Here is a 42,974-nt window from a genome sequence, read left to right as displayed (position 1 = left end):
GATTTGCCGCCGACTTCCTTCAGATTCCACCTCGCGGTAGACACCCTTGTCTTAAGCTAATGGCTACTACTGCCTTCGCCATTCGGGACTTCAACCCTAAAGATAGCGCCCATGCTGGGCGCACGAAAGAGGGAGCGTCGGGCCCGTATGGGCCTGCGCCTCCCTCTCTTTTTGTTGAAAAATATTACCAAAACCCCGGGATGAGTGACAAATATCCTAGCTTTTTATCATATGATAACGAGCAGAATAACATTTCCATCCGTTAATGGAGGGGAGAATGAAATGTATATTTATGTGTTGTTTATCCACATTACAGCCGCCGTTATGGGGCTGGGGGCCGCATTTGCTTCCCCGCTTATCGCCAAAAGCGCCAAAACGGTCAGTCAGGCCAAATTCGTCTTGTCGATGCTGCACAGGCTGGAAATCCTCCCGAAGGTCGGCAGCATTCTGCTGCTCCTGACGGGCATTGCAATGGCGATCATGGAACCCTCCTTGTTCAAAGCAGGCTGGTTTATCGCCTCCATCGCTATCTACTTGGCTGTTCAGGTAATCGTTGCGGGGATTCTTCCGAAGCAGATGAACAAGCAGCTGAAAATTGTCAACGCTCAGAAAGGGGAGATCCTGCCGGAATCGTATAAGCAGCTGGCGAAGCTTTCGGCCAAGTGGGAACGCGTCACCCATGTGGCCGCGTTTCTCCTTATTCTGCTCATGGTATTCAAGCCTTTCTGACTGAATCAAGTGATTCTGGAGCTGCCTCGGCGGCTCCTTTGTTGTTGACTTCGAGGAGTACCGGGAGAGCGCCGGGCGGGATTCAGTCGTATGACGATTGATTTTCCTCATCCGCCATGCTCTGGATGTCGTCCATTGAAATCGTCAGCAGCGTGTACCCCGTCTCTTCCTGCAGCTTCACTGCTTTTTCTTTGATATACTTTGGACTTCCTTCCGCCGCATCCGCATCGTACACCAGCAGCAGCCCGTCGCTTTTGCGCATCAGCAGCTCATCCCTCGCCTGGAACTGCCAGCTTCCTTCATAAGGACGGTTGCTGACCGCCCCGTAGTAATCGGCCGCCGCCGCAATCCGGCGAAATTCATCCTGCCTCTCTTCCTTCCACCTTTCCTCCGGGGCGGCATGGGCCGTGATGATGCCCAGCTTCAGGGCGGGATAGCTGCCTTTAAGCTCAAGCGCGGTTTCGCACGCCCACAGGTCTACGCCGTACTGGCCGGGGGTGATGATCCATTCCAAACCCTCTTCCAGCAGCGGCAGCATACGGTTGGCGAGCGCCTTTTTGATATAGGGGATGCCGGGATGTTTATTGTCATAAATTCCAAGCTCATGCGCCCGGTAGCCGGTAACGAGCAGTGTTTTCATGTCATGCCTCTTTCCTCTTTCAGTCGGTCTTTCCATTATACCAGCCGTTCCCGGACTCTGCCCGCCGGCGGCGCGCAAGGAGCCCTCCTGTCGAACTTCTCCTTTTCCGCAAAAAAAAGCGGAGTGCCCGCAAGGTTTCGTGAACCCTGCGGACATGCTCCGCTTCGCGCTTGATGCTATGTTTAGCCGATTAGTCGATCCAGCCATTTGCCTGAAGCATACGGTGAATCAAGGCAGCCGCTTCCGCTCTTGTCAGCGTATCCTTCGGTCTGAGGTCGCGGGTACCGTCTCCCTGAACAATGCCGCTGTCAATAAGATATGCAGCGGCAGCCGAGGCCCATGGAGACAACTCGCTATGGTCCCGGTAAGCAGACAGGCTGCCCGCTGTCTTCACGGGGGACGCCGGCGGATGTCCTCCCTTGATGAGGGAGATGGCATTGTAAACGATCACCATAGCCTGTTCCCTGCTCACCTCACCGCCGCCGTCAAAGACGCCGCCGGGATAGCCGGTGACAAGACCATACTGATGCGCAAGCTCCGCCGGTCCGTAGGCCCAGGAAGAGGCAGGCACATCACTGAAGGCGGGGGATGAAATCTCTCCGCCCATGAGCCCGAGGCTTCGGACGGAGAGCGTCGCCAATTCCGAACGCGTAACCTTGCGATCCGGCGCAAACTGGCCGCTGCCGTCGCCCGCGAGCATCAGGCGGTCCGCCAGGTCTGAGGCGATGTCCTGAACCCAGTGGCCCGGGGTGTCGGAGAAGGACGTCCTGCCGCTCAGCAGCGCATACGTCCGGTAACCGGCAGCCTCGTGGATGACGGCATACCGTGTGTTATCCACCGTCTTAAGCGCAGCCGGTACCGCAAACAGCTTTCCTCCATCCTGAACCGAAACCGCGGCAATCCCGCCCTGCGTTCCCGCCTGCTCTGACGGAACCGGAATGAGCAGTTCCGCCGGCGCTTTTAAAGGCGCGGACACACTCTTGTCCTTGTAACTAAGCGTCAGCTTGACCGCCAGCGGATCGGCCAGCAGACGATATCCCTGACCTGCGGCTGTCTTCTCCGCATCGGACGCCGCCGCGCTCCGCTCAATGGACAGACGCACTCCGATGTCCTCCGCCTTCACATTGCCGCCCAGACCTGCGATGGCATCGCCAATCGAAAGCGAAGTCAACGGCAGGGTAAGCTCCGGCGTGCTGACGGTGAGACGGCTTCCTCCTTGAAACAGCCCGTTCCACTCGGCGGCCGATAAGCCGGTTATCACAACGTCTTCCTTCACGCCGACCTTGATCTGAAGATCGGCCGCCTTGTCGCCGGCCAGCTGTTTCAGCGCGCCGCCGTCAAGCTTGATCGCCAGCGCTGAACCGCTTCCCTGCTCCGTCTTGGCAGCGGTAAAGAAAGCTGCCGAAGCCTGATTGACGGTTCCCGTCACGTCCTCCGGGTGCGGAGACGCTGTGGGCGTCGACACCGGAGCAGGCGTCGGCTCGGGCGCCGGTGTCGGCTCGGCAGACGACGCTGACGGCTCGGCTGATGGCGCTGCCGATGGCGCCGCCGACGGTGCTGCTGATGGCGCTGCCGACGGTGCTGCCGATGGCAGCGGCTCAGGCTCTCCGCCGCCGGTCTCCATCTTCACGGCGCGCCATTTTTGCCGATCGGAACCATCCGCGTCGCCAAGCGCGACCGTTCCATCCTCCCGGGCTTCCAGCGCCTTGCCCGGCTGGAACTTGGACAGGATCGTCAGCGTCCCGTCCGAGTTCCCGTTCACCAGCCAGCGCTGATTGTCATAGCCGAGATAGGCGTACAATTGAACCTTGTTCGCCCCCGTATCCCAGTCGAGCGATTTGCCGCTTCCCCCTGTCCGGATCGTGTAGGCGTTATTTTTGATCGGGTAATAGCTCCAGTATTGATTGACCGATTCCTGTTCAGGCACCGCTCTAAGCATGGCCAGGGAATTTGGGCTGTCGGCGGCAAGCGCCGCTCCCGTCCCCTCATTTATGAAACGATAGACCGAATCATCAGCCGCCGTTGCCCCGGTTACATTGACGTTCTGGTAATAGGCATCCCCTCCGAATACATTCACGCCGAACGCGCCCTGACGGTAGGTATCGTCATCCACATCAATAATTTGTCGTCCGTCCAGATCGATTGTGATCCGCGTGCCCACGGCTGTGATTTTGGCATGATGCTTCACTCCCGTGGTCAGAGCCATTGGCACTTTCGCCAGCACCTGCCGGTCTTGGAACTGGCCGTCGGCCATATAGAACAGCCGCGCCGCCTTCAAATTGGGATCAAGGTTGAAATAGTAAGCGCTCGTACCGTCAGCGTTCGACCGGAACAGAATCGATCCGGCTCCGCCGGTGCTCGGGAGCATGACGTCGGCTTCATAGGTGAAATCCGCCGCCCGATCCCCCGACATATAGTTGGAGTCGCTGTCAAAGGTGCCCCGGATGCCCTCAGATGTAACCGCCCAGCTGGAATTCGGCTTCCAGTTTTTCAGAGTCGTATTGAACGTTCCCACGGTCACTTGAATGACGGCGGACAAGCTTCCGTCTGACGTCTGTACAGTAACGGCCGCCGTCCCCGGCGCCACAGCCTTCAGCACAGCGCTGCCGGAACCGGATGGCTCGGCCTTAACGACCGATTCGTCGCTGGAGGTCCATACTAACTCCCGCGCGGACTCATGCGGCAGCACATTGGCGTAGACCTCCTTGGATTCCCCTGAGCCCAACTCCAGCACGCTGCTGTCCAGAATGATCCGGCCGGCTGATTCGTCCGGCTGAAACTCGCCGTTCCAAATATTTTTAAGCGGATAAACCTTCATGGACTTCACCTGCACTATTCCGCCCTCAGCGTAAAAGCTCATGCCGCTGCGCGCCGCACCCGGGAAGATCACATCGGAGAATACCGCCGTTCCATCTGCCGCAAATACCTCGATTGAGGATTGGTCCACCAGAATACGCAGCTTCAGCGTGGAGTTCACCGTCGGCACATGGGCCTCATGCAGGGTGGAGAACTTGGATGAGAAATCGGTCCGGCCGGAAGCGGAACGGTCAACGAACAGCGTACTGTCCCCGGCGCGGTAACCGACAGCAGTCCGCTGGTCGCCGCCTTCGCGCAATAAGAACCCGAATTCCGAAGCGGCTCCGCTCTGAGGCAGTTCAAGCTCGGCTTCGATTTCATAAGCATTGCCGAAGGACGAAGCCAGAATATTGTCCGTATCCTCAGAGACGGACGTGTCGGTAACCGAGAATGGCGCACCCCGCAGGGTCTCAAGCTCCGCAATCGGAGCCTGCGCCAGACGTATGCCGTCCGCTGTCGTCTTCAGCGACAATTCGCGCGGCACTGTCAGCTCTCCTTTCCACGGCGAGGTCGGGAAGCTGAACGGATAATCCCAATTGGTCATCCAGGCCAGCATGATCCGGCGTCCGTTCGGCGCGTTGGCGAAGGAAGTCGACGCATACATCTCCTTGCCGAAATCGGTTCTGAGAACGGTTCCTGCCGGGCTGCCGTTGACGAACTTGCCCTCGGGGGTCAAATCGCCGATAAAATACTCGGCATCCGAACCGTTCGTCTTCGGATTGGCGCCCGTGCTGAGCATCAGCACCCATTTCTGGTTCAAGGCGTCGCCGTCCACCGGCAGAGGGAACAAATCTGGGCATTCCCATACTCCGCCCCTGATGTAACTGCCGTAGCCGAAGGTGTCGGTTAGCGTCCAGTCGATCAGATTCTCCGAGGTGTAGAATCGGATGTGATCGCCGCCGGAAACGACCATTACCCAGCGGCCATTCGCTTCATCGCGCACGACCTTCGGGTCGCGGAAATCCCAGCCTCCCGGTTCATTGGCGCTTACATAGCCCGGATTTTGGATAATCGCACCGTCCCCGTAATACTGCCAGGTGCGCCCTTTATCCTTGCTGTAAGCCAGTCCGATTTTCTGGTTGCCTCCGGTCTTGTCAGGATTAAAAGAAGTGTAGTAGGCAATAAGGCCTTTGCCCCCGGAGTCGTCGAACAGCCCCGAGGCGTTCGTCTCGTCGGCAATCGCCGATCCGGACCAGATATGGCCCATGTCATTCCATTTCAGCGCAAGCGGCAGACGCTGCCAGTGAACCAGATCGGTGCTGACCGCATGGGCCCACTGTCCCCGGTCCTGATGAAAGAGATGATATTCCCCTTCAAAATAAACCAGCCCGTTCGGATCGCTTGCCGAGCCGCGCGCAGGCGTGTAATGATATGCCGGACGGTAGCTTTCGCTGTAATACCCGCCCGAAGGTGTCAGATAGACATTTTGAAAATAGGCGCTTCCGCCTTTTACGGCAAGGCCGGTCAGACCGGAAGCATAGCTTGCGTCCTCCAGGGTGGCGGCCGCTCCGGCGTAGCCGTCCACATATGCCGAGATTTTCGATCCCGCCGCATGAATTTCAACATGGTGTTTCTTCCCGGCGGCCAGCGGAATATCCGAAGTCGAGGCCAGCTCCTGCTGTCCATCCGGTCCGGACTTGATCAGCTTAACCGTGCCGTCTTTCGCGTTCAATTTAAGCAAGTAACCCTCCGAACCGTTCGCGCTTGCCCGGAACAGCAGCGCCGCTTCGGCGGAAGGAGTATCTTGGGCGATGGTAACGTCGCCCTCCAGAACGAAATCCTTCGCCTGCGTTTCGGAGAGATGCAGGGACCACTGTGCTCCCTGCGCCGTTCCTTTAAGGCCCTGAAGATCCTTCATCCATAACCCGTCCGCGTTCGACAGACCTTCTATATTCGTAAGCAGATCGCTCACTTCAATATTCTGAAACACCGCCGTTCCCGCCCCGCGAAGACCCAGTCCCTTATTGACGGAATAAAGCTCCGTTTCGGCGCTGATTATGGGATCGTATTTGCCGTTCCAGTAGACTTTGATTCGGTTTCCTTCCGCTTTGACCTTTACATGGTAGCTGACATCGGGAAGGACCGCGATGCTCTTCTCGATCCAAAGGCGGTCCGACTGTACGCTGCCCGCATCGGCCAGCCGGATTTTTCCGGCTTTGCCGTCCACCTGAACGAGCAGGGCATTGCGCCCTTCTTTATCCGAACGCAGCAGCAAGGAGCCTGCCGAATCCGCTGACTTTAGCATGATGTCGCTTTCATAAGTGAAATCCTGGGCGTAGGTGTCCGACATGACCGTAACCGCTCCCGATGCCGACAGTTGAAGGCCTTCGGGACCTGAGGAAGCGGTTCCAATCCCCCGCTGCGTCCAGCCCGTCAGATTGCTGCTGACGCCGGACATCTCTATCGGCTGCGGTTCGCCGAGCGGGCCCGCATAAATATTCTGGAATACCGCCGCGCTGTTCCAGACATGCATGCCGAAATACCCCCCGGTGTGGGCGGCATCCTCCGCTTCAAGCAGCGGGTCGCTTCCGCCGTTCCAGTACACCTTTAGCGACGCGCCGTCCGCCGTCACCTTGAGGTGATATGTCTGTCCGGCTTCCAGCGGCACGCTTTCCGTCTTCAACACCCGGTCGCCGTCCGCGTCCTTCAGCTTGATGATGTCTGCGCCCGGATCAAGCTGCACCATGTACGAGCCCCAACCGCTGTCGTCCGAGCGGAAGACAAGCGACACTACGCCGCCGCCCTGGAGCAGCGTTACGTCCGCTTCATAGCGGAAGCTCTCTCCCTGCTCCGCGGACAGCGCGAAGCCGTTCTCCGCCGAGGACAGCCTTAGCCCGTCCGCCGTCTCCTCGATATTCCCTTGGTCCTTCGCCGCCCAGCCGCTCAAGTTGCTGTTCAACGTTCCCGGCTTCGTCTCCGTGTTGATGGGCTGCATATAAATATTCTGGAACACCGCCGCGCTGTTCCAGACATGCATGCCGAAGTATCCGCCGGTATAGGCGGAATCGCTCACCTGAAGCAGCGGCTCGCTTCCGCCGTTCCAGTATACCTTAAGCGACGCGCCCTCCGCCGTCACCTTGAGGTGGTACATCTGTCCGGCTTCCAGCGGCACGCTTTCCGTCTTCAGCACCCGGTCGCCGCTCGCATCCTTCAGCTTCAGGATGTCCGCACCCGGATCAAGCTGCGCCATGTACGAGCCCCAGCCGCTGTCGTTCGAGCGGAAGACGAGCGACACCACGCCGCTGTCCTGCAGCAGCGTTACGTCCGTTTCATAACTGAAGCTTTCTCCCTGCTCCGCGGACAGCGCGAAGCCGTTCTCCGCCGAGGACAGCTTCAGCCCATCGGCCGTCTCCTCAATATTTCCTTTGTCCTTCGCCGTCCAGCCGCTTAAATTACTGTTCACACTATTAATTGAAGCGTTCTCAGGAATGCTTTCACCATACGTAACGTCTGCTACCGACGCCGCCGACGCCACCGAATATGAACCCGGGAATATAACCGTTCCCAGCAGCAGTACGGCAACCCACGCGTTTAACCAGACTCTCCCCCGATGCTTCTTGCCTCTTCCCAACGCATTCACTCCCATTCTTGATATCATGTAAGCGCTGTCCATTACTGCTGAAGAAAAGCGACCCAAGTTTCAGGCCGCTTTTTCCTCTAGTTCATTCTGTCTTGCTTAAGGTATTCGATTTCTTCCCTAGCCATAGCAGGCATACCCCGGGGTCCAATTATTCTCCTGCTGCTTCCGTTTGATCCGGTTCCATCCGCCATACATTCAGCGTTTCAAGCAGGGTATTTCCGCCTCTTGAGAACAGCTTGACACCGAGGCTGCTTTCCAGCGGATAAATCCGGTTTGTAATGGTCCGGCGTCCGTCATTGGCGAACAGTTCCACCGAAGAGCTGTCGAGGAACAGGCGCAGCTTGATCCGTCCGTCTTCCGTCGGAACAAGCGATGCCTCGTTGACGCCGCCCTCGCCCGCTCCCGCGTGATCCCGGTTCATACGCAGCACGCCTTCGGATGCTTTATAGGAAATTTCCGTATACTGCAAGCCGTCATCCGAACAGCGCACGCGCAGGCCGAATTCGGCATCGGATGAAGAATCGGCCACAAAAACGGCTTCAATCTCCAGCGCGCTTCCTTCCGCTCCATCCAGCGTAAATTGTTCTCCGTCCTTCAGTAGGACATTGGCCGCGTCCACATGACTCCTGCGCAGCGCCTTCAGTTCTTCGGCAGGGTTGGCCAGCAGACTGCCGTCTTCAGCGAGTGTAAGCACACGCGGCATAGTAAAGGCTCCCATCCAGCCGTCTTCCTTCTCCGGCATCTCCGCTCCCCAAATATTCATCCAGCCGAACATGATCCGCCGGCCCGACGCATCTTCGAAGGTCTGCGGCGCGTAGAAATCGAAGCCGTAGTCCACCCGGTCCTTATGCTGCTTGCTGAATATCCCTGTGTCATAGTTGAACTGTCCGGACAAATACAGCGTCTTGACGGGCGCAATATTCATCGGAGAGAACAGGAGCACATGACTGTCCGCCTCTTCCCCAAGCGGGAACAGATCAGGGCATTCCCACATATCGCCCATCGTTCCGTCACTCTCCGCCGCAATCCCCTCATAGGTCCATTCATCCAGATCGCTTGAGGTATAGTGAAGCGCCTTGCCTTTGCCATCCTTGCCGTAACCGACGACCAGATGCCATACCTCGCCGCGCTTCCACACCTTCGGATCGCGGAAACCGAAGCACTCTCCGTCCGGAGGACCTTCAATGACGCTAACCGGCCCTTTTTCAAAATGGATGCCGTCCGTACTGCGCGCGATGCACTGCACCTCGACCGGATCGTTGCTCTCGACATGCCCCGTATAAATCAGAGTCAGCACGCCGCCATCATCCACCCCGCTGCCCGACCAGCAGCCGTACACCGTATCTTCGCCGCTGTCGTAGGGCATGGAGGGGGTCAGCGCGATCGGAAGATGCTCCCAATGTACGAGATCTTTACTCTTCGCATGTCCCCAGTGCATAGGACCCTGCCAAGGACCGTATGGGTAGTGCTGATAGAAAGCGTGATATTCGCCTTTGTAATAAATCAGTCCGTTCGGGTCGTTCATCCAGCCGACAGGCGGCATTAAATGATATTGCAGCCGATACCGGCCGTTGGTAATAGGTACTGTCTCGTTTTGAATTGTGTTGCTCACAGCAGATCACCATCCGATTCCAAAATAATTATTTTCTGTATTTTGTTTAAGTCCAAACCGATTTCAGAGGATAAACGGTAAAATGGCTGAATCTGGCGTTTCCGCCATGGGCGAACAATTCCAATCCGCCGCTGCTCTGGCGGGGATAAACAAGCGTCGTGAACACGTCCTCGCCGTCTCCGATGAACCACTCGATGACCGAATCGTCGACAAAGCCCCGCATGGTCAGCCTGCCTGATTCGCCGCTCCGCGGCGCCCGGAATACCTTGGCAAAATTCGCCGTTCCGCCGGTACGCTTCGGCAGCTCGCTGAAGCCCGACTTGCGGCGGTCGAGAAACAGCTCTTCGCGTTCGGGGCTGAAGCCGAGTACGGTATACTCCCCGCCGTCATCGGATACCCTGACGCGGATTCCCCATTCGGCCGCGCGGTCCCAGCTCACTTCCGCCTCGAACTCGTACGACAGTCCTGAGAACGGAAGACGAAGAATTTCATCCTTAATCTCCAGCGGACCGAAGCGGACCGGTTCTTCACGCAGTTTCTCCAGCTCTTGAACCGGCTGCTGTACCAGACGAAGCTCGCTGCCGTTTCTTGCAAGCCCTAGCGTCCTTGGAATCGACATTCCGCCTTTCCAAGGCTCGGTCGGTGAATGAAACGGATACTGCCAATTGGACGTCCAGCCGAGCCAGATTGCCCGGCCGTCCACCTGAGGAATATCCGAATAGGAAACGGCGGCATAGAAGTCCTGCCCGTAATCGGTCCACCGGGGAGCGCCACCCTCATGCTCGCAGACAAAGCGGCGGCCGTCGAAGTGTCCGACGAAATACTGGGCGGTGGAGCCGTCCGTCACCTCGTTGTCCCCGATGCTGACATGCAGCACCCAGCGGCTCTCGTTCGGCTCTCCCAGAACGGGCAGGCGGAACAAATCGGGACACTCCCATACCGCATCCCGGCAGCCGACGCCCTCAAACACGCTTTCAAACTGCCATTCGCGCAGATTGGGCGAGCTGTAGAAATGAATGGCTTTGTCCACGCTGACCGCCATCGCCCAGCGGCCCGTCTCCTCATGCCACAGCACCTTCGGATCGCGAAAATCGTTCAGGCCAGGATTGGGAATGACCGGATTGCCCGAATACTTCACCCAGGTCCGGCCTTTGTCCGGGCTGTACGCGATGCTCTGGGACTGAAGGCCTTCCTTGAAGTGGGTGAAGATGGCAACCAGACCGCTGCCTCCGCCGAAGAAACCGCTGCTGTCCTGCCAGTCCACCACAGCACTGCCCGACCAGATGTCGCCCAGCTCATCGGATACAAGCGCCAGCGGCAGATGCTCCCAGTGCAGCAAATCGCGGCTTACCGCATGGCCCCACCTCCCTGTAAACTGATAGAACTGATGATACTCCCCTTCATAGAACACCATGCCGTTCGGATCGCTCATCGGCCCCTCCGGCGGTGTCAGATGAAATTGCGGGCGGTAAAGCTCATGGTACGTTTCAGTCATGGTCAACCTCCATAGGCCCGACTTCCTGGTCTCTTCTCAAGCACGCTTTGATAGGCATATCCGACCTTCATTAATTTACATTGATAATTACAAATGTAAACAACTTTGACGCAATTGAAGTATAGCGCTTCCAATTCCAAGTGTCAATCACTTTTAAAGCGCTTTTTTGTAAAATATTTTTTCGCTTGATCCAACCAAATCTTTGCATATCTGAAGTAGAGACAAGCCATAATCGTCATCTTCAACAAAAACGCTTTCCAAGCTGATTTTATGGACAGGATAACCTATGCAACCGCTGAAAAAGGTTATATAATAAGATGTTAAAACGAGGAAATCCGTCCATACTAAATAGAGTTCTGCTGTTTGTGCTTTTCATTTTTTTGTTTTGGGCGTTTTTATTTACATTTTTCCAATCGAATTTTTCTTTACATTTTTGTTTACTATCGCACACTAAAATGATATAAAGATTGCACCTCGATGAAAAGGCGTACATGCGTCAATCGCATATCCCAGTAAATATAAAAATCGTGAGCCAAAAAGGAGCATGCTGTCTATGGCTGAGAGAGTGACCATTCAAAATATCGCCGATGCTTTGGGATTGTCCCGCAATACCGTTTCCAAAGCGCTGAACAACCATCCGCAAATTCCCGACGGGACCAAGGAGAAGATTCTCCAAAAGGCGGCGGAGCTGAAATACAAAAATTTCTCCACCATGAACATGGGGAACATTGCGCTGCTCACCCGCGGAGATATTAACGTCATCAGTTTCTACGCCGAGACGATAAAAGGTATGGAAACGGCGCTGAGCGCCCAGGGATTTAATCTGATTCTGACCCTGGTGAAGCCCGAAGATATCCGAAACAACGCGCTGCCGGCCAACATCAATCCGTTTAATATCGACGGCATCGTATGCATCGAGATTTTTCATAAGCCTTATATCGAAACGATCCTTGGGGCCGGCATTCCGACCGTATTCATCGACTCCCTGCCCAACACCGTCTTTGACAGCCACAAATACGACATCGTGATGGTCGAAAATGAATTCGCCACCTATACCCTCACCAAAACACTGATCGAAGAGGGGCACGCGAATATCGGCTTCATTGGAGATTTGCACCACTGCCGCAGCTTTTACGAAAGATGGCTCGGGTTCGAGCGCGCGATACGGGCATCCGGACATGAACCAAATCCCGCCTTCAGCATAACGCCGGACGACACACAGCCCTACCTTTCGGTCGAGTGGATGACGGCCCAGCTGAAAGACCTGGCCCAACTTCCAACCGCGTTCGTGTGTGCCAATGACGATATCGGCATCTGCGCGATTCGCGCGCTCAAGGAGATGCAGGTTCAAGTGCCCGGACAGATTGAAGTGACGGGATTTGACGACATTCCCAACGCCAAAATCATCGACCCGCCGCTGACCACCGTGCACACCTATCCCTACGAGCTCGGCATCCGCGTCGTCGAGACGCTGCTGAGCCGGATTGAAAGGCCCGACCGCCATAAGGAAACGATCTATCTGGATACGAGCGTTGTCCTGCGGGGATCGACCCGGCGCCGGAGTGAGCTCGGCGAAGTCGCAGAACTGCATTCAAATTAATCCATCTTTACAAAAGAAAAAGGACGGCTTCTTCTCGTAAAGCGAAGAGCTGTCCTTTGCTGTTTCTTCCTGCCTCGGGTTAGTGCCGTATCTCCTGTCGGGTGCCCCGCGAAAGTCCGGTTCATTTCCGCACGGCACAATTCAAGCAACCGGACTTGCAGTGCTATCCCTTCAATATCATAACGCCCTTCGCCGGAATGGCAGCCGTACCACTTACCTCCCTGCCGGACAGCAGATCGGTCATCCCGGCGGAGCCGATCTCTGCCGCCAGTTCCCCGTCGGTGTGGTTCAGAAGGAACAGGTACGGCGTTCCGTTCTTTATCCGCCGCGCGGCTTCGAGTCCCTGCGGGGCCTTGACCAGAGGCGCGATATTCTTGTCGGCGCACAGATTGCCAAAGAAGCCTTGCAGAAAGTCGGCGTTCGGGCTGGAAGCGATATAATAGGCTTTGCCCCCGCCGAACCGGTTGACGGTAAGCGCCGGCATGCCCCGATAGAAATCGGAGCCGTAACGCGCCAGCGTCTCCGCCCCCTCCGTATGAATCAGATCGCACAGAATGCCGCATTCGTAGCTTCCGCTCAGCTTTTTCCAATCCCGCTCCATGACGATTTGATTGCTCATGCCCGGCAGCAGCGCGTCGATCTCCTCCGCCCATACGCCAAGCAGCCGCCGCAGCCGGCCGGGATAGCCGCCAAGCGTTACGAGATCATTCTCGTCGACGATTCCGCTGAAGAAGGTCGTCACGAACGTGCCCCCCGCCTGGACAAAAGCTTCCGCTCTCGCCGCAAAGCCCGGCTTCACCATGTACAGCACCGGGGCGATCACGATTTCGTACTTGGTCAAGTCCTCCAGGGCGCCGACCATATCAACCTCGATATGCTGCGCAAACAGCGCATCGTAATACTTATGCACTTCGTCCACATAGTTCAGCGCGACCGTCGGCCCGCTAGACAGATTGAGTGCCCAACGGTTCTCCCAGTCGAACAGGATGGCGACCTTCGCCGCGCTCCGGGCGTCGAGCAGCTCGCCGCCGAGCAGCTGCAGCTCCCGGCCCAGCTCCGCACATTCGCGGAACACCCGCGTGTACTCATGCCCGGCGTGCTCGATCACGGCGCCGTGATACTTCTCACAGGCGCCGACCGAGCGGCGCAGCTGGAAGAACAGCACCGTATCCGCTCCGCGCGCCACCGCCTGGTAGCTCCACAGCCGCATTACGCCGGGCCGCTTGAGCGAGTTGTACGCCTGCCAGTTCTGCTGGCTCGGCGTCTGCTCCATCAGCATGAACGGCTGGCCGCTCTTCAGGCCGCGCATCAAGTCGTGGGTCATCGCCGTAAAGCTGACCGGCGTGTCCAGCGAAGGATAATTGTCCCAGGACACGACATCCATATACTTGGCCCACTCGAAATAATCCAGCTCCGGATAAAAGCCCATCAGATTCGTCGTAATCGGTACGTCCTTGCTGTGCTCCCGGATTGCATCGTATTCCAGCCGATAGCATTCCAGCAGGCTGTGCGACATGAACCGGCGGTAATCCAGCGAGATGCCCTGAAAGCTGGTCCGGCTGCCGTTCCACTCCTCGCTCAGCTCGCTGGGGACGACAATCTCCTCCCAATCATAGAAGGTATGTCCCCAAAATCTCGTATTCCACGCTCTGTTCAGGGCGTCCAGCGTGCCGTAGCGCACTTTCAGCCATTCGCGGAAGGCCGTCTCGGATTGCTCGGAGTAGTCGTATCCGCCGTACTCATTCGAGACATGCCAGGCAACGAGCGCGGGATGATCTTTGTACCGCTCCGCCAGCTTGCCGGCCAGCCGGGCTGAAAATTTACGGTAGACCGCGCTGTTCGGGTTGGAGTTATGCCGTCCCCCGAACTTGCGCTTCCTGCCCTTGACATCGACACGGGTCACCTCGGGATATTGGCGCGCCATCCAGGCCGGATGCGCCCCGGTGGCCGTAGCCAGGCAAATATAGGTCCCGTTTCTGTACAGCCGGTCCATCGTTTCATCGAGCGACGAGAAATCATAGGTTTCTTCATCCGGCTGAATCATCGCCCAGGAGAACACATTAATGGTAGCGACATCGATGCCGGCCAGCTTGAACAAGCGGTCATCCTCGGCCCATACTTCGGCGTCCCACTGCTCGGGATTGTAATCTCCTCCGTACCAAATCTTCGGCAATTTATCGTTGATCACACGCGGCACATCCTTTACAGTATAAGTATATTCCCATTGTAATCACTTGAAATTAGCGTTTAAATATAATATTTCGGCATCATATATAAGAATATGGAACTTTCATAGATTAGTACCGATCTCTATATTCAAGCCGCAGGAGGTTAACCGTATGGCAACCCTCGGACACCGCAGAATCATTTTCGCTCCTGAAGCCGGAAGTCATCTGCCGATTTCCCTTGACAGCATCGGATATAATCCCGAGCAAGAGCAGGTCAACCGCCCGGACGGTTATCCGGCCTATCACTGGCTTCAGACCGCACATGGGCAAGGGCTGATTCATTTCGGGGAACAGCGAATGTTCCTGCCCCGGAGCAGTGGCGTGCTGCTTCCTCCCCGTTTCTCCCACCGCTATGAAGCGGTCCAGGACGGTTGGCGCACCTATTATCTGACCTTTGCCGGGGGCTCCGCGGACAGCATTTTGCAGTCCCTGGGCATAACCGGGCCTTCCTTCCATCAATGGGAAGACGATGCGCCTGTGGGCGGTATGGTGGAGTCTCTGCTGAACCTTCAGGAGAAGGAAGCAGATCCCTTCGGGCTGAGTGCTTCGGCGGGCGCCTATCGATTTCTGCTCGCATTAAGCTCCTGCGGGAGCACGCATAACCAGAAGTCCATTTCCGGCAATCTCGGCATGCTTCAGCCGCTGCTCGCATGGATGGAAGAAAGCTACGGCAATCCCGATATCGGTTTGGAGGACCTCTCCGGGCATATCGGGGTGTCCGGACGCTACCTCAACAGCCTGTTCCTGCATACGTTCGGCTTATCTCCCTATGCCTATTTCGTCCGCCTGCGCATCCGCAAGAGCAAGGAGCTGCTGATCGGCCGCCCGGAAGCCACCGTCAAATCCATCGCGCAGCGGGTCGGATTCCGGGATGCCAGCCATTTTGTCGCGACATTCCACAAGCAGTCCGGAACGACTCCGGAACAATTCAGGAAGCTGCATTAGTAGCGCATGACACTTCAGGTAATTTCGGCCCATCCGCAGCCATTTAGTTGAGTAGAGAAGCCTTGAACCTCAGCGAAAAAAAACAGCCGCCTCCCAATGTCAGGACGGCCTCGGCCGCACGCGGATCATCAGGAGGGGCTGCTTATCATAGTTTCGAAGAAGCGAATGCAAAATAAACGCAGAATGCCAGGCACAGCAATCCGACAAAACCGTAGCCGCCGAACACATCCCAGCGGGATGAAAAGTAGCCGAACCCCAGGCCTATGGCGATAAGCGCCGCATTCAGGCCCAGCGACTGAAACGAATCCATGGTCGCTCTCATGGAAGAGTCGATCCGGTGATGCAAATATCCGGCCGCGAGCGGTTCAATCACCCCGCCGGCCAGACAGATCAGGAAGATTGCCGCCAGCCCGCTAACGTTCCGCGCCATGGAGAGATACAGGAAGCCCGCGGCCAAAACCGCGGTAACGGCCGTCAGCAATGGCCCGCTGCCCATGCGGGTCTTCAGCTTATAGGCAAGGAGATTGCCCGGAAGCCTGAGCAGGAAGATCGATGCCGAGAACAACCCGAAGGCCGCAGCCGGAATCCCGATTCTGTCCAGATACAGCTGCCAGAATTCATCGATGAAGTTCAGCGATGCGCCTGTCACCATTCCGGACAGCATCACCGGCATGACTCTACGGTTTCTTTTGAAAAAGCGCACGGCACCCGCAATAGAAGCCCCAATAGGGATGCTCTTCTCCCCCTCCGCTCCGCCGCTTGCAGCGGGCCCTACCAGCATAAACGTAAAGCACAAAGCGGCAAGCGAACTTGCCAGCGAAATCCAGTAGTTCAGTTCATAGCCGCAGAGACCGGCCAGAAAGCTTCCGCACATCGCAGCGAGCATCGTGGAGGTAATGTCGACGGCATTCAGGCGGCCCAGCACTTGCTCAAAGGATTTCTCACGCCCGGCCTCCTGCAGCGAATCGTAGAGCAGCGCATTCTCCGCCCCGCTTCCCGCCGATCTGCCGACAGCCGCGAGAAATACGGCCAGCGCAAAGTGCCAGAACGATGTCGCGTACACCAGAATGAGAAACTCGAAGCAGCCTAGCAGCGAGGCAAGAACCAGCATCCGCTTTCGGCTTCGCCTGTCGGCAATGATGCCGGCAGGAAGCTCGAGCAGCACAACCGTTACCGCAAAAATAATCTCGGTGTAAACGACCATTTGAATGGTCATGCCCCGTTCTTCCCAAAACAGTCTCTCGATCACATAAGCCGGAATCAGACTGCCAAAAAAACGGACCGCATACAGCACCCGTAAATTACGTAAACCCATCATGCGCCGATCTCCTCCCGATTCGGATTGGATTGTTCCAACCGGAATCAAGGCGGAGCGCGCTCAGGCCCCGATTTTGAAGATTAACAGGGAGGTCTTGCCTTCGACATGTTCATCGTCTCCTTTTACGGAATTTGAATGTCCACATGCCAAGCTCACTCTAATTATATAGACAATGTCACAAAATAGACACATAACTGAGGCTCTGTTCCATTATTTTTCGCCGAGCTAAGGCTAAATCTCATCCCTGCTCAGCGCCTCGATCACCCTGTCGCACCATTCCATATAGCTCTCTTCGTTTCTGATCCCCATCTCAATTACCGCAATTGAGGAGAACAGCGGGTCCCTGCTGGGATAGACGGCCTGCTGCTCGCGGAAGCCCGCGATTTTGCCGCGGTAAATCTTCAGACGTTCTTCATGCTCTTTTCGCTTCTCCCGCAAAATACCGATCATCGCCTCCGGCTCCACCAGCCAGGAATTGTACTGCTTCAGCATAAAATCGTCCAACGACCGAGGCTCCTCCGCCTCCATCACCCAAGCCTTGAGGAAATCAATTCCTTTGTCCGTTATGCTGTACACCTTACGCGCCGGACGGTACGACTCACGCTCATGCGATTCCAGTTGGACCAAGCCTTCCGCTTCAAGTTTCGCCAGGGTCGGATACAGCTGGTTGTTATTGATTTTGTAAAAAAAGCTGACCCGCCCGTTCATATACTGCTTCATATCATATCCGCTCAGCGGTTCTCTTGCCAGCAGACTCAGCAAGGCGTATTTAATCGAACTCATTGTTGTCACTCCAAATTTAGGTTAATTTTAACATAAGTTATTATTGACATATAATCAATTATGTCATAGGTTAATATTAACCTATTATTCAGGCACGCACAAATCCAATATTCATGAAGGAGCGATACGGTTATGAAACTTATATTTAATGATGAGGCTTTTTCTTTTGAACTGCTGCGGACGTTAAGCTATGCGCCATACGGAGGAGCGGATATCGGCGAATGCCTGGTGACCGCCTCCCGGATTGCCGAAGGCGATTTCGAGAGTTGGCACAAGGAATGGTTCCGGGTCGCCGAGCGCGTGCATGCGCTGGGGGATGAAGCACTGGCGGCCGGCCAGCGGATCGGCGCCCGCGAGGCGTATCTCCGCGCCTCCAACTATTACCGCACCTCGGAGTTCTTCCTGCACGGGAGCCCCGAAGATCCGCGCATGCTCTCCACCTGGAAGCTGAGCCGCGACGCCTTCAGAGAAGCGGCGAAGCTGATGGACACCAAAGTGGAGCAGGTCAGCATTCCGTACGAAGGAACGACGCTTTCCGGTTACTTCTATACTGCACCGGACACCACGGAGCCTCGTCCGATCCTGATTATTCACGGCGGCTATGACTCCACGGGCGAAGAGCTGTATTTCGGCGGAGCCGCCGCCGCTCTCCAGCGGGGTTATCACTGCCTAACCTTCGAGGGTCCCGGTCAAGGCTCCGTCATCCGCGAGCAGCGGATTCCTTTCCGCCACGATTGGGAGAAGGTCATTACGCCGGTCGTCGATTATGTAATCAGCCGTCCCGAAGTTGACCCGAACCGGATCGCGCTGATGGGCATCAGCTTCGGCGGCTATCTCGCGCCCCGGGCGGCGGCCTTCGAGCATCGCCTTGCCGCTTGTATTGCCAACGACGGCGTGCACACGTTCCGCTTCCGGGAAATGGGCCAGAAATTCATGGCAGGCCGAACGGACTATACCTTCGAGGAGTATGAAGCGACCGTAGCCAAGGTCATGCAGCATCATAGCGGCGTCCGGTGGGCGGTAGACAACGGCATGTTCACGTTTCAGGCGAACTCCCTCAGCGAGCTGGTCGAGAAGACGGAACCCTGCACCATGGAGGGAATCGCAGACCAAGTTGTCTGCCCGACGCTGGTCTGCGAGGCGGAGGAGGATCACTTCTTCGCCGGACAGCCCGGGAGACTGTACGATTCGCTGGCCTGCCCGAAGACCTATCTGAAGCTCACCAAGGAGGACGGAGCGGAAGAACACTGCCATTTCGGCGCCCTGCTGCTGTTCAACCACCGCGTCTTCTCCTGGCTGGATGATGCGCTGAAGATCAGCGCCGAACCTGCCGGCGCGCTGCATTAAGAATAAGACAAAGCCTCCAGCTGCATGGGCGTGAATCGCCGTGCAGCTGGAGGCTTTATTGTTACAGTTCAAGCCCCCGCGCCGCAAGTTCCGTTAAAACACCTGTCCCGCAGGAGTGGACGGTTTTATTTCAACGTCAAGCTGAACGATACGGTTGCCTTTTATTTCAGATCATTGCATAGCGTTCGGCATTATGTTATATTCCAATTATTCGATAGTTCGTTAGTAATCAAACTTAAGAATAACATTATTGATTTATTTGTACTGGGGGTACAATTGATGAAAAAGGGGATCATTTATGCTGTCCTGTCCTATTTGACATGGGGGTTTCTGCCGTTATATTGGCGCCTGTTCACAGCGATGCCCGCATGGGAAATTTTAGCACATCGCATTGTCTGGTCCTTTGTGTTTGTAGCCGTTCTCATTACCGTGTCCAAGCAGTGGCAGCAGCTAAAGAGCGTGGTTGCAAGCCGAAGAGGTCTCACCGCCGTAGTTCTCTGTTCCATTCTGATCAGCTCGAATTGGTTCCTTTTCATTTGGGCGGTCAACAATAATCATGTGATTGAAACGAGCCTGGGCTATTATATGAATCCCCTGATCAGCGTTTTGTTCGCGGTGGTTTTCCTGAAAGAAAGGCTTTCGCCGGGGCAGTGGCTGTCTATCGTTCTGGCAGGCATCGGCGTTCTGATTATGGCCGTTCAATATGGACAAATTCCGTGGGTGGCTATTTCTTTGGCGATTTCTTTTGCTTTATACGGACTTGCCAAAAAAATAGCGAAGCTCGATGTCCTCCTCGGTCTTACCGGAGAAACGATTGCCGCGCTTCCCGCAGCTCTTGCCTATATGATCTACATACAGTCGCACGGAACGGGAATCTTCACTTCGTTGCCGCCTTTCTCGATTGTGCTTCTCCTGCTTTCAGGAGCGGCGACAGCGATGCCTTTATTCTGGTTCGCCAAATCCATGCAGCTGCTTCCGCTTTCACTCGTCGGGTTTATCCAGTATATCGCGCCGACTACAAGCTTGCTGCTTGCCATTTTCTTGTTTAACGAACCGTTCTCGCAAAAAGAATTGATCAGCTTTTCCTTTATCTGGATTGCTTTGATTATCTATTCCTTCGTTACGTTCAGGAAATCAAAAGTGGCGGTCCTCCCCGTTAGACAGGTTGACGTACAATAGAACACAAACGCAAGCATCAAATCACGATAGGAGGCTCTTGACATGAAAATATTGAACCATCCGGATTTGCATGATATTCAATTGTCCTCGGTGCTGTACGCTCTCAGCGATCCTATCCGGTTATATCTGGTGGACGTTATCTATAAATCAGGAGAACGAAGATGCGGCGATATCGCGGTTCCCGTCGTTAAATCAACGCTCTCCCATCATTATCGGACACTGCGGGAAGCCGGCATCGTTCGCGTCCGCGTTCAAGGCACCCAGCGTTTCTCCAGCATCCGAACGGACGATCTGGAAGCCCGTTTTCCCGGACTGCTTGCGTCGGTATTGAACGCCTATCATGCCTCGGGGGAAGCGGAACGGTTAATGGCCTCTATCGGAGCATCCGGCGACGCAGCGCCGCAGAGCTGAAACGTCCAGCAGGCCTAACAGAGTTACCCGGTAATTGTTGAAGGCCAGGAAATCCTCATAATCGGGAATCGTTTTCTAACTGAGTGATCGGTTGCTGATCGAGTGACCGTATCCTACCCAAGTGTTCGGTTCCTAATCGACTGTCCGTTTCCTGTCCAAGTGACTGTTTCCTGCCCGAACGGGGTCAAGGACGGCAGACGTTCAGTTGAACTGGAAAAACTCCCTTTTATTATCGCAAATCGAGCCTAACCCTTACCATGAGCGGGAAAAGCTCCGGTTTATTTACCGGTTTTGATTCATCTTCAGGAAAACCGTCTGATTAAGAGGGAGAAACTCCGTTCCGGAGTTTAGAATTACTGGCGTTCCGAAGGCACGGAACTACGAAGTCACGGTACTACGAAGACTGTCGCCTAAAGCAACTGCGTTCCCCCGCTTGGCTAGTCCTGCGCTATTCACGATATGAACTGAAGGCATAGGAGCACATCGCTGATGCATCAAGAGAGCATTCCATCCTGCCCTCCGCTGTCACCGGAAGCACGCTCCATTCAAGCATCCACGCAAAAAGAACCTCTCCTGGTTAAAATGGGAGCTTCGCCAGCCCATTCCAATCTAACAGAGAGGTTCTTTATCTATTCAAGCTTATCGCGGGCCCAACCAACCCAATGTAGCGGAAGCAAGCCCGGCGAATCGCCTCGTTCATAAGGTTAGCGCCAGCGTTGACTGGTCCATGCCCGCTATGTCACCGCCCTTCCCGGTTCACCCGAACCGCTGCCGGTACCCGCATCTGCGGCACAGCTCCTCTACCGCTTCCCTGCGGGAAAAGCCGTAGAACAGATTATTCGCCCGCTCTCCCTCTACGATCTCGGAGAACGGCATCTGGTGGACGTTGCCAAGGTTAATAACGCCTTCCCCATCCAGACAGCACGGCACCACTGTCCCGTCGACCAATACCGCGGCCTGGCTGCGAAGGGCGTGGCAGAATCCTTTGCCTTCGTCTTCGGGAGCGCTAAGGCTCGGCCACTGGAACTCATGGTCCTGGTTCAGGAAGACCCGATCGGCAATCTTCACGCTGCTGCCGGGAACAATCTTTTCCTCGATCCGGTAATCCAGGCCGAATGCCGATTCCAGCACGGACAGTGTCTCCCGGTTGCGGTTTCTTTGCAGATTCGTCAGATTGTCCGGCGTGAGATTCCACAGCCGGAAGGAGATGAAGACGCCCTGCGCCGCAGCCTCCTTGGCAAATTCAAGAATTTGCGAAAGATACCCTTCGCGGTCCTCGGAGCCCTCATGCCCGTCAAAGCTGTGCAGCGAGAAGTTCATCTGCCGAAGCGCCGGCTTCCCCAGCAGCTTGTGCCCCGCCTTGCGGATCAGCGTGCCGTTGGTCGTTATGTTGACCTTGAAGCCTTTGTCATGCGCGGCATCGAGCAGCTCGTGAATTCTCGGATGGAGCAGCGGCTCGCCTTTGACATGAAGGTAGATATGCGAAGTGTGCGGCTTGATCTCGTCCAAAATGGAGCTGAACATTTCCGTATTCATAAACCTTGCTTGCCTTGCCGTTTGCGGGCAAAAGCTGCAGGCCAGATTGCAGACGCTTGTAATCTCGATGTATACCTTCTTAAATGTCTTCAAGCTCCGCTCTCTCCGTTTCCCTTACCATTGATCCGCGGCGTACCTTAGTCCGATCTGCCTCCGCGCATCCTCCATAACTTCCGCAGCCGCCAGCGAGTTGGCATGCGAATTGACGGAGCTCTCGCGTTCCCCCGCTTGCAGCAGGCGGATAAATTCCTGAGCTTCGTAGTACATCGACTCATAGGTCTGCGGCAAGGTCAGTTCCTCGACAATTCCGTCTCTGTAGCGAATCTTGACCTCATACGGCTGATTGATCTTGTCAATGACCATCGTGCCGTTCTCGCCCTGGATTTCCACCGGCAGATAGGATTCGGTAATCTTGGAGTACATCACAACGGCATCCATATCGCCGTAGCGCATGACGATGCTGCCCTCGCCGTCAACGCCGGAGGACAGCATGACGCCGGTCGCCTTCACCGTATCCGGCTTTCCGAACAGCACGACCATGGGATAAAGACAATAAATACCAAGATCCATCAGGGCGCCGTTGGAGAATGCCGGATTGAAGGCATTCAGCACCGTACCTTGAAGGAAAGCGTCATAACGCGAGGAATACTGGCAGTAACTGGCGAAGTAGCGCCGGATCTGGCCGATTTTATACAGATTCTCTTTGATAATCCCGAAGTTCGGAACCAGTGTCGATTTCATTGCTTCCATAAACAGCACATTGTTGCTCCGCGCAGCCTCGATTACACGTCTCAGCTCAGCCGCATTAGTCGCGGCGGGTTTCTCGCAAAGCACATGCTTGCCGTGGCTAATGCAAATCAGCGCATGCTCGGCATGCAGCGAATTGGGACTGGCGATGTAGACAGCGTCGATTTCGTCGCTTGCCGCCATGGCCTCCAGGTCGGTGTAAACGGAGGCTCCGGCGTACTTCGCGGCGAACGCCTTCCCCTTCTCTTCACTGCGGGAATACACGGCGGTCAGCAGAAAATCCTCATTTTCCAATCCCGACTCCAAAAAGCGGTCCGTAATCCAGTTGGTTCCGACTACGCCAAAACGAATGGTCATGCACCTATCTCTCCCTTAAATGGCATTCTTTTATTTCCATCCTTATCCGATTTCGGCGGATAGCGTATAGAAAGCCTTGAGCTGTCTTGCGATCTCCGCTTTGTCATGCTCTACCACGGTCATATGCTGCGGCAGCGCCGACAGACCGGCGATTTGCGCCGGGAATTCCTGGCTGATCTTCAGCAGGGAAATGGCTTCGTCGAACTTGGCAGGATGCGCGGTCGCGAACGTAATGCCGATCTCTCCTGTCCCGTTATACTCTTCGTAAGCGGCAATGCCGCAGGCGGTATGCGGGTCCAGCAAATAGCCGGATTCCTGCCGGTACTTGCCGATTATGTTCAGACACTCCTCATTCTTCACGCCAAGCGCGGCAAATTCGGACTGCACCTGCTCAAGCAGCGCCGGTTCAACCGAAATGGCTCCTTCGCGCTGAAGCTTCGCCATGTAATCCGATACTTTGGCGGAATCCTCACCGGCCAGGTAGTACAGATAGCGTTCGAAGTTGCTGGCCACCTGGATGTCCATCGAAGGGCTGTGCGTGCTTTTGAAATCGCCGGGCTTGTACTCTCCGGTCTTCACGAACCGCTCCAGAATGTTGTTCTCGTTCGTGGCGATGATCAGCTTGCCGATCGGCAGACCCATCTTCTTGGCGAGATAGCCGGAGAAAATGTTTCCGAAGTTGCCGGACGGCACGCTGATGTTGACCGTCTTGCCCTGCGCGCTCTGCGGCAGATGCAGATAAGCGTAGAAGTAATAGACCGTCTGCGCCAAAATCCGCACAAAGTTGATCGAGTTGATCGCCCGCAGATGGTACCGGCTCTTGAAGTCCAGATCGGCGAACAGCTCTTTGATGACTTTCTGGCAGTCGTCAAAATTACCTTTGACCGACAGGTTCAGCACATTGGCGTCATCCACCGTCGTCATTTGCAGTTCCTGCACCTTGCTGACCTTGCCCCACGGATGCAGAATGCAGATCTTGATGCCTTCCTTACCGCGAACGCCCGCGATGGCGGCCGCTCCGGTATCGCCGGAGGTTGCCCCCAGGATATGAATAATTTCGCCCCGCACTCTGGAAATATAAGAGTACAGTTCGCCCATAAACTGCAGAGCGACGTCCTTGAACGCAAAGGTCGGCCCGTGGAACAGCTCCAGCACATACAGCGAATCATTGATTTCCTTAAGCGGCGTCACTTCCGGATGACGGAAAGAAGCGTAGCTCCGCTCAACCATTTCCTTCAGGTCTCCATCCGGAATTTCGCCGTTTGTATAATAGGAGAAGATCTTCAGGAACAGCTCCTGAAAGCTTAGGGACCGCCACTCCTCCAGCGTCTGTGCAGACACGGAAGGAATCACGTCCGGAATCATCAATCCGCCGTCATCGGCCAGGCCCATCAAGACCGTATCGATAAAACCTTTCGGTTCGACCTTGCCTCTAGTGCTAATATATTGCATTTTTCTACTCAGCCCCCTGAATTTCGCGCTTTCGAATTTACCTTATATATTAACACGTTTATGTGTTAAAGTCCGGTGTATATTGCACGATTTCGCCAGTTTCGCGCATTTTCCGTTTCACCGCCGCTACTGTACCGGTTTCTGCAATTCTTTCCAAACGGTCTTGTTGCTGTATTTCTTCTCTTCGCTGACGTCCTGTCCGAACCACTCCGGCGCTTCGAAGCTCTGAGCCTCTTCCAGGGAATGAAATTCGACCTCGACGACCGACAGCTTCAGCTGATCGTAGATATCGATTTCCACCGTTACGCCGTTCCATTCGCCGGTAATGCGTTCCTTGATCAGCGGCACGGCCCGGACGGCCCGAATCATTTGTTCATACAAGCCCTGCGAGATATCATATTCGATTTCCTCGCGGCTGATGCCAAGCCCGTTCTTGAAGGTATGCGTGTAATGCACCTCGCCGGAAGCGAGATTTTCGATTTTGCGCACGCGCAGCTCCTGCGGTCCGTCCATTGCCAAATACGTCTGCTCAATGCGCTGCCGGCTGTGAATGTTCAGCTTTCCCTCCTGAACAAGCTGCTGCGGAAACTCCGGAAGCAGGAACTTTCGCTCGATTTCCATTTCCATCTATATTTCTCCCCTTTTCACGTAGTCAGGTTAGTAAATTGTAAAGTGGCGCTCAAAGGAAGTCAATCCGGGAACAATTTGCTAAAATAGAAGAATCGGTGCGAGAAATCGTACCAGTCCAACATATACGGAGGCAACTTTTGTGGATTATATCATTCTGGACATTGAATTCAACGGCCGTAAGTTTGCCAGCGAGCATCCGATGGAGGTTATCGAGATCGGCGCCGTGCGGCTGGATGCCTCGCTGCGTCCCGTCGACGAGTTTACTTCACTGATCAAACCCGTGTATTTCGCTACTCTGAATTCTTTCATTAAGAAAAAAACGGGCATCCCGCAGGAAGAAATCGATATCGCCCCACGTTTTCCCAAAGTGATTTCCGCCTTCCTTCGCTGGCTGGACTTAAGCCCGGACGGCGTGCTGCTGCTGACCTGGGGCGGGGAAGATATGAAGCGCATCATCCAGGATACCCGCATGCATAAGCTGGACGACGCCTACTGGATGAAGGCGCCTTACTACGATCTGCTCAAAGGTCTCCTGCGCGCCCGCGGACTGAAGAACGATGTCAGCGTGGAAAGCGCTATGGAGCTTCTGGGCCTGGAATCCGCCGGCTCTGCGCACCGGGCGCTGGGCGACGCGCGCATGACGGCAGATATTTTCCGCGCACTCTATAGCGAGCTTGATCTGGATCAGGTGAAATATTACAAAGACACCTTCTCCAACGCCCGGGAGCGCAAGACGGTCAAGATCGCGATCAAAGCGATACTGTCGCAAAAAATCGTCCCCACCTGGGAGCTGATTGTGGAGCATTATTTTGCCGGCAAAGTTCCGCTTGACGACCCGCGCAAGGTCGAGGAGCTTCAGCGCTTTTTTGATGCGGAGCTTGCAAAGATACCCGCCCGCTCCACTTTCTCTACTCCCCCGTCTCCGCCAAATCCGCAGAGTGAAGGCTGAAGTTTAGCAGTCCAGCCTCTTGGGTACAGCCCTTGCTTCGGCAAGGGTTTTTTTCGCTTCAAAAAACGTTTGACATTGACGCAACGTAAAGGTGTACATTGAGCTTGTGAGGAGGTGCCGCCACGGAATACACAGTGCAAAAACTCGCGAAGCTTGCGGGAATCAGCGCGCGCACGCTGCGTTATTACGATGAATTCGGGATTTTGAAACCGGACCGAAAGAGCTCCTCCGGCTACCGCATTTATGGCCGGCCCGAGGTCGATCTGCTGCAGCAGATTTTATTTTACCGCGAGCTCGGTCTAAGTCTGGAGAACATTAAGGCAATCGTCACCTCGCACTCGTTCGACGGGACGAAAGCGCTGAGGACACACCATGGCAAGCTGCTGGCCAAAAGAGAACAACTCGACCTGCTGATCTCGAATGTCGAGAAGACGCTGGCCGAAAGGGAAGGAAGGATTTCAATGAGCGACACCGAGAAATTTGAAGGCTTCAAGCAAAAAATGATCGATGACAACGAGCAGGCCTATGGCAAGGAAGCGCGCGGGAAATACGGTGACGAGGACGTCGACCGGTCCAACAAACAGCTGAAGAACATGACCGAGGAACAATATACAGCCGTTCAAAAGATTGAAGAGGAGATGTTCGTTTCACTCGCGGAAGGCATGAAGACCGGCAATCCCGCCGGCAAACCTGCGCAGCGAGCCGCCGATCTTCACCGGCAGTGGCTGGCGTTCTACTGGGGCAGCTACTCCCCGGAGGCCCATGCGGGAGTCGCGCAGATGTACGTGGACGACGAACGCTTTACCGCTTACTATGATAAGCGCGGTGCGGGGCTTGCCCTTTTCCTTAGAGACGCCGTACTGGCCTACACGGGGAAATCAAACTGAAGCGTTTATCGAGTTTCGCTAGGCTAAGCCAGGGCAAAATGTTTTTTGCCTTGGCTTTTTAAGCTTCGTATTCATATGTATGGTTATCCAGTATGTAAATCGCGGTTTCGAGCCGTCGCACCAGATCCCCCATTACGGCAGTTTTTCCATCGGTCAGACAGGACAAAAAATTTAGATCGAATAAATGGGACTTTTGTTGTATGATGGGTGAGATTGTATAATTATTCCTGGGTAATTAAGCCCTGGTAGGTTGGTCTTAAGTCAATCTGTAGAATAAGAAACGGCAAATCCGTACGAAAGTCGGAGACGCAAAGCCACGGATCTAAGCAAGGTCGCTCCTTGTACGACAGCCGGGTTACCTATATCTCTTCACGGGTTGGCTTTTTTTTGTTGCCATTATTAAAGTAATGAAAGGGAGATTGTATGTTGGGAAGATTATTAGGTAGAGCCGCATTCATCGTTATTATTTTTGTAGTGCAAGTCTTATCTTTCTCAGGGCTCTCGTATGCAGAAAGCCAAACATCATTAAATGACATCAATCGTCATTGGGCCGAGGAAGAAATAAAAGAATGGATAAGTAATGGATTGATCTCGGGCTACGCCGATCGAACCTTTCAACCCGATAAAGTCATTACCCGAGCAGAATTCATATCGCTAGCGAACAAAGCGTTTGGTTTTTTCCATAAGGCTGACCAGACTTTTAAAGATGTCCCGCAGGGAAAATGGTTCTATAACGATGTATCCAAAGCGAAATTTACCGGCTACATTTCGGGGTTCGGAGATGGCACCTTCAGGCCTGATCAACCGATAACGAGAGAACAGTCTGCCAAAATCATTTACCAGCTTATGCAGTTGGAAGAGGGGACAGTAGCGAGAGATACTGAAGCCTTTCAGGATGATCAGCAAATGTCTGCCTGGAGCAAACCATACATAAAAGCAGTTGCTTCCAAGGGTTATCTGAAAGGATATCCTGATAAAAGCTTCCGTCCTCAGAAACCCATCACAAGAGCTGAAGCTGTAGCGATGCTTGATCAAGCTGTAGGTCAATTGATACACCAGCCTGGAACTTATGAACTGAAAAATACGGTTGGTGGGAACTTGACGATCAACAGCGGCGGCGTCACCCTAAAGAATGCTGTGATTAAAGGCGACCTCATCCTGGCAGCGGGGATCGGCGAGGGCGAGGTGCTGCTTGATCACGTAACCGTTGAAGGAAGAACCATTGTGAATGGCGGCGGGGAAAACAGTATCGTAATTCAAGACTCGACGATGAACCAGGTGATGGTTCAAAAGGATCTCGGCAGAGTCCGACTTTTTACGAAGGGTGATACAAGCATAAGCAATACTGTCGTCAAATCGGGAGCGAAGCTGGAAGAAGAACAAGGAAACGAAGCCTTTAAATCGGTTTCCGTTGAAAGTACGTCAGTAAATGATCTCGTGCAATTTGAGGGGACTTTTGTAAAAGTCGCAGTAAAAGCGACGGTAACGATCGAAATTTCCGATCAATCCACCATAGCATTGCTTGAAACCTACACAGGTTCAGAAGGATCTGCAATCAAGCTGCTGGACAATGCCGTATTGAAGGTGATCATTCTGCAGGCAGCCGCGAAGATCACAGGAGAAGGAACGATCCTTAAAGCTCAGATTAATGCGGAAGGTGTTAGCTTCGAGCAACTCGTAAAGGAGTATATTCTCTCGGAGACGGTGAAGGTCGTGCTAATTGGCGGGAAGGAAGTAGGAAGCAGCAGTCCGGTTCCAACGGTTCCTTCACCAGGAGCGATCAATCCTCAGGGACCCGTATCTCCTACGCCCGCATCTCCGGCACCTGTACCTCCGGCCGTTAACCCTGAAAATCCGGTTTCTCCCGAGCAGCCGCCTGTAGAGCAGCCTGCCCCCGAGCCGGGTAAGGTACTTGATATTAGAGCCGCTTTTATCGTACAGGACAAGCTGTACACCCTGTACCCGGCAACCGATGATTATTCGGCCGTAAAATGGATGGTTACCAATTCGGTTACTCAGGACACGTACCAGACCGAATATGACGAAACGGTACAAGACGTTGGAATCTACAGCATTTCAGGCGGAGCGCTTCCTCCGGCGGCGTATGACGTCACCAATCCGAACTCGTCTCAGCATTATTCGGGAGTTATGTTATCCAGCATTACGGTTAACGACAGCGTGTATGCTAAAGTTTATTATAGCGGCAGCGAGATGATCTCTTATCAAATCAATGACAGCTACACCGTCCATGATCTTGGCAACCAGATGCCGGCACAAGCGGTTCCGCTCGCTGCGGGGGACACCTTGGCAATGGTTTATGGAGATCAATTTCAGGTTTTTGCAACATGGAACGGGAGCGGCTGGGAGCTTGATGCGATTAACGATCAATTAGAGACGCCAACCCATCTAACGGCATCGACGGTATCGAATAAGGCGATCGCTTTGCAATGGAATCCGGTTGCGAATGCGGATCAGTACCACATTTATTACAGCGCAACACCTACAGGCGATTTTGTTTCCTTAAAGGATCAAAACGGTCAACCTGTTACCGTAACGGGCACGACTTATGTTGATGGCACGAATCTACCGCATACAACAAGATACTATGTAGTAACTGCGGCTAAAGCCGGAATCGGCATGGAATCGGGACCAAGCAGCGTTGCTTTTGCCACAACCTATTATAATGCGCATATAAGCTTGGATTTTCAGATAACGGATACGGTAAGACACCCGTCGGAGCCGATCCTCTATATTACGGATAAATCGAATAAGAAGCTGTACCGGATTAATTACGTTACGGGCGAGAAAGACTCCATTTCCTTTGCCCTTGCGCCGGAGAGTCTTACGTATGCAGATGGTAAAATCTATGTATCCTTGTTGAAAGCGGAGCATTCTTCCTACACATTTATCGAAAAGCAGCAAGGGGCTATTGCGGTAGTGGACGCTGCCACCTTTACGCTTGCGGGTACGCACGATATTGCAATTGACCCGTACGATATCGCTGTCGATCGTTCCGGCCATCTCTACGTGGCTTCGGGTTCAGGACAATGGACCGAGATCAGATCGTATGATTTAAGCACCTTTGCGGAGATAGCCGCCAGTGGTATTAGGCAAGCGAGCTATATCCAGATGCATCCTGTATTGAATAAGCTCTATACGATTACAACGGACACGTCGCCGAGAGACCTTAGTGCCTATAATTTAACGAACGGACAATACGTTGATCCGTCCTATCCCGGCGGGTATGATTCTCCGTACCATGGCGATTACTCGATGGCAAAGAACTTTACGATTTCTCCTGACGGAGCCTATATCTTTAATGGGTTCGGCAGCGTATTTATGGCAACAAACAATAAGTACGACGATATGAAATATGTATACGGACTTGGACAAGCGTTTGCTGATATCGCCTTTGATCTGCCAAACAACAAGTTTTATACGGCGGAGAAGAGTGCAGTACAAGTGTATGATTACAGCAACTTTACGCAAACCGGCTTCTATCATTTGGACGGTACCGCAAAATACGTGTTTAACGATACTGATCAGTTGTTTGTTATATCTGCTTTGGCAGGAAAGAACATACTAGAAATCGTCGAGAAGGATGCGATTGAAGTACCCGCGCCTGTCGGGGTATCCGGTATTCAACTGGATGGCATTTAAATAACGGCGTACTGCCAAAAAGGCACAGGGAAGCATCCCTGTGCCTTTTTTTCGTGCAACTTTCAACCACGCAGCCGCCATAGCCTTTCCTGCACAGGCCGCTTATTCCGTTCTCCCCGCCTCGCTTTCCTTCTCCATTTGCTTGTACAGCTTGATCTTGTCCCTTACTTTCCCCATGTTCTCCTCAAGCCGCTCCATCTGGCGGGCCACCCGGTCCCGGTGCGCTTCCAGCATGGCGCGTCTCTCCTTCACGGTCGACGGCCCCTGGCTGCGCAAATCGGAGTACCGCTTCATTTCATGGATTGGTATATCCATTTCCCGCAGCACCTTCAGGAACCGGACCCACTCCGCATCCTGCTCGGTATAGTCCCGGTAACCTTGATCGTTTCGGGCAATCCCGGTCAGCAGCCCTATTTTTTCATAGTATCTCAGTGTGTATGGGCTGAGTCCCGTAAGTGCGGACATTTCCTTGATATTCAATGTCTTTGCCATGTTTCAATCATATCACAGATTCCGGGGGTTGCCTTAGAGCGCGCTCTAAAGTGTAATCTGAATTCCTAAGCAACCTACTCAAAATAATCGGAGGGATCAATGATGACAAATGAACGTTTTGAACGGGGATGGGAGAAGCTGATGGAAGTGGACGGGGAAGGCGGCGCAAGAGTGGTCGAATCGCTGAAAAATATAGCCCCCGATCTCGCCCGCTATGTTGTCGAGTTCGCCTTCGGCGACATTTATTCCCGTGAAGGACTGAGCCTGAAGGAGCGGCAGTTGATTACAATTTCCTCCCTGCTCACGCAGGGCGGCTGCGAGCCCCAGCTCACCGTGCATCTTAACGCTGCGCTGAACGTCGGCCTTACTCCCGGAGAAATTGTCGAAGGAATCTTGCACTGCATCCCTTACACCGGATTTCCTCGTGTGCTTAACGCGATGCTGACCGCAAAGTCCGTATTTCAAGAACGGGGAATTCTCGCGGCGGAAAGTTAAGCGTTGGAAAAAGAGGCCGCTCCCGTCCGGCCTATGGCATTTCCTTTAGCGCTGCCTTTCGGAAGCGTAAGAAGTCAGATTTTACGTTTCTCGCCAAACGAACCCGTTGTCCACCGCAAGCTGGTCAACGGGTTCGTTCTTTTTTTAAAGGCTGCGGTGCAGCAGGGACAGTACGTTTCGAAGCTCGCTTACCGCAACCTGCCCCGGCGCAGACGCCTTCTTCGCCGCGCCGAACGTCAGGGCGGACCCGAACACTTCTCCGCTTAGACGGCTGACGACGCCGATTCCGGACATGGACATCGTTATAACCGGGCGGTCGGCATACTTTTCTTTCATTAAATGGGTTGCTTCCAGCAAGGTCAGCACGTCAGCCGGACTGTTCGGCATCACCGCAATCTTGGGGATATCACCGCCAAGCTCCTGTGCTTTCCGTAAGCGGGAGATGATTTCCTCTTTGTCCGGCGTCTTATGGAAATCATGGTTGGAAATAATGACAAAGACTCCTTGCTTGTGCGCTCCATCGATAAGTGTCTTAACCGTCTCATCGCCCGTAAACAGTTCAACATCAATCATATCGACTAGCCCTGTCTCGGCAATCGCTTGATTAAGCGCTACGTAATACTCCGTGCCGATTTCCTTCTCCCCGCCTTCTTTGGCGCTGCGGAACGTGAACAACAGCGGAAGATCGGGAATAACGGAACGGATGCCGGCGAGCGCCGTTTTTACCGCTTCGATATCCTCCACCTGCTCGAAGAAATCCACCCGCCATTCTACTACATCAAGATCCAGCGACTTCAGCGCTTCCGCCTCTTCCTTCAATTGGGCGGCTGTTATGCCAACCATGGGAACGCAAATTTTCGGCTCGCCTTCGCCGATGACGACTTGTTTTACGGTGACTGTGCCGCTCATTCCTTTCAACTCCTTAGTCTTTCGGTAATCCGGCCTGAACGTTCTTCGGGCGTTCGGCACATTTACTCCTTAAGGTAACGCATATTTACGATTATAGCCAGCAGGACGCTGAAACGGAGCATCTGCGCAATTTCGAAATTTCGCCATCAGTTACGGAAAACAGTTCTTTAATACATACAAGCCGGTTTGAACATGCCCGAAGTCCTTTCTAGTAGAGCCGTCCTTGGCTGCTTCGGTCCGCATCCGGCTACGGCTATTGCCGGCTATTGCTCCTTGCCGCTCTACACCGTCTCCTCAAGGAAACGTTCGACTTCTTCTATGTACGGCAAAGACGCAATTGCGCCAACTTTGCCTACGGCGAGCGCGCCGACGGCGTTTGCGAAGACGACGGCTTCTTCAAGCATTCTGCCCTTTGCCAATTGAAGAGCAAGCGCGCCGTTGAAAGAATCCCCCGCCGCAACGGTGTCCACCGGCTGAACGGGAAATCCAGGAATATGGACCGAACCGTTCTTGTTCACAACCAGCGCCCCTTTCGAGCCGAGCGTCATAATCACATGCTGAACGCCTTTTTGCAGCAGAATCCCCGCGGCTTCCCGGGCGCTGTCGATACTGTCCACAGTGATCCCTGACAGTATCTCCGCTTCCGTCTCGTTGGGCGTGAGATAGGTAACGAGCGACAGCAGCCCGTCGCCAAGCTCCCGGGCCGGCGCCGGGTTCAGAATGACCGGAACCCCGTGCTTGCGCGCGATGCCTGCGGCGTGTTCCACCATGTTCAGATCCATTTCCAACTGCAGCACCAGCACTTCGGCTTCGCCGATCACAGACTCCAGGCCGGCGATATCCTCCACTGAGAGAGCAAGGTTCGCCCCAGGGACAACAATGATCCGGTTCTCTCCGTCTTCCTCTACGACGATGGAGGCGACCCCCGTCGACTGTTCAGCAAGCTCAGCGATGTGTCGGGTATTTATGTGTTCCCCTCGCAGAACCTCCAACATCTCGCGGCCGAAGGCATCCTGCCCCACGCAGCCGATCATCGTGACCTCCCCTCCGAGCCGGGCCGCCGCTACGGCCTGATTGCCCCCTTTTCCCCCTGGAGACAGCGCAAAGCTATTGCCAAGCAGGGTTTCGCCGGGACCCGGAGCGCGTCCGGTTCGAACCGTCATATCCATGTTCAAGCTTCCAACCACTACGATCATACCCGATCCTCCGCCCATTCTATTAGGTCTTTACTCTACATATTAGAGCCTGCTGCGCCTTTTATCAAACAAAGCTTTTCCAGGGTGGACAAATCCGGAAAACGTTAACAAAAACGTAGTTACGCATGCGGCCGATTTATGCTAGAATAGTTTCGCAATCGTTTTCAAAAGGCGATCCGTATCTTTCGGCACAAACGTTTGCATCTACGATAAAGCCAAGAGAATTCGTTGCAATTCAATCTAATCCGAAGATTAGGGAGGCTTATCCGCTTGAGTGAGAAGAACTTACCTTCAGTCGCTTATTTCAGCATGGAATACGGTCTGCATTCCGATTTTAAAATGTACGCCGGAGGGCTCGGCATTCTGGCCGGCGATTACATCAAAGGCGCCAAGGACATCAATGCTCCTATCATTCCCATCGGCCTGAAATGGAAGCAGGGCTATACCGACCAGAGAATCGACGCGAACGGCAATCCGTATGATTCCTATCACAACTATGTTTACGATTTCCTCGAAGATACCGGCGTTAAAGTGACCATTAAAATCCGCGGCCTAGACGTAGTATGCAAAGTATGGAAGACGGAGCATTTCGGCAACAATCCGCTCTACCTGCTGGATACGGACATTCCAGAGAACGCCGACGCCTGGATTACAGGCCAGCTGTACGGCTGGTTCGGGGAAGAACGGATCGCCCAGGAAATCGTGCTCGGAATCGGCGGGGTAAAAGCCCTGCGGGCGCTGGAAATCCCGGTGGATGTCTATCATTTTAACGAAGGCCATGCCACGCTGGCGGCGATTGAATTAATCCGTGAAAAAATGGCCGGCGGCGACACCTTTGAAGAAGCCTGGAAAGCGACCCGGCGGGAGATTGTGTTTACCACCCATACCCCGATCAAAGAAGGCAACGAATCGCATCCGCTGAGCCGTCTGGAGTATATGGGCGCCTTCAACGGGCTGACCCGCAGCCAGATGGAGCGCATTGGCGGAGAGCCGTTCAACATGACTGTCGCCGGTCTGCGCCTCTCCCGCATTTCCAACGGGGTAGCCAAGCTCCATGCAGAGACTGCGAATAAAATGTGGAAGGAAGTCCCCGGCCGCTCTCCGATCATTGCAATCACCAATGCCATTCATACGCCCACTTGGGTCGATGAACGCATCACCTGCGCCTACGAAGAGGATGGGGATCTATGGAGTGCCCATGCGGAAATCAAGAGCGAACTGATCGGGTTCATCGAGGAGCGCTCAGGCATCCAGCTGAATGAAGATAATCTGCTGATCGGCTTCTCTCGGAGGGCCGCCCCTTACAAACGAAGCGATCTCATTTTCTCGCGTCCCGACATTATCGAGTCCTACCTCGAATCGGGCAAAGTGCAGATCGTCTTCTCCGGCAAGGCGCATCCGCTTGACGACAACGGCAAAAAAATCGTCAGCAACCTGGTCGCCATGATGAAAAAGTATCCGAAAAGCGTCGTATTCCTGGAGAACTACGATATGACGATCGGGGCAATGCTGACGCGCGGCTCCGACGTGTGGCTCAACAATCCGCGCAGACCGCTGGAAGCGAGCGGCACCTCCGGCATGAAGGCCGCCATGAACGGCGTACTCAACTGCTCCATCCTCGACGGCTGGTGGCCGGAAGCCTGCATCGACGGCGAGAACGGCTGGCAGATCGGCGACGGCTTTGAAACGACCGATTTTGAGCTGCTGGACAGCCATGACAGCGAGGCGCTGTATGATACGCTTCTGAACCGCGTCCTGCCGACGTATTACGAGAACCGGGAGAAATGGACGCAGATGATGCGTCGAAGCATTGAGACGACCCGCACCGAATTCGCGACCAAGCGCATGCTGGAGGAATACTACGGCAAAATGTACATCCCCTCCTGACCATCGGGTTAATCCCGATTCATCCTATCCTTTACTTTCCCCACCGTCCGCGCCAGCGGGCGGTTTTTGCTGTGTCTTCTTGTCACGGCCTTTATCCATTTCTTTCCCTATCTCGTTCATTAATTAAAATTATTATAAATAAGGATTGATTTTTTAAAAAATAAAGCTATTATAATACTTATACTAAATCTAAATCCTATGAGGTGATTTTTGCATGAGTTCAAACCCTAAACACCTAACGACCAGCTGGGGCGCTCCGGTAGGAGACAACCAAAATTCGCTGACCGCCGGCTCGCGAGGCCCGACTTTGATCCAAGACGTCCACCTGCTGGAAAAGCTGGCCCACTTCAACAGAGAGCGCATCCCGGAACGCGTCGTTCATGCCAAAGGCGCCGGAGCTCACGGTTATTTTGAAGTCACCCGGGATATTTCCCAATATACGAAAGCGGCCTTCTTGTCGCAAGTCGGCAAGCGCACGCCCATGTTCATCCGTTTCTCCACCGTTGCCGGCGAGCTGGGCTCGGCCGATACGGTCCGCGATCCGCGCGGCTTTGCCGTCAAGTTCTATACCGAGGAAGGCAATTATGATCTCGTCGGCAATAATACCCCCGTCTTCTTCATACGCGACGCCATCAAGTTCCCAGACTTTATCCATACGCAGAAACGCCACCCGCAGACCCATCTGAAAAATCCGACCGCCGTCTGGGATTTCTGGTCCCTTTCTCCCGAGTCATTGCATCAAGTCAGCATTCTGATGTCCGACCGCGGTATTCCGGCGACGCTGCGCCACATGCACGGCTTCGGCAGTCATACCTTTAAATGGGTCAATGCGGAAGGCCAGGCCGTTTGGGTAAAATACCATTTCAAAACCGAGCAGGGCGTTCAGAACATGGACGTGGATGTGGCGGCCAGAATCGCCGGCGAACATCCGGATTACCATACGGAGGACTTGTTCAACGCAATCGCAAACGGCGATTTTCCAGCATGGAAGCTGTACGTGCAGATTATGCCGATCGAAGATGCGGATACGTACCGGTTCGATCCGTTTGACGTCACCAAAGTCTGGTCGCAACAAGATTATCCGCTGATCGAAGTCGGCCGCATGGTCCTCGACCGCAATCCGGACAATTATTTTGCCGAAGTGGAGCAGGCCACCTTCTCCCCAGGCTCCTTCGTTCCGGGAATCGAGGCTTCTCCCGACAAAATGCTCCAGGGCCGTCTATTCGCCTATGCCGACGCCCACCGATACCGCGTAGGCCCGAACCATAATCAGCTCCCGATCAATCGTCCGCAGTGCCCGGTGCACAATAACCAGCGCGACGGCGCGATGGCCTACGGCGACAACGGCGGATCCTCCGTGTACTACGAGCCGAACAGCCTCGGCGGACCGAAGGAGTCGCCGGAGCATAGAATTTCCCCGTTCGAGGTTTCCGGGCAAGCCGCCAGTGTCGCTTATGATCATAACGACCACTATACCCAGCCGGGCGATCTGTACCGCCTGCTGAGTGAAGATGAGCGCGCCCGCCTTGTGCGCAATATTGTTGACGCCATGAAGCCGGTGGAGAGAGACGACATCAAGCTGCGCCAAATCGGCCATTTCTATAAAGCCGATCCGGAATTCGGCACCCGGATCGCCGAAGGACTCGGATTGTCTGTAGCGGATCAGGTGTAAGCCCCGCCACGGTCTCGAATAGAAGCTGCCTCCAGACGTTCATATCTCTTTAGGAAAGCCCCGAACCAAACGGTTCGGGGCTTTATGCGTTTTTCCAAAAATACCGACTCCCCAAGAAAATTTGAAACTTTTGGAAATTAATCGCGTCTATTTATTGAGCCTCTGCTTATTAAAAGACAAATAACCGCCTAAGGAGGTACCAAACAGTGAACAGCGTTTATGGGAGCAAACCCGCTTTCAAATGGACCGCCGCGTTCCTTCTTGTGTTTCTTGTCGCCAGCCTGATTCCTTGCGCAGGGAGAAGCGCAGCCGCAGAAGAAACGTCTAGCTCAACCGTCGAACAAGTCGTGCTGGACCCCGGCTTCGGGTACCGCAGCATCTGGGAAACGTTAGCAAATGAACTGTACAAATCCAGTCCCGTGACCGCCTATCTCCCCACCCGCCTGCCGGATTCCGGCCAGTTGTACTACGGCATTTCAAGCCGCTTGACACAGGAGGGCTATGCCATCCAGCTTTTCACAACAGACAAGGTTCTTGCCGCCGCCAGCAGCCTGCCCGGTACGGCATCGCCTGCCAGGAAACCGGGCGACGTCTTGATGGAAGCTTCGGCCGGAGCGGCCCAATCGTCATTTCCGCATGGAGATACCCTTCTGCTTGCAAAGAACGGTTGGGCGATGTATGCCGATTCCGCCGCAGCAGGAACGGAGAACCGCAAGCGTCAGCTTGTTCAGGCCTTCTCCCAAGCCGCGAAGTTCGCGACGCCTTTGTCCGCTGATTCAAAAGGCATCATTAACGTATCGGGCACCGGCAGCAGCGCCGTTTACTCCGCTTATTGGTCTTATGGCGGCAAGACGGGCTACACGTTGGTAAGCCATACCACCCTGACTGATTTTGTGTCGGTACTCTACAGCTTCCGGCCGGTCATTAATCTGCTGAATCAGGCGGATGTGGTGCTGCTCCCCCTCGGCATGGAACTGAATTGGCAGCTTGGCCGTACATCCGCTTTTCTGCCCCGGGAAAATAAGCGCATTGTCCTAAGCAGCGCCCCCATCCTTGTGAGTGGAAATCCTTATTTTCCTTTAAAAGATGCCATTGCATTTATTCAAGGCCATATGCAGACCGTCCCGTCAGAGAATGCCGTGTATTTTTCGGAGAATGGATACTACAATCAGCTTAAGCTTAATTTAAAAACCGGCCAAGTTTTTAAAGGAAGCCAAAAAATCGCCACGATCAAAGTCCGCAGGCAAAACGGCGTTACGCTGCTGCCGCTCAATTTTTTGCATGAGTATCTGGGGCTTACGTTCAGCTATAATTCTGCGGCTAAGGCGGGCAAAATCCAATACAGCACTTGGTTTACGAACAACCGGCCCCTTAAGGGATCCAGCGCTACTCTCTCCGTGTCCGTTTTAGGAACCGGCAACTTTTCCTATGAAAGCAGCCGGATTGGCTCATTTGGTTCATACAGCTATCAACAGAGCAAGCCTCCTCAAGGCTATAACGGGCGAAAATATAGCATATACCAGGTCAGCATACCTCTTCTACCCGGGGAAAATGAATTCGTATACCGTGACTCTATAACCGGACGCATCATCAACTCGATTCCGGTCAATTCCGCGTTAACCGCGGCCGATATTCCTTTCCGCTACAGCGGCCTTCCGTACTATGACTCCTTGACCCTTAATCCGAAGCTGACCTCAAGTGACGGGACCGACTGGCCGGCGGGCTACGCCGAGACTTCCTCCTATGTCGATTTAAGCGGCGTCATACAAGGCAGCGGCAAAGGAATCTCTTCCTTGAGGCTCACTCTTCGTCCGGTTAACGGCAGAGAAAGCAAGGCGGTTAGCTTTCCGGTAGCCAAGGATGGCCATTTCTCATACCGAATCAAGCCGGACAAGGGGAAAGGCAGCTACACCGTAACGCTGTATAATCCGCCGCGGAGCGTTCCTTTGGCCGACCTGGCCGCCATTGTCAGCTTCACCATTGTCGTAAAATAAGCAGTAAACGATCGTATGGGAGGGGGCGGCATGTCCCCGTCCTCTCACACCATCGTATATGCAGGTCCGTAAACGGCCCCCCACTTTAAACTAATTTGGGCTACAAAAAATGACCTCATCTTCCACATGACTGTGGATTTTGAGGTCATTTTTGGGTTGCTTCAATCTACTCCGAACACTTTTGGGACAGCCTCTTGCTATATGAGACCGGTTGGTTTCGATCCGGTTGGTTTCGACCCGGTTGATTTCGGATTTATTCCTAAGATTCCGAAGCCTCGACTCCGCACGTCAGCCCCTCCGGCAGATGCTCCTTTAGCTCCTCGATAAATTTATGAAAGGCGCTCGTCATATACAGATCGCGCCGCCGAATAAAAACCGTCGGAACTTCCCGATACCTCTCCGGAAAAGGATAGCACCGGATGCCGTCCTTGACATTCAGCCTATTATAATAAGAGACAGGCAGCACCGCATAGCCGATCCCCGCTTTTACACAGCCAAGCAGCCCTTCCATCGTTCCGAACTGCATGACTTTGGCTAGACGAAAGCCTTCGTCCCGGAGCCACTCTTCCAATTGCAGCCGATACATGCAGTCTGGGTTTAAGATCAGAAGTGTCCTGTCCTGAATGGTTCGGAGCCCGCGAAAATCCATCGTTTCCGGTATGATCAGACCCAAACGCTCGTTAATGATAAGCTCCTGAATAATGTCCGGATGCTCGACCGGCCCATCCACAAAGGCTCCGTTAACGGAATACTGCAGTACGGCATTGATGAGATGATCGGTTAATCCGATTTCCAAATGGACTTCGACCTCAGGAAATTTGCCGCGATAGGTGGATAAAATAGAGGGCAAGCGTATGGCCGCCGTCGTATCGGAGCCAATCGTAATGGAGCCCTTGGGAATTGGCGAATCCAGAACTGCTTTCTCCGCTTCCTCCAGCAGGTTTAAAATCTTCTCGGTATACGTCATAAGGGTCTGACCCGCCGAAGTCAGCGTGATCCCCCGGCTGTGCCGGTAAAAGAGTGGAGTCTTCAGCTCCTGCTCCAGCTGCTGAACTCTTGCCGTTACATTCGATTGTACATAGTTAAGAGTTTGAGCCGCTTTTGAAATGCTCCCTTCCTCGGCGACCGCCATAAAAACCTTCAGAAGACCAATATCCATCCCGGTACGCTCCCCTCTTTTTAGCTATCAGCCACAGTGATGTCCTCCATCATTTCCCTTCATTATACATGATTCATCTCTCCCATTATGATGGAATTACAAAAGAAATCCATTGAAGAGGAGCAAAAACCCATGGAAAATAAACGTTGGCGTTTTAAAGTGCCCGGAGCATCGTATAGCAAAGAGATCATTATTGACACCACGGAAATTACGAGTGTGTATGACATTCTGAAGAAGCTGAGAAGCGTGGAAGAAGCAGTTCCCCTTGAAGAAACAACGGCTCCCCGCCCGGAAACGAACACAGAATCGCCCGGCAAATCTAAAGCCGTATAAGAACAACTGTCGATGCGGATATGTATAACAAAAAAAGACCTCTGCAGCGCAGAAGTCTTTATGACGCAGTAAGCGGGTGATGGGAATCGAACCCACGCTATCAGCTTGGAAGGCTGAAGTTCTACCATTGAACTACACCCGCAGGTGTAAAATCGGGATGACACGATTCGAACATGCGACCCCCTGGTCCCAAACCAGGTGCTCTACCAAGCTGAGCTACATCCCGTTAGTATAAAATGGCGCGCCCTGAGAGATTCGAACTCCCGGCCTTTTGATTCGTAGTCAAACGCTCTATCCAGCTGAGCTAAGGGCGCAAAATATGGAGCGGACGACGGGAATCGAACCCGCGACCCTCGCCTTGGCAAGGCGATGCTCTACCGCTGAGCCACGTCCGCAAAAATATGGTGCGGTCGAGAGGACTCGAACCTCCACGGGGGGTTAGCCCACACGGACCTGAACCGTGCGCGTCTGCCAATTCCGCCACGACCGCAAAAGAATGAAACATGGTGAGCCATGAAGGATTCGAACCTTCGACACCCTGATTAAAAGTCAGGTGCTCTACCAACTGAGCTAATGGCTCGTACAAATGGCTGGGGATATAGGATTCGAACCTATGCGTGACGGAGTCAAAGTCCGTTGCCTTACCGCTTGGCTAATCCCCAACAACGATACGTAAACTTTTAAATTAATGGGGCGATCGATGGGACTTGAACCCACGAATGCCGGAGCCACAATCCGGTGCGTTAACCCCTTCGCCACGACCGCCATATTAAAATGATTCGGTGTAATGGTTGTTCAAGAATAGGTAAATTAATGGCGGAACCGACGGGATTCGAACCCGCGATCTCCTGCGTGACAGGCAGGCATGTTAGGCCTCTACACCACGGTTCCACGAGGCTTCTTCTCTAAGAAGAATTGGTTGCGGGGGCAGGATTTGAACCTGCGGCCTTCGGGTTATGAGCCCGACGAGCTACCGGGCTGCTCCACCCCGCGTCAGTAATACAAGTATTTTTTAGTAGTATCATGGTGGAGGCTGAGGGGATCGAACCCCCGACCCTCTGCTTGTAAGGCAGATGCTCTCCCAGCTGAGCTAAGCCTCCATATAAAAAGTAGTTGGTGACCCGTAGGGGATTCGAACCCCTGTTACCTCCGTGAAAGGGAGGTGTCTTAACCCCTTGACCAACGGGCCATGCTAAAAATATACCATCATTATCCCATCCGACGAGAATCCAACGGAGAGAGAGGGATTCGAACCCTCGAGACGCTTTTGACGCCTACACGATTTCCAATCGTGCTCCTTCGGCCAACTCGGACACCTCTCCATGATATGTAAGGTACCCCGGAAAGCAGGTAAATAAACATTGCTGTCTATCTATTGCTTTCCGGAGAGGTAACTCCCCGAACAGGACTCGAACCTGTGACAACTCGATTAACAGTCGAGTGCTCTACCAACTGAGCTATCAGGGACCATGGTGGGCCCTAGTGGACTCGAACCACCGACCTCACCCTTATCAGGGGTGCGCTCTAACCAGCTGAGCTAAGGGCCCTCTTGGATAATATGTAAACGCTGCGGGCAAAAAAATACCCCAACGAAAATATATGACTGTCCGCTTGGCGGCGTCCTACTCTCCCAGGACCCTTCGGTCCAAGTACCATCGGCGCTGGAGGGCTTAACGGTCGTGTTCGGGATGGGTACGCGTGGAACCCCTCCGCCATCGCCACCAAACGGCAGGCTTGATCGCCTGAAAACTGGAACCGAAACGAAACTTGCGTTCTCCCCTTAGTTCCGGGGTCCCCGAAAAGTATTCGGCATACTCTTCGAAGCCTCCGCTTCACTTTTTGGGGTGTTTTTGGATAAGCCCTCGACCGATTAGTATTGGTCAGCTCCATGCATTG

At 54.1% G+C, this 42,974-nt stretch carries 30 protein-coding genes, 15 tRNA genes, 1 rRNA gene and 1 riboswitch; of the genes, 15 read left to right on the top strand and 31 right to left on the bottom strand.

What is annotated here, in order from left to right; all coding sequences use genetic code 11:
- Positions 1-266, top strand: a 266-nt coding sequence (locus tag EH198_RS24930) for a hypothetical protein (protein ID WP_221621563.1), incomplete at its 5' end; no start/stop codon positions are given.
- 16 nt (positions 267-282) lie between these two features.
- Positions 283-729 carry a DUF2269 family protein gene (locus EH198_RS23360; protein ID WP_124697897.1) on the top strand — a complete coding sequence of 149 codons (447 nt, stop codon included), beginning with the start codon at positions 283-285 and terminating at the stop codon, positions 727-729.
- An 82-nt stretch (positions 730-811) separates the two neighbouring features.
- On the opposite strand, the gene EH198_RS23355 is transcribed toward EH198_RS23360, so the two are convergent.
- From EH198_RS23355 to EH198_RS23340, 4 genes are all read right to left on the bottom strand, one after another.
- A complete protein-coding gene (locus EH198_RS23355) occupies positions 812-1,369 on the bottom strand; it encodes an SLOG family protein (RefSeq protein ID WP_124697896.1) in 558 nt (185 codons plus the stop codon).
- A 190-nt stretch (positions 1,370-1,559) separates the two neighbouring features.
- Positions 1,560-7,811 (bottom strand): GH32 C-terminal domain-containing protein, encoded by a 6,252-nt coding sequence (locus tag EH198_RS23350; protein ID WP_148091531.1) that lies wholly within the window; start codon positions 7,809-7,811, stop codon positions 1,560-1,562.
- A gap of 142 nt (positions 7,812-7,953) precedes the next feature.
- Positions 7,954-9,417 (bottom strand): glycoside hydrolase family 32 protein, encoded by a 1,464-nt coding sequence (locus tag EH198_RS23345; RefSeq protein ID WP_246014511.1) that lies wholly within the window; start codon positions 9,415-9,417, stop codon positions 7,954-7,956.
- Positions 9,418-9,463: 46 nt separating this feature from the next.
- Positions 9,464-10,912: a glycoside hydrolase family 32 protein gene (locus EH198_RS23340; RefSeq protein WP_124697894.1), complete on the bottom strand. Its 1,449-nt coding sequence runs from the start codon at positions 10,910-10,912 to the stop codon at positions 9,464-9,466.
- 553 nt (positions 10,913-11,465) lie between these two features.
- On the opposite strand from EH198_RS23340, the gene EH198_RS23335 reads away from it, so the two are divergent.
- Positions 11,466-12,512, top strand: a complete 1,047-nt coding sequence (locus EH198_RS23335; protein WP_185703034.1) for a LacI family DNA-binding transcriptional regulator — start codon at positions 11,466-11,468, stop codon at positions 12,510-12,512.
- A gap of 163 nt (positions 12,513-12,675) precedes the next feature.
- Here EH198_RS23335 and EH198_RS23330 read toward each other — a convergent pair whose 3' ends face one another.
- A complete protein-coding gene (locus EH198_RS23330) occupies positions 12,676-14,700 on the bottom strand; it encodes a beta-galactosidase (protein WP_124697892.1) in 2,025 nt (674 codons plus the stop codon).
- A gap of 151 nt (positions 14,701-14,851) precedes the next feature.
- Here EH198_RS23330 and EH198_RS23325 point away from each other — a divergent pair, with 151 nt between their 5' ends.
- Positions 14,852-15,685 (top strand): helix-turn-helix transcriptional regulator, encoded by an 834-nt coding sequence (locus EH198_RS23325; RefSeq protein WP_124697891.1) that lies wholly within the window; start codon positions 14,852-14,854, stop codon positions 15,683-15,685.
- Positions 15,686-15,830: 145 nt separating this feature from the next.
- Here EH198_RS23325 and EH198_RS23320 read toward each other — a convergent pair whose 3' ends face one another.
- Together EH198_RS23320 and EH198_RS23315 are read right to left on the bottom strand one after the other, a co-directional pair.
- Complete coding sequence (locus tag EH198_RS23320) at positions 15,831-17,003, bottom strand: MFS transporter (RefSeq protein WP_124697890.1); 1,173 nt, start codon at positions 17,001-17,003, stop codon at positions 15,831-15,833.
- A gap of 231 nt (positions 17,004-17,234) precedes the next feature.
- Entirely contained in the window at positions 17,235-17,786 is a 552-nt protein-coding gene (locus EH198_RS23315) for a PadR family transcriptional regulator (RefSeq protein WP_124697889.1), read from the bottom strand.
- A 132-nt stretch (positions 17,787-17,918) separates the two neighbouring features.
- Between EH198_RS23315 and EH198_RS23310 the strand changes: the two genes are divergently transcribed.
- The 3 genes from EH198_RS23310 (at position 17,919) to EH198_RS23300 (ending at position 20,723) form a co-directional block, all read left to right on the top strand.
- A complete protein-coding gene (locus EH198_RS23310) occupies positions 17,919-19,133 on the top strand; it encodes an alpha/beta hydrolase family protein (protein ID WP_124697888.1) in 1,215 nt (404 codons plus the stop codon).
- 279 nt (positions 19,134-19,412) lie between these two features.
- Positions 19,413-20,312 (top strand): EamA family transporter RarD, encoded by a 900-nt coding sequence (rarD, locus tag EH198_RS23305; RefSeq protein ID WP_124697887.1) that lies wholly within the window; start codon positions 19,413-19,415, stop codon positions 20,310-20,312.
- A gap of 42 nt (positions 20,313-20,354) precedes the next feature.
- Positions 20,355-20,723 (top strand): ArsR/SmtB family transcription factor, encoded by a 369-nt coding sequence (locus tag EH198_RS23300; protein WP_124697886.1) that lies wholly within the window; start codon positions 20,355-20,357, stop codon positions 20,721-20,723.
- 756 nt (positions 20,724-21,479) lie between these two features.
- Here EH198_RS23300 and EH198_RS23295 read toward each other — a convergent pair.
- The 4 genes from EH198_RS23295 to EH198_RS23280 form a co-directional block, all read right to left on the bottom strand.
- Positions 21,480-22,352, bottom strand: a complete 873-nt coding sequence (locus EH198_RS23295) for a radical SAM/SPASM domain-containing protein (RefSeq protein ID WP_124697885.1) — start codon at positions 22,350-22,352, stop codon at positions 21,480-21,482.
- A 21-nt stretch (positions 22,353-22,373) separates the two neighbouring features.
- On the bottom strand, positions 22,374-23,363 hold the full coding sequence (locus EH198_RS23290; RefSeq protein ID WP_124697884.1) for a Gfo/Idh/MocA family protein: 990 nt from the start codon (positions 23,361-23,363) through the stop codon (positions 22,374-22,376).
- A gap of 42 nt (positions 23,364-23,405) precedes the next feature.
- Positions 23,406-24,815: a threonine synthase gene (gene thrC / locus EH198_RS23285; protein ID WP_124697883.1), complete on the bottom strand. Its 1,410-nt coding sequence runs from the start codon at positions 24,813-24,815 to the stop codon at positions 23,406-23,408.
- Positions 24,816-24,941: 126 nt separating this feature from the next.
- Positions 24,942-25,442 (bottom strand): CYTH domain-containing protein, encoded by a 501-nt coding sequence (locus tag EH198_RS23280; protein ID WP_124697882.1) that lies wholly within the window; start codon positions 25,440-25,442, stop codon positions 24,942-24,944.
- Positions 25,443-25,584: 142 nt separating this feature from the next.
- Here EH198_RS23280 and EH198_RS23275 point away from each other — a divergent pair, with 142 nt between their 5' ends.
- The 3 genes from EH198_RS23275 to EH198_RS23265 all read left to right on the top strand — a co-directional run bounded on the left by EH198_RS23275 (position 25,585) and on the right by EH198_RS23265 (position 30,941).
- Positions 25,585-26,394 (top strand): 3'-5' exonuclease, encoded by an 810-nt coding sequence (locus EH198_RS23275; RefSeq protein WP_124697881.1) that lies wholly within the window; start codon positions 25,585-25,587, stop codon positions 26,392-26,394.
- A 134-nt stretch (positions 26,395-26,528) separates the two neighbouring features.
- Complete coding sequence (locus tag EH198_RS23270) at positions 26,529-27,281, top strand: MerR family transcriptional regulator (RefSeq protein WP_124697880.1); 753 nt, start codon at positions 26,529-26,531, stop codon at positions 27,279-27,281.
- A 272-nt stretch (positions 27,282-27,553) separates the two neighbouring features.
- A riboswitch (cyclic di-GMP riboswitch) is annotated at positions 27,554-27,644 on the top strand.
- A gap of 60 nt (positions 27,645-27,704) precedes the next feature.
- Positions 27,705-30,941 (top strand): S-layer homology domain-containing protein, encoded by a 3,237-nt coding sequence (locus EH198_RS23265; protein ID WP_124697879.1) that lies wholly within the window; start codon positions 27,705-27,707, stop codon positions 30,939-30,941.
- Positions 30,942-31,043: 102 nt separating this feature from the next.
- Here the strand turns inward: EH198_RS23265 and EH198_RS23260 are convergent, their stop codons facing one another.
- Positions 31,044-31,433, bottom strand: coding sequence for a MerR family transcriptional regulator (locus tag EH198_RS23260; protein ID WP_246014509.1), 390 nt, complete (start codon positions 31,431-31,433; stop codon positions 31,044-31,046).
- Between the two features lie 102 nt (positions 31,434-31,535).
- Between EH198_RS23260 and EH198_RS23255 the strand changes: the two genes are divergently transcribed.
- Positions 31,536-31,928, top strand: a complete 393-nt coding sequence (locus tag EH198_RS23255) for a carboxymuconolactone decarboxylase family protein (protein ID WP_124697878.1) — start codon at positions 31,536-31,538, stop codon at positions 31,926-31,928.
- A gap of 144 nt (positions 31,929-32,072) precedes the next feature.
- On the opposite strand, the gene aroD is transcribed toward EH198_RS23255, so the two are convergent.
- Positions 32,073-32,837, bottom strand: a complete 765-nt coding sequence (aroD, locus tag EH198_RS23250; RefSeq protein WP_124697877.1) for a type I 3-dehydroquinate dehydratase — start codon at positions 32,835-32,837, stop codon at positions 32,073-32,075.
- Positions 32,838-33,118: 281 nt separating this feature from the next.
- A complete protein-coding gene (gene rbsK / locus EH198_RS23245) occupies positions 33,119-34,033 on the bottom strand; it encodes a ribokinase (protein ID WP_124697876.1) in 915 nt (304 codons plus the stop codon).
- A 270-nt stretch (positions 34,034-34,303) separates the two neighbouring features.
- Here rbsK and glgP point away from each other — a divergent pair, with 270 nt between their 5' ends.
- The 3 genes from glgP to EH198_RS23230 all read left to right on the top strand — a co-directional run bounded on the left by glgP (position 34,304) and on the right by EH198_RS23230 (position 39,586).
- Entirely contained in the window at positions 34,304-35,920 is a 1,617-nt protein-coding gene (gene glgP / locus EH198_RS23240) for an alpha-glucan family phosphorylase (protein WP_124697875.1), read from the top strand.
- A gap of 214 nt (positions 35,921-36,134) precedes the next feature.
- Positions 36,135-37,592 (top strand): catalase KatA, encoded by a 1,458-nt coding sequence (katA, locus tag EH198_RS23235; protein ID WP_124697874.1) that lies wholly within the window; start codon positions 36,135-36,137, stop codon positions 37,590-37,592.
- Positions 37,593-37,798: 206 nt separating this feature from the next.
- A complete protein-coding gene (locus EH198_RS23230; protein WP_124697873.1) occupies positions 37,799-39,586 on the top strand; it encodes a stalk domain-containing protein in 1,788 nt (595 codons plus the stop codon).
- Between the two features lie 259 nt (positions 39,587-39,845).
- Here EH198_RS23230 and EH198_RS23225 read toward each other — a convergent pair whose 3' ends face one another.
- Entirely contained in the window at positions 39,846-40,745 is a 900-nt protein-coding gene (locus EH198_RS23225) for a LysR family transcriptional regulator (RefSeq protein ID WP_124697872.1), read from the bottom strand.
- Positions 40,746-40,877: 132 nt separating this feature from the next.
- Here EH198_RS23225 and EH198_RS23220 point away from each other — a divergent pair, with 132 nt between their 5' ends.
- On the top strand, positions 40,878-41,078 hold the full coding sequence (locus EH198_RS23220; RefSeq protein WP_124697871.1) for a hypothetical protein: 201 nt from the start codon (positions 40,878-40,880) through the stop codon (positions 41,076-41,078).
- A 71-nt stretch (positions 41,079-41,149) separates the two neighbouring features.
- Here EH198_RS23220 and EH198_RS23215 read toward each other — a convergent pair.
- The 16 genes from EH198_RS23215 to rrf form a co-directional block, all read right to left on the bottom strand.
- A tRNA-Gly gene (locus EH198_RS23215) sits at positions 41,150-41,220 on the bottom strand.
- Between the two features lie 10 nt (positions 41,221-41,230).
- Positions 41,231-41,304: transfer RNA gene (locus tag EH198_RS23210), tRNA-Pro, on the bottom strand.
- Positions 41,305-41,315: 11 nt separating this feature from the next.
- Positions 41,316-41,392 (bottom strand) — tRNA-Arg (locus EH198_RS23205).
- Positions 41,393-41,398: 6 nt separating this feature from the next.
- Positions 41,399-41,473 (bottom strand) — tRNA-Gly (locus EH198_RS23200).
- A gap of 7 nt (positions 41,474-41,480) precedes the next feature.
- A tRNA-Leu gene (locus EH198_RS23195) sits at positions 41,481-41,568 on the bottom strand.
- 14 nt (positions 41,569-41,582) lie between these two features.
- Positions 41,583-41,658, bottom strand: a tRNA-Lys gene (locus tag EH198_RS23190).
- A gap of 7 nt (positions 41,659-41,665) precedes the next feature.
- Positions 41,666-41,740 (bottom strand) — tRNA-Gln (locus tag EH198_RS23185).
- 27 nt (positions 41,741-41,767) lie between these two features.
- A tRNA-His gene (locus EH198_RS23180) sits at positions 41,768-41,843 on the bottom strand.
- Positions 41,844-41,892: 49 nt separating this feature from the next.
- Positions 41,893-41,969, bottom strand: a tRNA-Asp gene (locus EH198_RS23175).
- Positions 41,970-41,994: 25 nt separating this feature from the next.
- Positions 41,995-42,071 (bottom strand) — tRNA-Met (locus tag EH198_RS23170).
- Between the two features lie 31 nt (positions 42,072-42,102).
- A tRNA-Val gene (locus tag EH198_RS23165) sits at positions 42,103-42,178 on the bottom strand.
- A gap of 14 nt (positions 42,179-42,192) precedes the next feature.
- A tRNA-Glu gene (locus tag EH198_RS23160) sits at positions 42,193-42,267 on the bottom strand.
- Positions 42,268-42,311: 44 nt separating this feature from the next.
- Positions 42,312-42,400 (bottom strand) — tRNA-Ser (locus EH198_RS23155).
- Positions 42,401-42,472: 72 nt separating this feature from the next.
- Positions 42,473-42,545: transfer RNA gene (locus EH198_RS23150), tRNA-Asn, on the bottom strand.
- Between the two features lie 3 nt (positions 42,546-42,548).
- Positions 42,549-42,625, bottom strand: a tRNA-Ile gene (locus EH198_RS23145).
- Positions 42,626-42,687: 62 nt separating this feature from the next.
- A 5S ribosomal RNA gene (gene rrf / locus EH198_RS23140) occupies positions 42,688-42,804 on the bottom strand.
- Between the last annotated feature and the right edge of the window lie 170 nt (positions 42,805-42,974).

The sequence above is a fragment of the Paenibacillus rhizophilus genome, from assembly GCF_003854965.1.
Lineage (GTDB): Bacteria > Bacillota > Bacilli > Paenibacillales > Paenibacillaceae > Paenibacillus_AQ > Paenibacillus_AQ rhizophilus.
This window is presented reverse-complemented; position numbering and strand designations above follow the sequence as displayed.

Excerpts from the sequence above, each read along its gene's own strand:
- rbsK (WP_124697876.1), bottom strand. The coding sequence starts at position 34,033 with ATGATCGTAGTGGTTGGAAGCTTGAACATGGATATGACGGTTCGAACC.
- katA (WP_124697874.1), top strand. The coding sequence starts at position 36,135 with ATGAGTTCAAACCCTAAACACCTAACGACCAGCTGGGGCGCTCCGGTA.
- EH198_RS23265 (WP_124697879.1), top strand. The coding sequence starts at position 27,705 with ATGTTGGGAAGATTATTAGGTAGAGCCGCATTCATCGTTATTATTTTT.
- EH198_RS23320 (WP_124697890.1), bottom strand. The coding sequence starts at position 17,003 with ATGATGGGTTTACGTAATTTACGGGTGCTGTATGCGGTCCGTTTTTTT.
- EH198_RS23260 (WP_246014509.1), bottom strand. The coding sequence starts at position 31,433 with ATGGCAAAGACATTGAATATCAAGGAAATGTCCGCACTTACGGGACTC.
- EH198_RS23300 (WP_124697886.1), top strand. The coding sequence starts at position 20,355 with ATGAAAATATTGAACCATCCGGATTTGCATGATATTCAATTGTCCTCG.
- EH198_RS23335 (WP_185703034.1), top strand. The coding sequence starts at position 11,466 with ATGGCTGAGAGAGTGACCATTCAAAATATCGCCGATGCTTTGGGATTG.
- rarD (WP_124697887.1), top strand. The coding sequence starts at position 19,413 with ATGAAAAAGGGGATCATTTATGCTGTCCTGTCCTATTTGACATGGGGG.
- EH198_RS23315 (WP_124697889.1), bottom strand. The coding sequence starts at position 17,786 with ATGAGTTCGATTAAATACGCCTTGCTGAGTCTGCTGGCAAGAGAACCG.
- EH198_RS23355 (WP_124697896.1), bottom strand. The coding sequence starts at position 1,369 with ATGAAAACACTGCTCGTTACCGGCTACCGGGCGCATGAGCTTGGAATT.
- EH198_RS23360 (WP_124697897.1), top strand. The coding sequence starts at position 283 with ATGTATATTTATGTGTTGTTTATCCACATTACAGCCGCCGTTATGGGG.
- thrC (WP_124697883.1), bottom strand. The coding sequence starts at position 24,815 with ATGCAATATATTAGCACTAGAGGCAAGGTCGAACCGAAAGGTTTTATC.
- EH198_RS23225 (WP_124697872.1), bottom strand. The coding sequence starts at position 40,745 with ATGGATATTGGTCTTCTGAAGGTTTTTATGGCGGTCGCCGAGGAAGGG.
- aroD (WP_124697877.1), bottom strand. The coding sequence starts at position 32,837 with ATGAGCGGCACAGTCACCGTAAAACAAGTCGTCATCGGCGAAGGCGAG.
- EH198_RS23255 (WP_124697878.1), top strand. The coding sequence starts at position 31,536 with ATGACAAATGAACGTTTTGAACGGGGATGGGAGAAGCTGATGGAAGTG.
- EH198_RS23290 (WP_124697884.1), bottom strand. The coding sequence starts at position 23,363 with ATGACCATTCGTTTTGGCGTAGTCGGAACCAACTGGATTACGGACCGC.
- EH198_RS23220 (WP_124697871.1), top strand. The coding sequence starts at position 40,878 with ATGGAAAATAAACGTTGGCGTTTTAAAGTGCCCGGAGCATCGTATAGC.
- EH198_RS23350 (WP_148091531.1), bottom strand. The coding sequence starts at position 7,811 with ATGGGAGTGAATGCGTTGGGAAGAGGCAAGAAGCATCGGGGGAGAGTC.
- EH198_RS23325 (WP_124697891.1), top strand. The coding sequence starts at position 14,852 with ATGGCAACCCTCGGACACCGCAGAATCATTTTCGCTCCTGAAGCCGGA.
- EH198_RS23340 (WP_124697894.1), bottom strand. The coding sequence starts at position 10,912 with ATGACTGAAACGTACCATGAGCTTTACCGCCCGCAATTTCATCTGACA.
- EH198_RS23280 (WP_124697882.1), bottom strand. The coding sequence starts at position 25,442 with ATGGAAATGGAAATCGAGCGAAAGTTCCTGCTTCCGGAGTTTCCGCAG.
- EH198_RS23310 (WP_124697888.1), top strand. The coding sequence starts at position 17,919 with ATGAAACTTATATTTAATGATGAGGCTTTTTCTTTTGAACTGCTGCGG.